This is a genomic window from Kitasatospora sp. NPDC127121, from assembly GCF_042677305.1.
Taxonomy (GTDB): Bacteria; Actinomycetota; Actinomycetes; order Streptomycetales; family Streptomycetaceae; genus Kitasatospora.
The window spans coordinates 1-42,615 of the sequence record NZ_JBHXTQ010000051.1; the positions used below are offsets into that span (position 1 = coordinate 1).

The 42,615-nt window shown below is 74.0% G+C and carries 35 protein-coding genes and 1 pseudogene; 24 read left to right on the top strand and 12 right to left on the bottom strand.

All coding sequences use genetic code 11. The features are described 5' to 3' along the window. Together ACFVHI_RS23815 and ACFVHI_RS23820 are read left to right on the top strand one after the other, a co-directional pair. Nucleotides 1-965: pseudogene (locus ACFVHI_RS23815) on the top strand (hypothetical protein); the annotation flags it as partial. Nucleotides 966-996: 31 nt separating this feature from the next. Beyond that, the gene (locus ACFVHI_RS23820) at nt 997-1,230 is read left to right on the top strand and encodes a hypothetical protein (RefSeq protein ID WP_363370948.1); all 234 of its coding nucleotides are present in this window, start codon (nt 997-999) and stop codon (nt 1,228-1,230) included. An 8-nt stretch (nt 1,231-1,238) separates the two neighbouring features. Here ACFVHI_RS23820 and ACFVHI_RS23825 read toward each other — a convergent pair whose 3' ends face one another. After that, nucleotides 1,239-2,033 carry an FHA domain-containing protein gene (locus ACFVHI_RS23825; protein WP_380342449.1) on the bottom strand — a complete coding sequence of 265 codons (795 nt, stop codon included), beginning with the start codon at nt 2,031-2,033 and terminating at the stop codon, nt 1,239-1,241. A gap of 141 nt (nt 2,034-2,174) precedes the next feature. Here ACFVHI_RS23825 and ACFVHI_RS23830 point away from each other — a divergent pair, with 141 nt between their 5' ends. From ACFVHI_RS23830 to ACFVHI_RS23860, 7 genes are all read left to right on the top strand, one after another. After that, nucleotides 2,175-3,905 (top strand): protein kinase, encoded by a 1,731-nt coding sequence (locus ACFVHI_RS23830; protein WP_380342452.1) that lies wholly within the window; start codon nt 2,175-2,177, stop codon nt 3,903-3,905. A gap of 204 nt (nt 3,906-4,109) precedes the next feature. Next, complete coding sequence (locus tag ACFVHI_RS23835; protein ID WP_063350276.1) at nt 4,110-4,298, top strand: DUF1508 domain-containing protein; 189 nt, start codon at nt 4,110-4,112, stop codon at nt 4,296-4,298. A gap of 108 nt (nt 4,299-4,406) precedes the next feature. Next, a complete protein-coding gene (locus ACFVHI_RS23840; RefSeq protein ID WP_380342456.1) occupies nt 4,407-5,624 on the top strand; it encodes a glycosyltransferase family 4 protein in 1,218 nt (405 codons plus the stop codon). Beyond that, entirely contained in the window at nt 5,621-6,847 is a 1,227-nt protein-coding gene (locus ACFVHI_RS23845; protein ID WP_063350275.1) for a glycosyltransferase, read from the top strand. The genes ACFVHI_RS23840 and ACFVHI_RS23845 overlap by 4 nt, the downstream gene beginning before the upstream one ends. Continuing rightward, a complete protein-coding gene (locus ACFVHI_RS23850; protein ID WP_380342460.1) occupies nt 6,822-7,703 on the top strand; it encodes an SGNH/GDSL hydrolase family protein in 882 nt (293 codons plus the stop codon). Before ACFVHI_RS23845 ends, ACFVHI_RS23850 begins: the two co-directional genes overlap by 26 nt. A gap of 303 nt (nt 7,704-8,006) precedes the next feature. Further along, complete coding sequence (locus ACFVHI_RS23855) at nt 8,007-9,122, top strand: NUDIX domain-containing protein (protein ID WP_380342463.1); 1,116 nt, start codon at nt 8,007-8,009, stop codon at nt 9,120-9,122. Between the two features lie 144 nt (nt 9,123-9,266). Further along, nucleotides 9,267-9,683 (top strand): DUF6188 family protein, encoded by a 417-nt coding sequence (locus ACFVHI_RS23860; protein ID WP_063350273.1) that lies wholly within the window; start codon nt 9,267-9,269, stop codon nt 9,681-9,683. An 80-nt stretch (nt 9,684-9,763) separates the two neighbouring features. Here the strand turns inward: ACFVHI_RS23860 and ACFVHI_RS23865 are convergent, their stop codons facing one another. The 5 genes from ACFVHI_RS23865 to ACFVHI_RS23885 all read right to left on the bottom strand — a co-directional run bounded on the left by ACFVHI_RS23865 (nt 9,764) and on the right by ACFVHI_RS23885 (nt 13,363). Further along, entirely contained in the window at nt 9,764-10,138 is a 375-nt protein-coding gene (locus ACFVHI_RS23865) for a hypothetical protein (protein ID WP_063350272.1), read from the bottom strand. Between the two features lie 76 nt (nt 10,139-10,214). After that, complete coding sequence (locus ACFVHI_RS23870; protein WP_350879110.1) at nt 10,215-10,610, bottom strand: roadblock/LC7 domain-containing protein; 396 nt, start codon at nt 10,608-10,610, stop codon at nt 10,215-10,217. An 82-nt stretch (nt 10,611-10,692) separates the two neighbouring features. Continuing rightward, nucleotides 10,693-11,727 carry a hypothetical protein gene (locus ACFVHI_RS23875; RefSeq protein WP_380342467.1) on the bottom strand — a complete coding sequence of 345 codons (1,035 nt, stop codon included), beginning with the start codon at nt 11,725-11,727 and terminating at the stop codon, nt 10,693-10,695. Between the two features lie 88 nt (nt 11,728-11,815). Then, entirely contained in the window at nt 11,816-12,199 is a 384-nt protein-coding gene (locus ACFVHI_RS23880) for a hypothetical protein (protein WP_063350270.1), read from the bottom strand. Nucleotides 12,200-12,754: 555 nt separating this feature from the next. Then, nucleotides 12,755-13,363, bottom strand: a complete 609-nt coding sequence (locus tag ACFVHI_RS23885) for a TetR/AcrR family transcriptional regulator C-terminal domain-containing protein (protein WP_380342470.1) — start codon at nt 13,361-13,363, stop codon at nt 12,755-12,757. A gap of 211 nt (nt 13,364-13,574) precedes the next feature. Here ACFVHI_RS23885 and ACFVHI_RS23890 point away from each other — a divergent pair, with 211 nt between their 5' ends. Continuing rightward, complete coding sequence (locus ACFVHI_RS23890) at nt 13,575-15,185, top strand: amidohydrolase (protein WP_380342472.1); 1,611 nt, start codon at nt 13,575-13,577, stop codon at nt 15,183-15,185. Nucleotides 15,186-15,320: 135 nt separating this feature from the next. Next, nucleotides 15,321-16,883, top strand: coding sequence for an APC family permease (locus tag ACFVHI_RS23895; RefSeq protein WP_363370979.1), 1,563 nt, complete (start codon nt 15,321-15,323; stop codon nt 16,881-16,883). 103 nt (nt 16,884-16,986) lie between these two features. Here ACFVHI_RS23895 and ACFVHI_RS23900 read toward each other — a convergent pair whose 3' ends face one another. Both ACFVHI_RS23900 and ACFVHI_RS23905 read right to left on the bottom strand, forming a co-directional pair. Next, nucleotides 16,987-17,994, bottom strand: coding sequence for an MsnO8 family LLM class oxidoreductase (locus ACFVHI_RS23900; RefSeq protein ID WP_380342476.1), 1,008 nt, complete (start codon nt 17,992-17,994; stop codon nt 16,987-16,989). 71 nt (nt 17,995-18,065) lie between these two features. Next, complete coding sequence (locus ACFVHI_RS23905; RefSeq protein ID WP_380342479.1) at nt 18,066-19,265, bottom strand: peptidoglycan-binding protein; 1,200 nt, start codon at nt 19,263-19,265, stop codon at nt 18,066-18,068. Nucleotides 19,266-19,639: 374 nt separating this feature from the next. On the opposite strand from ACFVHI_RS23905, the gene ACFVHI_RS23910 reads away from it, so the two are divergent. The 12 genes from ACFVHI_RS23910 (at nt 19,640) to ACFVHI_RS23965 (ending at nt 34,963) form a co-directional block, all read left to right on the top strand. After that, nucleotides 19,640-20,965: a DUF6271 family protein gene (locus ACFVHI_RS23910; RefSeq protein WP_380342482.1), complete on the top strand. Its 1,326-nt coding sequence runs from the start codon at nt 19,640-19,642 to the stop codon at nt 20,963-20,965. Continuing rightward, nucleotides 20,962-21,465, top strand: a complete 504-nt coding sequence (locus tag ACFVHI_RS23915; RefSeq protein ID WP_363370988.1) for a GNAT family N-acetyltransferase — start codon at nt 20,962-20,964, stop codon at nt 21,463-21,465. The genes ACFVHI_RS23910 and ACFVHI_RS23915 overlap by 4 nt, the downstream gene beginning before the upstream one ends. Before the next feature lie 133 nt (nt 21,466-21,598). Continuing rightward, nucleotides 21,599-22,612, top strand: coding sequence for an alcohol dehydrogenase AdhP (gene adhP, locus ACFVHI_RS23920; RefSeq protein WP_380342485.1), 1,014 nt, complete (start codon nt 21,599-21,601; stop codon nt 22,610-22,612). Between the two features lie 257 nt (nt 22,613-22,869). Continuing rightward, on the top strand, nt 22,870-23,859 hold the full coding sequence (locus tag ACFVHI_RS23925; RefSeq protein WP_380342488.1) for a hypothetical protein: 990 nt from the start codon (nt 22,870-22,872) through the stop codon (nt 23,857-23,859). A 218-nt stretch (nt 23,860-24,077) separates the two neighbouring features. Continuing rightward, a complete protein-coding gene (locus ACFVHI_RS23930; protein WP_380342491.1) occupies nt 24,078-26,105 on the top strand; it encodes an AMP-binding protein in 2,028 nt (675 codons plus the stop codon). Beyond that, a complete protein-coding gene (locus ACFVHI_RS23935; protein WP_380342494.1) occupies nt 26,102-28,501 on the top strand; it encodes an FAD-dependent monooxygenase in 2,400 nt (799 codons plus the stop codon). Before ACFVHI_RS23930 ends, ACFVHI_RS23935 begins: the two co-directional genes overlap by 4 nt. A 17-nt stretch (nt 28,502-28,518) precedes the next feature. Next, nucleotides 28,519-29,490, top strand: a complete 972-nt coding sequence (locus tag ACFVHI_RS23940; protein WP_380342497.1) for a carbon-nitrogen hydrolase family protein — start codon at nt 28,519-28,521, stop codon at nt 29,488-29,490. Then, the gene (locus tag ACFVHI_RS23945; protein WP_380342499.1) at nt 29,487-30,668 is read left to right on the top strand and encodes a cupin domain-containing protein; all 1,182 of its coding nucleotides are present in this window, start codon (nt 29,487-29,489) and stop codon (nt 30,666-30,668) included. The genes ACFVHI_RS23940 and ACFVHI_RS23945 overlap by 4 nt, the downstream gene beginning before the upstream one ends. Before the next feature lie 55 nt (nt 30,669-30,723). After that, entirely contained in the window at nt 30,724-31,626 is a 903-nt protein-coding gene (locus ACFVHI_RS23950; RefSeq protein ID WP_380342502.1) for a fumarylacetoacetate hydrolase family protein, read from the top strand. 48 nt (nt 31,627-31,674) lie between these two features. Then, nucleotides 31,675-32,433: an Asp/Glu racemase gene (locus ACFVHI_RS23955; protein WP_363371001.1), complete on the top strand. Its 759-nt coding sequence runs from the start codon at nt 31,675-31,677 to the stop codon at nt 32,431-32,433. Nucleotides 32,434-32,486: 53 nt separating this feature from the next. After that, nucleotides 32,487-33,341: a PaaX family transcriptional regulator C-terminal domain-containing protein gene (locus ACFVHI_RS23960; RefSeq protein WP_063350258.1), complete on the top strand. Its 855-nt coding sequence runs from the start codon at nt 32,487-32,489 to the stop codon at nt 33,339-33,341. Then, nucleotides 33,338-34,963: an amidohydrolase gene (locus ACFVHI_RS23965; RefSeq protein ID WP_380342506.1), complete on the top strand. Its 1,626-nt coding sequence runs from the start codon at nt 33,338-33,340 to the stop codon at nt 34,961-34,963. The genes ACFVHI_RS23960 and ACFVHI_RS23965 overlap by 4 nt, the downstream gene beginning before the upstream one ends. Before the next feature lie 144 nt (nt 34,964-35,107). Here ACFVHI_RS23965 and ACFVHI_RS23970 read toward each other — a convergent pair whose 3' ends face one another. From ACFVHI_RS23970 to ACFVHI_RS23985, 4 genes are all read right to left on the bottom strand, one after another. Then, a complete protein-coding gene (locus tag ACFVHI_RS23970; protein WP_363371080.1) occupies nt 35,108-37,501 on the bottom strand; it encodes an excinuclease ABC subunit UvrA in 2,394 nt (797 codons plus the stop codon). Between the two features lie 261 nt (nt 37,502-37,762). Then, nucleotides 37,763-38,692 (bottom strand): carbohydrate ABC transporter permease, encoded by a 930-nt coding sequence (locus tag ACFVHI_RS23975; protein ID WP_380342539.1) that lies wholly within the window; start codon nt 38,690-38,692, stop codon nt 37,763-37,765. A gap of 5 nt (nt 38,693-38,697) precedes the next feature. Next, a complete protein-coding gene (locus ACFVHI_RS23980; protein ID WP_380342509.1) occupies nt 38,698-39,678 on the bottom strand; it encodes a carbohydrate ABC transporter permease in 981 nt (326 codons plus the stop codon). Between the two features lie 94 nt (nt 39,679-39,772). Further along, a complete protein-coding gene (locus tag ACFVHI_RS23985; RefSeq protein WP_063350255.1) occupies nt 39,773-41,083 on the bottom strand; it encodes an extracellular solute-binding protein in 1,311 nt (436 codons plus the stop codon). A gap of 426 nt (nt 41,084-41,509) precedes the next feature. Here ACFVHI_RS23985 and ACFVHI_RS23990 point away from each other — a divergent pair, with 426 nt between their 5' ends. Then, the gene (locus ACFVHI_RS23990) at nt 41,510-42,403 is read left to right on the top strand and encodes an IclR family transcriptional regulator (protein WP_079136066.1); all 894 of its coding nucleotides are present in this window, start codon (nt 41,510-41,512) and stop codon (nt 42,401-42,403) included. Nucleotides 42,404-42,615 lie beyond the last annotated feature (212 nt).

Below are 42,615 nucleotides of genomic sequence, written 5' to 3' on the forward strand. Positions count from 1 at the left end.
GTCCGCCGACGGTCACCCACCCCGTCGTCCAACCGGTCATCCAGCCACCGGCCGTCACCCACCCCGTCGTCCAACCACCGGCCGTCACCCACCCGGTCGTCCAGCCGCCGGCCGTCACCCACCCCGTCCCCGCCTCCGGCGCTCCGGCGCCCGTGCACCCGCCGGGTACACCGCACGTGATCGACCTGTCCCAGTCCGCCCAACAGCCCCCGCCCGGGGGCCATGTGGCCGGCGCACACTCCCACTCGCAGGCGGCGCCGCACCGAATCGACCTCTCGGGGGCGCACCACCCGCACACCGCGAGCGCCACCACCACGTCCAGCACGGGCCACGCGGTCACCACCGCCGGCGCAGCGGCCGCCAAGGGCGGAGCAGCCCTCGCCGTCGCCTGCGTGGTCGGCGCCTCAGCCGTACTCGGCGTGGGCGCCATGGTCTACACCCAGAACCAGTCGAACCTGGCCAAGCCGGCCCAGCCCACCTACCCACCGATCCCGACCCGGCCGGTCTACACCCCCAAGCCGCCGATCCCTGCCCCCGTCGTCACACCGGACCCCGTCGATCCCGTGTGCGCAACGGTGGCACCGGAATTGGGAAAAGAGATCCAGCAGCACAACGCCGACCTGACCGCCGTTCACAGCGCCCTCGACTCGTACAACAACGCCGTAGCCGCGTACAACTCACGACGGACCTCCACCGTTCCCGACGACAGCACGGTGAAATCCCGTATCGACATCATCCTCAAAGACCTGCGCACCAGCGAGTCCACGTTGCGGGGAGCCCTATCGCAAGCGCGGGACGGATCCGTGGTATCCGACCTCAAGGGCCTTCTGACCGCTAGCCAGCAGGAGGAGAACCAGTTCCGCTCGTTTCGGAACCATCCGTCCGGTGCCACGATCGACACGAATAGCCAGGCGTCGGCATATAACTCGGCCTGGCGCAGCCTGGTAACCCACTGCGGAGGCTGACCTCCACAGGACCAACCGAGAAAGGCCAACCATGCCTACGGAATCCACCCCCGGCACCATCCACGCCGGAGACGTCTCCGGCACCTTCATCGTGGGCGACAACAACCACGTGACGAACACGAAGCATCACCCCGAACAACCGCAGCCCCAACCGCGCCAGCAGAACTCGGCCGAGGACCAGGCAGCCGTCTTCGCCGTGGAACACGGCACCATGCACGTCACCTACAACCACAACGCCGAAGCCGCGCCCGAGACGGAGGCCTGAGAAACGCGTCAGCCCCGATCGGCCAGCAATTCCAAGTCCTGGGCGTTCAGCGTCGCCGTCTTCAGCAGTTCCCTGATCAGGTTGACGCTGAGCGTCGAGCCGACCGGCTCGCCGACCTCGTCGCGCGTCAGTCCGCGCACGCCCCGTCGGCGCAGCCGTTCGCGCACGTCCTCGACCGTGTTGGCGACCGACTTGTGGGTCCAGAACTTGGTCACGTGGGGCGAGGCGTTGACCAGCCGGGCGGTCTCCTCCCAGGCCGACGGGAGCGGGAAGGCGTCCTGGCCCTCCAGGTAGCGCCGGGCGAGCGCGGTGAGCACCAGCCGCTCCTGGAGGGAGAGCAGGTAGACCGTCTCGGGGGCCGCGGTATCGGCGCCGCTCGTGGAACGGGGGTGCAGGTCGTCCCCGTCCACGACGCGGACCTCCACCAGGTGGGACCGCCGCTTGGACGAGTTGATCACCAGCGGGGTGTACCCGGGCCCGATGATCCGCTTGTGGCTGGTGAGCATCAGCACGCCGTCGGGCAGTTCGATCGGCAGATTGCCGGTGTTGACCAGCCACCAGTCGCCGTCGGTGCCGGCGCAGGTGAAGACGCCGTGCCGACGGCTGACGGTCGGGTCGTCGACACCGACCGGTACGTGCACGTCCTCGCGGTCGCGCCCGAACAGCAAGGTGTACCGGCGCGGCGGCACGGCGTACCCACCCTCCGGGCCGAGCACGAAGATCGTCCCGGGTGGCGCCGAGGGCACTCTGCCGGAAGGACTGCCCGGCGGCAGCATCTGGGGTGGGAAGTTTTCGTACGCCATCTCACATACCTCCGCCTCGGGTCGCGCCAGTGTATGAGCGCACCGGGAGGACCAGTCCTCCTGCGAGCATGCGGCGTGCCGAGCTTGCGGAACTACCAACTCCGCTTGTCCGGAGTGGACTTGCCCGATAGCCTGCCCGCCGTGAGCGAGATCAGCCGGCGAGCTGCTGCGATCGACAGCATGGTCGCCGAACCACTCGGTCCGGGCGATCCGCAGGAGATCGGCAGCTTCAGCATCATCGGCCTGCTCGGCACCGGCGGCATGGGCGAGGTCTACCTCGGGGTCTCGGACAGGGGCTACGCCGCTGTCAAGCTCGTCCGGCCGCGGCTGGTCCCCGGCGAGCGCTTCGAACGAGAGGTCGGCATCCTCTACCGTGTGCCGCTCGGAGTCGGACCGCGGGTGCTGGCGAGCGACGCCACTCCGGAACGCCCGTGGTTCGCCACCGAGTACGTCCCCGGGCTCACGGTGGACGAGGCGGTCCGGCTGCACGGCCCGCTGCCCGCCGAGGCGCTGTGGCTACTGCTGGCCGAGACGGCCGCTCAACTGCGGGCCGTACACGCGTCCCGGATCGCGCACCGCGACATCAAGCCCGCCAACGTCATGCTGGTGCACGACGGCGTGAAGCTGATCGACTTCGGCATCGCGCGCGCCGCGGACCAGGCGAGGCTCACCAGGAGCGGTGGCAGCTACGGAACGCAGGGCTTCTCGGCACCGGAACAGCAGGCCGGGGAGGAGGACGTGGCAGCGCCCGCGGACGTCTACTCGCTCGCGGCGCTCCTGCTCTACGCCGCCTCGGGTCGCACGCCCGGCGCCGTCCCCGACGTGGAGCCGCTGCGCGCCGTGGACGCCGACCTCGCCGCCCTCCTCGGGCCCTGTCTCGCCACCGACCCCGGCGCACGCCCCACCGCCGACGAGATCGTCCTGGCGACGCGCACGCACCGGCCCGCCCCTCCCCCGTCCTGGCCGCCCGAGGTCATGTCACGCATCGGCGCTCGACGTGCGTTCGCCGAAACGCCCGTCGGCAAGCTGGAGACCGTCCCGCCACCGGATACGAGCACGGACCCGAAGCCCGACGTCGGGCCCGCACCCCTCGCATCACCTCGCCGCCCGCGCAAGCACCTGTTCCTGTTGCCGATCGCCGCGGCGACCGCCCTCGGCGCGGTCGCGGTGTTCGTCCTCAGCCCGTCCACCTCCCCGCAGCACCACGACGCGCAGGAGTCCGGCGGCGTGCAGGTCGCCGTCGAGCCCTTGGCCGGGACGACGCAAGGACCCTCCGCGAGCCCGAGCGCCTCGATCTCCGCCACTGCCACCGCCACCGCCACCGCCACCGCCGAACCCTCTCCCCCGCCTTCAACCGCCCCGGCCGCCACCACGCGGGCGCCCTCCCCGAGCCTGCGGCCCTCGACCTTCGCTGCCGCCAAACCCGCTACCCAGCCCCCGACCACCCCACCTGGCACGGCCACCCCACCGAGCACGGCCACCGCCGCACCCTCAACGGCCGCCCCCAGCCCCACCTCGTCATCGATCAGCGGCATCAACGGCAGCGACGACCCGGCACAGGTCAAGGGCTCCGAGGCGGACACCGACTGGCTCGGCCCCGCCGCCGCCTGTTCCGCCTGGTTGGACGACAACGGCTCCGGCTCGCTCGCGGGCGTGCTCAACACCTCCCTGGGCCAAACCTGCGTCGCCGAGCTCGCCCGCAGCGACGGCATCACGTACACCTTCCGCGCCTCCGTGGGCGCCGCGAAGACGAGCTTCGTCCCGGACATCGGCTACACGATGTGGATCTGCGTCTGGAACGCGAACAACCGATCCGGCGAGCAGTGCTCCGCCCGCTTCGGCATGAACGGCACCACCCCGGTCCGCCGGTGAAACGAGGCTTCCGCAAGGAGCACTCCCGGGCCACCACGCCCAGCCGCCCGCAGGCCCACAGCTCCCCCGCGAGCACCACCTGACCCGAACGGGCCAGGTGGGCAGGGCCGGATGACTCGGATGCCCCAGCCGGCGGGCGGAGCAACCGGGTTGGCCCTACGGTGCGGTGCGAGGGGGTCACCTGAACGGAAGGCTGTTACAGGCATGGCTGGAAAGTTCGAGCTGTACAAGGACGAGAGCGGGATGCACCGCTTCCGGCTCAAGGCGAGCAACGGGACGGTCATCGTCACCGGGGACCCGCACGAGAGCAAGGACGAGTGCCTCAGGAGCATCGAGTCGCTCCGCAAGCTCGCGCCGTACGCGGAGCTCAAGGAGGCGGCCGGGTCGCACTGAGGCGGCGCGGTGCGGGCGCGGGTCGGCGGTGCAAATCGCCGACCCGCGTTCGCTTGTACGACAGATCCCTTTGGCCGGGTGCACGCCGGGCGCGGACAGAACTCTGGCATGCGCGTCGTCATCGTCACCGAATCCTTTCCGCCCGAGGTCAACGGAGTCGCCCACAGCGTGCTGCGGACGGCCGAGCATCTGGTCCGCCGGGGCCACCAGCCACTCGTCGTCACCCCCGCACCCGCGCGGGGCGCCACGTGCCCGCCGCACACCTTCGGCGGCTCCGAAACGGTGGAGCTGCCGGTGGTGCGCATTCCGTCGGTGCCGCTGCCCGGGTACCCGCAGGTGCGGATCGCGCTGCCGAGCCGGCAGTTGGCGGCCGCCGTCGCCGGGCACCGGCCGGACATCGTGCACCTGGCCAGCCCGTTCGTGCTCGGCGCGCGCGGGATGCAGGTCGCGGCCCGCCTCGGCGTCCCCGCCGTGGCCGTCTACCAGACCGACCTCGCCGGGTACGCGCACGCCTACCGGGCCGGGCGGGGCCTCGGGGAGGCGGCCGCCTGGCGGCGGATCCGGGCCGTGCACCGGGCCGCGGCCCGGACGCTGGCGCCGTCCACGCCCGCCGCCCAGGACCTCACCGCGCACGGGGTGCCCCGGGTGCAGCTGTGGCCGCGCGGGGTGGACTCGGTGCGGTTCCACCCCCGGCACCGGGACGAGGCGCTGCACCGGGCGCTCGCCCCGGGCGGCGAGGTGCTGGTCGGGTACGTCGGACGGCTGGCGCCCGAGAAGCGGGTCGACCTGCTGGCCGCCGCGTCGGCCCTGCCCGGGGTGCGGGTGGTGGTGATCGGGGACGGGCCGTCCGGGCCCGGGCTGCGGGCCTCGATGCCCGGCGCGGTCTTCCTCGGCCGCCGGACCGGCGAGGAACTGGCCCGCTGTTTCGCGACCCTGGACGTGTTCGTGCACACCGGCCCGCTGGAGACCTTCTGCCAGACCATCCAGGAGGCGATGGCGAGCGGCGTGCCGGTGATCGGCCCGGCCGCCGGCGGCCCGCTGGACCTGGTCGCGCACCACCGGACGGGCCTGCTGGTGCCGCCCCGGGACGGCGCCGCGGTGGCCCGGGCGGTGGCGGAACTGGCCGCCGACCCCGGGCGGCGGGCCGCGTACGGGCGCGCCGGACGGGCCAAGGTGACCGCGCGGACCTGGGAGGCGGTCGGCGACCTGCTGCTGCGGCACTACGCGGAGGTCCTCGCCGAGCGCCGGGGCACACCGGTGGCTCCCCCTGCCGCTCCCCCGGCGGTCGTCGAGCCGGTCGCCGTCGTGGAGGAGCTGCCGGCATGACGGACACCGCCGACCGCGAGCCACTGACCATCGTGCGGCTCGCGAACTTCGTCACCCCGGTCTCCGGGGGCCTGCGCACCGCGCTGCGCCACCTCGGCGCCGGCTACCTGGCCGCCGGGCACCGGCCGGTGCTGATCGTGCCCGGGGAGCGGCGCAGCGAGGAGGAGTGCGAGCAGGGCCTGGTGGTCACCCTGCCCGGGCCGGTGCTGCCGGCCAGCGGCGGCTACCGGGTGCTCACCGACCGGCGGGCGGTGGCCGCCGAACTCACCCGGCTGAAACCCGACCGGCTGGAGGTGTCCGACCGCACCACGCTGCGCTGGACCGGCAGTTGGGCCCGGCGGCACGGCGTCCGCTCGGTGATGGTGTCGCACGAGAGCGCCGTCGGGCTGCTGCGCGCCTGGGGGCTGCCCCGCCCGCTCGCCGACGCGGCCGCCGACCGGCTCAACGCGGCGACGGCCCGTACGTACGACGCGGTGCTCTGCACCACCGACTGGGCGGCGGCGGAGTTCCGGCGGATCGGCGTGCCCAACCTGGTCCGGGCCCCGCTCGGCGTGGACCTGGACGCGATGCGCCCGCTGCCGCCGGCCGCGCGGGCCCGGGAGCGGGCACGGTACTGCGGGCCGGACGACGTGCTGCTGGTGCTCTGCTCCCGGCTCTCGGCCGAGAAGCGGCCCGAACGGGCCGTCGAGGCGCTGGCCGCACTGCGGGCCCGGGGGCTGCCGGCCGTCCTGGTGGTGGCCGGGGCCGGACCACTGCGGGACCGGCTGGCGGCCCGGGCGGAGCGGCTGCGACTGCCGGTGCGCCTCCTCGGGCACCTGGGCCGGCGGGAGGAACTGGCCCGGCTGCTGGGCTGCGCGGACGTGGTGCTCGCGCCCGGGCCGGTGGAGACCTTCGGGCTCGCCGCGCTGGAGGCGCTGGCCTGCGGGACTCCGGTGGCGGTCAGCCGCTCCTCCGCGCTGCCCGGTCTGATCGGCCTGGCCGGGATGGCCGCCGCCGACACCGGGGCCGGATTCGCCTCGGCGGTACGGGAGTTGCTGGCACGCCCGGAGCAGGCGCGGCGGGCCGGCGCCCGGGCCCAGGCCGAGCGGTACGGCTGGCCGGCCGCGGTGGCCGCGTTCCTCGCGGCCCACAGCGTTCGGAACCCCGGCATGCGGAACCCCGGCGTGCGCAACCCCGGTGCGGTGGAGGAGGGTTGGGATGAGCGTGCTCGGCACCGGGCGTGACCGGTCCGCGGACGGCCGCCCGGCCACCAGCGGGCCGGTGCGGTTCGTCGCGCTCGGGGACTCGCTGACCGAAGGGGTCGGGGACCCGGTCGGCGAGGGGTGGCGCGGCTGGGCCGCCGTCCTGGCCCGGTCGCTGGCACCCGAGGGCGGCGTCGAGTTCACCAACCTGGCGTGCAGCGGCGCCCTGACCGCCGATCTGACGAATCGTCAACTCCCCGCCGCACTGGCACTGCGGCCGCGGTTCGCGGCCGTGGTGGTCGGCGGCAACGACACCCTACGGGCGGGCTTCGACATCCGGCGCACCACCCTGGAGCTGGACGCCACCCTGGGCGAACTCTCCAGCCACGGCGCCGTCCTGCTGACCGCCTGCCTGCCCGATCCGGGCACCCTGCTCCGCCTGCCCGCGCCGCTGGCCCGACCGCTGGCGCGGCGGATGCAGGCCGTCAACACCGTCGTGCACGCCCTCGCCGCCCGGCACCGGGCGGTGCACCTGCACATCGCCGAGCTGCCCTGGTGCGCGCAGCGCCGGCTGCTCAGCGTCGACCGGCTGCACCCCAGCGCCGAGGGCCACCACCTGATCGCCCGCCGGTTCCACGAACTGCTCGCCGCCGCCGGCCACCCCCTCGGCCCGCCGCCCGTCGACACCCCCGCCGAGGCTCCACCCGGCCGGGCCGCCGACCTGTGGTGGATGGCCACCCAGGGCACCCGCTGGGTCGCCGCCCGCAGCACCGACCTGCTGCCCGGGCTGCTCGCCCTGGCGGCGGCCGAAGGCCTCGCCCGGCTGCGCGGGTCCAGCGGGCGGCACGACGAGCAGATGGCCCGCGCGGCGGCCCAGGCCCTCGCGTCACTGGGGTGAGGCGGCGCGGGCTCGGCTAGGGCGTGTCTGACAATTCCCGCCGGGCGCGCGACGCTCCCCCAGCCTGGCGGCCGGGAGGTGCCCCCAGGCATCCCGCCTGGACGCACCGGCGAAACGTCCAAGTACGGCCCAGTACGAGGACGCTTCGCCGGCACGCCCAGCCGGGCGCCCACCGCCGCGCGCTGATCCGACGCGAATTGTCAGACACGCCCTAGGACGGCTCGTGGGGGGAACCATGAAAGGGGTCCGCCGAGTCGTCGGGGGAACACGGCCTTCGAACCGGGCCTGACGGAGGGAGCAGCGGTGGACGCGTCATCCGGGAGCGGGCGGGAGTTGCTGGCGGCGGCGGGGGTGCTGTTCCCGGACGAGCGGGGGCGGGTGCTGGTGGTGCGGTTGCCGTACGACCGGAAGCATCCGGTGGCGATCCCGGGCGGCGGGTGGGAGCCGCAGGACCGCTCGCCCCGGGAGACCGCGCTGCGCGAGGTGGTGGAGGAACTCGGGTTCACGCCCCGGCTGGGGCCGCTGGCCTGCGTCGACTGGACGCTCGACCACTTCCGGCCGCCGATCGCCGCGTACCTGTACTGGGCGCAGCCGCTCACCGCCGAACAGGCCGCGGCGATCCGGCCGGACGCGGCGGAGGTCGGCGGCTGGGCCTGGCTGACCCCAGAACAGGCGGGCCACGCGCTGCCGCCCCTGCTGTCCCGCCGGGTCACGGCCTGCCTGCGGGCGCCGCGGTCGGCCGGTCCGCTGGAGCTGGAGGACAGCAGGCCCGTGGGGCACACCCTCGACCACCTGCCGGCGGACGAACCGCCGCCCGCGTACACCGGGCTGGCCGACGCGCCCGCCCTGGGCTCCGCCCCCGGCGGGCCCGGGTACGAGCCGCCGATGGACCGGGCCACCTACATCGCCACCCGCCCGCGGATCCGGGCCAAGGCGCGGGCCCTGTTCACCGACGACGCCGGGCGGGTCCTGCTGGTCCGGCTGCGGCCGTGGGACGGGCCGCGCGGCCGGGTGCCGTACTGGACGCTGCCGGGCGGCGGGATCGAGGCGGACCGGGAACTGCCCAGGGCGGCCGTCCGACGCGAGATCCGCGAGGAACTCGGCTGGGAGGTCGAACCGGGGCGGCTGCTGGCGCTGGACTGGCAGCCCGGGGCGGCCGCCGACCCGGAGGCCGACCCGGCGACCGGGCGGGACACCGCCGTGCTGGTGTCCGTGTTCGACGGGGGCACGGTGACGGAACGGATGCTCGGTTCGATCGCGCTGCCGGAGGAGGAGCTGGTGGAGTGGCGGCTCTGCGGCCCCGCCGAGGCACGGGCGCTGCTGACCGGCCCGTCCTGGGCCCGGACGGCCGCCGCGCTGGCCGCGCGGGAGCGGGCGGGCGGGCCGGCCGAGCTGGTGCGCGGACGCGCCGCCGGGTAGCGGCGGGCGGGCGGGTCGAGCGGGTTCAGGAGGGTTCAGGAGGGTTCAGGAGGGTTCAGGAGGGCGCGGCAGGGGGACCGGCCGGTCGGGCGGGGCTGTTGGGCAGGGCGGACAAGGCCGGGTCGGGTGGGTCACACTGGGGCCATGCAGAACGGGATCACGCAGCACGGGATCACGGAGGCACTGGCCGGCCGCCGGGTGGCGTCGGTCAGCGGCGGCGACCGACTGGACCTCACCCTCGACGGACCGGTGACCGTCCGGGTGGCGCACGAGTTCCGCCTCGCCGCGCCCTCCTTCACCGCCCCGGCGGAGGTCGAGCACTACTTTCCGGCGCTGACCGTCCGTCCGACCGGCACCCTGCTCGCGCTCGTCGGCCGGACCGTCGACACCGCCGAGATCACCCTCGCCGGCGGCCTGGAGCTGGCCTTCGCGGAGGGCGGCGCGCTGTCCGTCCCGCCGCACGCGCAGCTCGCGCCGTGGAGTGTGGAGACCGCCGAGGGGGCGGTGTGTGCGGGGCTGCCGGGCGGCGAGGTCCGGTGGACGGCGCCCGGCGCGGCCTGAGCCGGCGCCGGGCCGACGCGTCGTCCGGTCGGACTCTCCGGCCTGTCCGAGCTTTTCGAGCTGTCCGCCTGTCCGACCTGTCAGACCTCCAGGTCGGCCTCGATCCTGGTGAGCTGGTGGCGGGCCATCGCCAGGTTGGCCCGCGCCTTGTCCAGCGCCAGGTAGAGGAAGAGGCCCTTGCCGGTGCGGCCGGCGAGCGGCCGGATCAGGTGGTACTGGCTGCTGAGGGTGATCAGGATGTCCTCGATCCCGTCCTGTAGGCCGAGCATGTCCATGGTGCGCATCTTGGCGCGGACCACGTCGGTGTTCCCCGCCGCGGCCACGTTGAGGTCCAGCCCGCCGGGGCCGTCGAGGGTGGCGAGCGCCATTCCGCTGTTGTAGTCCACGAGTGCCGCGCCGATGGCGCCCTCGATGCTGGTCATGGCCTGCTTGAGCGCGCCGGCTGCGTCGGTCATCTGGGTAACTCCCTTTCGGTGGTGGGGTGCTGAGGTGATAGGTGCGATCGGCCGGGGGCCTGGCTGGTCAGGCCGGTCAGGCCGGGTCGCGGGGGTCCTTCGGCAGGAGGCTGTCGCTGAGCAGCCCGGCAATCCGCTGGGCCGAGCGGCGGGCCTCCAGGTGCAGCCGGCCGACGTTGACGTCCGGGTGCGCCAGCAGGGCCAGCACGCAGCTGCCCCCGGCCGCGTAGGTGGCGACGTAGCCGTGCTCGCCGCGCACCAGCGACTCGCGGAACTCGCCCTGGCCGGTGGTGTCGGCGAGCCGTTGGGCCAGCGACAGCGAGGCCGCCGTCATCGCGGCCAGGCCGGAGGGTTCCGCCCCGTGGGTGTCGTGCGCGACCAACAGGCCGTCCACGCTGGCCACCAGGCCACCCGCGAGGTGCGGGACGCGCTGCTTGACGGCGCGGAGCTCGGCGAGCAGTTCGGTCTCCAAGGCGATCAGTTGTCTCCTTCCGACACGCTGCTTGAGCACCCGCCTCATGGCCGGGACGGCGGGGTCGCGGGTGGAGAGTGGTTCAAAGTCGGGCCTCCAGAAGGGTTCGGACCCGGGTCAGCAGCGCGATGTCCGGGTCGGGGACGGCCAGCGGCGGGTGGGCCGCTGCCGTGGTGGGCGGGCGATCGGAGCGGGCGGGGGCCACGGGACCGGACGGCGTGGCGCCGGTGAGGGTGGCGCCGGGGACCCGGCGGTGCAGGCCTCCTCCCGGCGGGCGAGCGGGGGCCGGCGCCTCGGCTTCCGCGACGGGCGCCGCGGGCCCCGGCGCCCCAGGTGCCACGGGCGTCACCGGTGCCACAGGTGTCGCGGGTGTCGCGGCGCTCGGTGCCACCGCCGACGCGGCCGCCGGTGCGGCGTGCCGCGGGGCGTCGAGCAGCCCGGCGGCGGCCAGGCGGCGGACGTCCGCCGTGACGCCGAAGCCGGACCGGCCGAGCAGGCGCGCCAGGTCCGCCGGGGTTCTTCGGCCGTCGGCGTGGTCCAGCAGTTCGCGCCGGCGGCGGCCGGGCGGGCGGTGCGACGGCCGTGGGACCGGCACCACCGGGCGGACCGGCGCGGTGTCGAGCTGCGGCCAGGGCCAGATGCGTTCCAGCAGCCGGCCCCGGCGCTCGACCTCGCGGCGCAGCCGGCCGGGGTCGACCGTGGCCACCGGGCCCAGCCAGTGCCGGGCGTCGGACTCGAACCGCCAGACGCCGCCGGTCCGGTCGGCGAGGACGAAGAACGCGGCGTCGAAGAGCGTGCCCAGGTGGCCGAGTTCGAGCTCGCCCCGGGTGAGCAGCCGCCGTTCGACCAGTGCCTCACCGACCCGGGCGCGCGGGCCGTCGAGCCGGAGCAGCTCCGCCCACTGCCCGGGGGTGATCCGGCCGCAGCCGGTGAGGAGTTCGGCCAGGCCGGGCGCGCGCGGGGAGTCGGCGTGCGCCACCTGGCCGTCGACGAGGTGCAGGCTGCCGAGCGGGCCGCACAGGGCGCCGGTGGCGCGGCGGGCGGCGAGCAGGCCGAGGGCCTCGCCGGGGGTCTGCGGCGTGGCGGGCGGGCGGACGGCGGCGGGCGCGGCGTTCATCGGGGCCACCGCCCGGTGGAGCGCGGGCGGCGGGGGCGGCCCGTCCGGCGTGCTGGCCGAAACCCGATGGCCGCGATGGGCGTCCCGCTCACCCCAGCACCAGTTCCTCGGCGAGCGCCTGGAGGCGGTAGCGGGCGGCGGCGAGGTTGCCCTGGGCACGGTCGAGCCAGAGGTGGAGGACGAGGCGGCTGTCGAAGACGGTGTCGATGAAGCAGATGAGGTGGTAGCTGCGGCCGGCGGTGACGATGACGTCCTGTAACGGCGACCGCCGGTCCTCCGCCCCGGTGAAGGTCTGGCTCTCAACGGCCGCCCGTACCAAGTCGGTTGTCTCGGCGGCCGCGGTCTCGTGGTCACCGGTCGGGCACTCGCCGAGGCTGCCGAGTGCGAGTCCACTGCTCCAGTCGACCAGGCTCGCGGAGCGTGCCCCGGAGATCGACATCGCTCCGGCGAGGCATTCGTCGATACCCGGCACACCGGCTCCTTCGAGGGGGTCTGGGCAGCCGGGCGCAGCACGGCACGGCCGGGCCGCCACCAGCAGTGGCGGGCTCGACACGGAAGGCTACTGCCGGATTCCATATGACGAACATTCCAATGGCATATTCACATCAGTAGCGTCCACTTCCGGCCAAGGTGTGACAAGGCGTCAGCCACCGCTGCCGGGCGAACCCGCTGGCCCGGGGACGGTCGCGGACCGCAGCCCACCGCCACCCGCCGACCACCTGGCAGGGGAGCTTGGCCGAGAACCGGCCGCACGCCGACTGCCGCCGGAGCCCCGGGCATGACGAAGGGGCCCGTTCCGCTGGACGGAACGAGCCCCTTCGGGTGGAGCGCCAGGCCCGGGTCGCACGGACTCTTCCTACTGAAAGTAGGACGTGCTCTGGTAGCACCGCTGACGCCTGCTCGGGAGTTTGTTTCCCTCCCGACGAGAAGAACATTAGCAGGTCATCACGCCTGCTCAGAAACCGGATGGAGGAACGGGACCGGACCCGGCGGAACTGCGGCGACCCACCCCCGGCGCGAAGGGCGGTCAGGGCAGCAGCGCCCGGTAACCCGCGATCAGGGCGGTGAGGCCCAGCTCGAAGGCCCGGTCGGCGCGTTCGCGGCCGGCGGGGACGGCATCGAGGGCGTCGGCCAGGCGCGGGGTGGCGTCACGGTCGACGGCGTCGACCATGACGTCCGGGGCGACCAGGTCGAGGGCGGAGCCGAGGATGAAGCTCTCCAGGGCGGTGATCACGCCCATCACGTCCCGGGCGGCGAAGCCCGCACCCTCCAGGGTGGCGACGGCACGCTCGTACAGCTCGTGCATGAACGGTTCGGCGAGCGGGGCGGTGGCGAGCAGGCGGACGATGCCGGGGTGTTCGGCGAAGGCGTCCCGGTAGGCCTGCGCCCAGGTGCGCAGCGCCGCGTCCCAGCGCTGGTCCCACATCGACTGCTCGCCGATGGTGCGGACGAGTTCGGCGCGCATCAGGGCGACGATCTCGGCCCGGCCGGCGACGTGGTGGTAGAGCGCGGAGGGGCTGACCTTGAGGGCGCCGGCGAGGCCGGGGATGGTGAGGTCGCCCGACTCGTCGACCAGCCGCAGCGCGGTGTCGACGATGCGCTGCCGGTCCAGCAGGGGTGTGCGCGGCCTGGCCATGCCGGTTCCTCGTCTTTCGGGGAGTTTTTCGGGGAGCCCTTCAGGGAGCCTTCCGGAGAACCCTCAAGATCATCGTTACCCAAGCGTTACTGAATGGCTTTCAATAAAACTCTTCCGCACCCGCCGGTGCCGCGCCTACGGTAACCGAACCCCATTCGGTTTAGGCAGGTCGCCCTCGTCGCCTGCCGCGACCCGGAGAGGACGCTCCCCCATGCGTGCCGACACGATCTTCACCGGCGGCCGGATCCACACCGGAGACCCCGCCCACCCCGCCACCCACGCCCTCGCCGTCACCGCCGGGCGGATCACCGCCCTCGGCGACGCGGCGCTCGCCCTGCGCGACGACCGCACCGAGACCGTCGACCTGGCGGGCGGCGCCCTGCTGCCCTCCTTCGGGGACGGCCACCTCCACCCGCTGATCGGCGCCATCGGGCTGCGCGGCGTGCCGGTGCGCGACTGCACCAGCCTGGAGGAGGTCGTCGAGGCCGTCCGCACCTGGGCCGCCCGGCACCCCGAGGCCGAGTGGATCACCGGGGACGCCGTCGACCCGTGGCTCGCCGAGGGCGGCCTGTTCGACGCCCGGCTGCTCGACGCCGCCGTCCCCGACCGGCCCGTCCTGCTGCGCACCATGGACCACCACACCGGCTGGGCCAACAGCGAGGCGCTGCGCCGCGCCGGGTACGGGCCGGACACGCCCGACCCCGTGGGCGGCGAGATCGTCCGCCGCCCGGACGGCGCCCCGCTCGGCACCCTGCGCGAGTTCGGCGCCCTCAATCCCGTCCTCGCGCTCGTCCCGCCGCTCCCGCTCGCCGAGCAGGTCGCCGCCCTGCGCGAGACCACCGCCGCGCTCGCCGCCGCCGGGCTCACCTGGCTCCAGGACGCCTGGATCGAGCCCGCGCAGGTCGACACCTGGCTCGCCGCCGTCGCCGAGCACGACCTGCCCGTCCGGGCCGGGCTCGCGCTGCTGCTCGAACCGGACGGCTGGCGCGCACGGCTCCCCGCCCTGGCCGCCGACCGGGAGCGGGTCGAGGCCGGCGGGCGCGGCCGGCTCACCGCCCGGGCGGTCAAGTTCTTCGCCGACGGCGTCGTCGAGTCCGGGACGGCCGCCCTGCTGGCGCCCTACAGCGACTGCCCGCACTCCCACGGCGTCGCCAACTGGACCGGCGCCGAACTGGCCGACGCCGTCACCGCCGTCGACGCGCTCGGCTTCCAGCCGCACATCCACGCCATCGGCGACCACGGAGTCCGGATCGCCCTGGACGCCGTCGAGGCCGCCACCCGCCGCAACGGCCTGCGCGCCCGCCGCCCGGTGATCGCCCACGTCCAGCTCGTCGACCCGGCCGACCTGCCCCGCTTCGCCGAACTCGGCGTGATCGCCAACTTCGAACCGCTGTGGGCCCAGACCGACCCGCTGATGACCGAACTCACCCTCCCCCGGCTCGGCCCCGAGCGCGGCGCCCGGCAGTACCAGATCGCCGCCCTGCTGCGCGGTGGCGCCCGGGTCTCCTTCGGCAGCGACTGGCCGGTCACCCGTTACGAGCCGCTGGCCGGTCTCGCCACCGCCGTCACCCGGCAGACCCCGGACGGCCTGCCGGCCGGCGGCTGGCTGCCCCAGGAGCGGATCGGCCTCACCGAGGCACTCGCGGCGTACTCGGCGGGCGTCGCGCACCAGGCCTTCGAGGAGACGGAGTGGGGCGTGCTGCGCCCCGGGATGCGGGCCGACCTGGTGCACCTGGCGGCCGATCCCTACGCAGTGCCGGCCGCCGAGCTGGCCGCCGTCCCGGTGGCCGGGACCTGGCTCGGCGGCCGACGCACGCACTGACCCCCCGGGATCCCCCCCCCCGTACCCGCCCGCCGGAACGCCCCCCACGGCGTCCGCTCCCCCCGTCGACCGCCCGCACCCGATCGGCGGCCGACCGCTCTACCCTCGTCCGTACGACCCCAGGAGAGCTCCCCCATGACTCTGCCCTCCGACGCGGCCTCCCCGACCGCACCCGGCTCCCCCCGCACCGGCCCCGACACCGGCCGCGCCGGACCCAGCGCCGGGCCCGGCACCACCGGGCCCGGCACCGCAGCCGCCGGCTCCACCGGCCCCGCCCGCCTGGAAGGCGGCGTGCTCGGCACCGGCGACATCGTCTTCTTCGTCGTGGCCGCCGCCGCACCGCTGACCGTGATGGCCGGCGTGGCGCCGTTCGCGATCGCCTTCGGCGGCATCGGCACGCCCGTCGCCTACCTGGCCACCGGCGTCATCCTGGCGCTCTTCGCGGTCGGCTTCACCACCATGACCGCGCACATCCGCAACGCCGGCGCGTTCTACGCCTACGTCACCCGCGGCCTCGGCCGCCCCGCCGGGCTCGGCGCCGCGCTGCTCGCGGTGCTCTCGTACAACGCCATCCAGATCGGCATGTACGGCGCCTTCGGCTTCTTCGCCCACACCACCGCCGCCGACCTGCTCGGCCTGGACCTGCCCTGGCCGGTCTGGGCGCTGCTCGGCGTCGCGGTGGTCTGGCTCCTCGGCTACCGCTCGATAGACCTCGGCGCCAAGGTGCTCGGCGCGCTGCTGATCGCCGAGACCGGCATCCTGCTCGTACTCGCCGTGGCGGTGCTGGTGCGCGGCGGCGCGCACGGGCTCGACCTGTCCTCGTTCGCCCCGCACAACGTGTTCTCCGGGGGCATGGGCGGGGTGCTCGGGCTCTCCTTCGCCGCGTTCATCGGCTTCGAGGCCACCGCCATCTACCGCGAGGAGGCCCGCGAACCACGGCGGACGGTACCGCGCGCCACCTACGCGGCGATCGCCTTCCTCGGCCTCTTCTACACCTTCATCACCTGGATGATCGTGCAGGCCTTCGGCGCCACCGAGGCCGTCGCGACCGCCACCGCCGACCCGGCCGGGATGTTCTTCACCGCGATGACCGACTACGTCGGCGCGTGGGCCACCGACCTCCAGCGGGTGCTGATCGTGACCAGCCTGCTCGCCGCGCTGCTCGCCTTCCACAACACCATCACCCGCTACGGCTACGCCCTCGCCACCGAGCAGGCCGCCCCGGCCGCACTCGGCCGGGTCCACCCGCGCCACGGCTCCCCGTGGATCGGCGGCATCGCGCAGTCGGTGCTGGCGGCGGTGGCCGTCGTGGTGGCGGCGCTGATCGGGGCCGACCCGTACAACCAGTTCTTCCTCTGGGTGAACTCCCCCGGCGTGGTCGGCATCCTGGTGCTGCAGGCGCTCGCCGGGCTGTCCGTGTACGCCTTCTTCCGCCGCAATCGCGAGGCGGCCGCGAGCGCCGGGGTGTTCCGGACGGTCGTGGCGCCGGTCGCCGCCACCGTGCTGCTGTGCGGGGCGACGGCGCTGGTGGTGTGGCGGCTCGACCTGTTCACCAATGCCGGGCCGGAGGTCAACTGGCCGCTGGTGGCGATCGTGCCGGTCGTGTTCCTGACGGGCGTCGCCATCGCGCTGCGGCTGCGGGCGCGGCGGCCCGAGGTGTACGCCCGGCTCGGGACGTCGGAGGTCGACGCGGGCTGAGCGGGCGGCGCCGCCGCAGGGCCGGCCCACCTCCTCAGGCCTGGCCCGACCGCCGCACACCCGGTCGGCGCACACCCGACCGCCGCACACCCGGCCGGCGGCCTCAGGCCTGGCCGACCGCCTCGGCGAGCAGCCGGTAGGAGTCGAGGAGGGCGGCGCGGTCGTAGGTGCTGGTGGTGACCAGGAACTCGTCCGCGCCGCTGCGCGCCACCAGGGCGGCGAGTTCGGCGGCGGCCCGCTCCGGGGTGCCCGCGATGTGGCCCTTCAGCGACTGCTCGTAGGCGGCCTGCTCGCGCGGACTCATCGGCCGGGCCAGGATCTCGGCGGCGGGCGCCAGCGGCGGGAACTCGCCGTGGGTGCGGGAGTACGCGCCGGACCACGCCTCCGGGACGAGCAGCTCCCGGGCCCGGTCGGCGCTCTCGGCGACCGCGACCGTGCCCGAGACCACCACGTACGGCTCGGCGGCCTGCGCCGAGGGGCGGAACAGGCTGCGGTAGCGGTCGATCGCCGCGAGCATCCGCTCCTCTCCCCGGGCGGCGGCGATGACCAGCGGCAGCCCGGCGTCGGCGGCCAGGTCGGCGCCCGCGCCGGTGGCCAGGACGAAGGCGGGCACCCGCAGGCCCTCGGCCGGGCGGGCGTGGACGCCGGGGTGGGCCCGCTGCGAGCCGTCGAAGTAGCCGAGCAGTTCGACCAGCTGGGCGCCGAAGTCGTCCGCGGAGTCCTTCTCCCGGCCCAGCGCCCGCCGCACGCCGTCGGTGAACCCGACCGAGCGGCCGAGCCCCATGTCGATCCGGCCGGGGAAGAGCGAGGCGAGCACCCCGAACTGCTCGGCCACCACCATGGGCTGGTGGTTGGGCAGCATCACCCCGCCCGTGCCGACCCGGATCCGGGTGGTGGCCGCCGCCACCGCCGCGGCGAGCACCGTCGGCGCCGATCCCGCGACCCCGGGCACGCCGTGGTGCTCGGAGACCCAGAAGCGGTGGTACCCGAGCCGCTCGGCCTCGCGGGCGAAGGCCACCGTGTCCCGCAGCGCCTGCGCCGGCTCCTCGCCCCGTCTGGTCCGGGAGCGGTCGAGGACGGAGAGCCTGGTGATGGGCGCAGCGCTGGTCACGCGGTGGACAACGCCCGCCGCCGAGCCGAGCATTCCCCCACCACCACGCCCCGGATACGGAGGGGCCCCGGTCAGTCCGTGACGGCGAAGCCCTGTGCCGCGCCCAGCCGGTGCAGCGAGTCCTGCCCGGGGATCCCGTCGGCGGCGGCGTCGGTGTACCCGCACCGGCGCTGCCACCCGGCGTAGGCGGTGACCGTCAGGCTGCCGAACGAGCCGTCCACCCAGCGCTGTTCGAGCAGCCCCTCGTCCGCGAGGGCCTGCTCGACGATCGCCACCTCGGCGCCGTACGTCCGGTGCCCCTGTTCGGCGCCGGGGTCGGTGCGGGCGGCCGCCACGATGTGCGCGAGCGACACCGTCCGGGGACCGGGCAGGTAGCCGAGCAGCCGCCGCAGCGAGCTCTCCCCCGGCACGCCGTCCGCCGCCTGGCCGGAGTAGCCCAGGCTCTGCTGGTAGTCCGCGTAGTTCTCGGTGTCCGCGTCGCTCCAGTTCGGCCCGGGGCCGGAGCGGTAGTGGGCGCCGAAGCCCTGGGCGACGAGCCCCCGGCCGACCACGGTGACCTGGTAGCCCTGGGCGCCGTAGCCGTACGGGAGGCCGTTGATGGTGGTCTGGTACCGGGCCGGGGTCGGGTCCGCCGGGGGCACCGGGGGGTGCTGCGAGGGCGAGGGGATCGGGGTGCCGGGGCCGGCCGTGAAGTCGGGCCAGGAGCCGGGGTCGGTGTGGTCGTTGAACGGGACGTGGGCGTGTGCGTACCAGCCGCCGCTGGCCTCCCACACCTGCTCGTCGCGGTGGCTGGTGAAGTCGGCCGGGCGGCCCATCGGCCAGACGTCGGGCACGCCCCAGGAGGCGATCCAGGCGTGGATCCGGTCCCAGCCCGCGCACGGGGTGTCGACCAGCCGCGCGTACACGGTGCCCTGGTAGTTGCAGTAGGGGAAGAACACCGCCTCGATCTGGATCACCACGCGCCCGGCCCGGTTGGTGCGGGTCGGGCTCGTCGTCGGGCTGAGCAGGCTCTTCGAGCGGGAGTCGGCCGGGAACAGCTGGGCGATCCGGCCGCTGAACGGGTCCCAGATGAGGTGTGGCGCGTCGCCGGCGCCGCTGCCGGTGAAGTAGCTCACCAGGTCCTCGTAGGTGCACCAGTCCTGCGGCGCGGCGGCGGTCGCGTTGCGGTCCCAGGTGATGTGGGCGATGGCCCTCGGGGGGTACTGCTGGTCGGTCGGCGCGTGGTCGCCGAGGTCGTGGATCTCGGCACCGGGCAGCCACAGGTCGGACATGCGGTCTCCTCCAGGCGGCGAACGGACGTCGTTGCGGGTATCGGCAGGTTCGCCCTCCGGATTGACCCCAACGGCGCAATACACGGCAATGAACCACCCATGCTCGCGCGCCCGTTCGGATCTGTAACGGGAATTCGTCCTCGCGTACGGACCCGGAGGCCCGCACCGCGTGCCACCGGACCCGCGCTCCGCCCTGCCCGGAAGGAAGCCCGAGAGGCTCCGGAAAGCCGTCGGGCGGGGGCGCATTCCACCCCGCCGCAGCCGCTCTGTCAATCGTTGACTTCGGAACTGGTCTAGTCCACGGTGGTGCGCGAAAAGCACTCATACCGTCATCACCGCCACGATTCTGACGAACCGACGGAGATTCCACCGTTATGCAACGAGTCTGCCTCGCCCTGCCCACCATGCGATCCTGCCCCGACACCATCGTGGAACTCGCCGAGGAAGCGGCCTACGCCGTCGCGAACTTCGACGTCGAGGTGCACCTCCTCATCCTCGACACCACCGACGCCGTCCAGTTCGCGAAGAACGCGGGCGCCGTGGCCGCCCTGGAGCCCACCCCCGGCGTGGTCGTCCACCACCTCGGCAACGCGCAGCAGCGGGAGTTCCTGCGCCGGGTCGCCGAGCGCTCCGGCGCCGCCGACCCCGGACTGCTGCTCGACATGATGCTCCCGCCGGCCGTCGCGTACGGCTCCTGCGTCAACCGGCTCTTCCTGGGCGCGGCCGCCCTGGGCTGCACCTCGGCGCACCTGCGCAACGACGACGCCGACTTCCAGGTCGTCGACGGTCGGAAGATCTTCCCGATCCACCACGAGCTGCTCTCGATCGGCCGACCGGCCGGCGAGGCGGCGGCCAGCGTGACCCGCTCCGAGCTCGACCCGGCCGACGCCGATAAGCCGGTGATGCTGGTCAGCGGCTCCTTCATCGGCGAACTCAACGTGGACATCAGCGAGATCCACGAGTTGGACCCGGACATCTACCGCGACGTGGTGCGCCTGTGGACCCCGCCGGTGTGGCCGGAGGAGGACCGGGACGCGATGGTGGACGTCTCCTTCAAGGGCGCCGGCTCCGAGCCGTTCACCACCGACGAATCCGTCCTCGGCGTGCCCGACATCTGGGACGTCTACATGTGCAACATCGCCCTGGACCACCGGGCCTACGAGGTGCTGCCGCTGCTGCCCTCGGTCAAGACCATCGGCAGCGACTACGCCCTGCTGCACGCCATGGTCCACTCCCGGCTGCCCGGCGTCGTCCACAACCGCCACATCGTCAACTACTACACGCCCGAACGCCGCATCGGCGCCGGCTTCATCTCCTACCAGATGCGGTTCGTCAAGTTCCTGCTCTCGATGCTGTACCTGTACCCGGTCTACGGCGGGATGATCGACCTCGGCCGCGAGCTACTGGACGAGCGGCACGGGCTGAAGATCGAGCCGATCCTCGACCTGGTGCGGGGCAGCGTCGACTGGGACCGGGCCGGGAACGAGCACTGCCTGGACGTCCTGGACCGCTCCTACCGCAAGCTGGGCGGCAAGTACACCGAGCTCGCCGACGCGGTGGCCGAGCAGCGCCAGCAGCTCCTGGACGAGGCGCAGGAGGACGCCGAGCGCTGGGCGGTGCTGATGGGAGCCTGGGCGGCGCTGGTGGCCGCCTCCCGCGCGGAAGGGCTCGGCACCGCCTCGGAGGTCGCGGCCGGGTGAGCGAGGACCTCCGGATCCGGCTCCTGGCCGACGGCGACTGGGACGCCGTGGTCGCACTGGAGCACGACGCCTACGCGGCCGACGGCCTGTCGGAGGGCCGGGAGGCGCTGCAGTCCCGCGCCCTCGCCTCGCCGCGGACCTGCTTCGTGCTGGAGCAGGACGGCACCGTCCGCGGCTACCTGCTGAGCCTGCCGTACCCGCCGCTGCGCTGCCCGAGCCTCGACCGGCCGGAGGAGGCGGTGTTCGCGTCGGACAACCTGCACGTGCACGACCTGGTGATCGCCGAGGACCTGCGCGGCCGGGAGGTCGCGCTGGGGTTCATCCGGCACTTCCGGGAGCAGGCGTCCGAGCAGGGCTTCGAGCGGATCTCCATGGTCGCGGTCCGCGGCACCGACATCCTGCTGCGGCTGCTCGGCTACCGCGCCCACCGCGAGGTGACGGTGCCGGCCTGCTACGGCAAGCGCGCCGTCTACATGTCGATGCCGGTGGCGGCCGGCTGACCTTCACTCGTCCACTCGTCCGCTCGTCCACTCGTCCGGAGTAGTCCGGGCTGCGGCACTCACCCCGTCGAGTGATGCTGCTGACGGCTGCGCCCAGCCGCCAGCAGCATCACCACCGACCGAGGGAGAGCGCATGAAGGCCGCCGTCGTCCACGACTTCACCGCGCCGCTGGTCATCGAGGACCGCCCAGTCCCCGAGCCTGCGGCGCACCAGGTCCGGGTCAGGATCGAGGCGTCCGGCCTCTGCCACACCGACATCCACGCCGCCCACGGCGACTGGCCGGTCAAGCCGAACCCGCCGTTCGTGCCCGGCCACGAGGGCGTGGGGATCGTCGAGGCGGTCGGCGAGGAGGTGCGCAACGTCCGGGTCGGCGAACGGGTCGCCATCCCCTGGCTGGCCGACGCCTGCGGGCGCTGCGACCAGTGCGTCTCCGGCTGGGAGACGCTCTGCCTCCAGCAGCACAACAGCGGCTACTCGGTGGACGGCGCCTACGCCGAGTACGCGCTGGCGCACGGCGACTACGTGGTGCCCGTCCCCGACGGCCTCGACCCGCTCGACGCCGCGCCGCTGTCCTGCGCGGGCGTCACCACCTACAAGGCGCTCAAGGTCTCCGGCGCCCGCCCGGGCACCCGGGTCCTGGTCTCCGGCATCGGCGGGCTCGGCCACCTGGCGCTCCAGTACGCGCGGATCTTCGGCGCCGAGACCATCGCGGTCGACGTCACCGACGACAAGCTCGCCCTGGCCCGCGAACTCGGCGCCGACCACGTCCTCGACGCCCGCACCCAGGACGTCGCGGCCGAGGTCCAGGCGCTCGGCGGCGCCCACGCGGCCATCGCCCTCGCCGTCAGCAACGCCTCCTTCCAGGCCGCTTACGGGGCCCTGCGGCGCGGCGGCACGCTCGTGCTGGTGGCACTCCCGGCCGGCGGGAAGCTCGAACTGCCGGTGTTCGAGACCGTGTTGAACGGCACCAGGGTGATCGGCTCGATCGTCGGCACCCGCCAGGACCTCGCCGAGGTCTTCCGCCTGCACGCCCTCGGCCGCACCCGCGTCATTCTTGAGCCCCGCCGCCTGGAGGAGGTGAACGCCTGCTTCGACGAGGTGCTGGGCGGCAAGGTCTCCGCCCGTCTGGTCTTCGACCTGCGCTGAGCGGCCTGCGCTGAGCACGGCCCCGGCCGAGCAGGTGCGCCTGGCATCCGTCCGCCCCCCCCCTTGTCAGGACACAACTCGCGGCCGATCCGCCCCCTCGGCCGGCCCGTTCGGGTACCAGTGGCCCCCGGGTCACGCCCGCCCCGCGTCCGTCCGGGCCCGGTTGCAGTTCCGTCTCCGTTCCGTCCGGTGGGGGGCACGGCGCCGTCCGGTCCGGGATCGTGGGGGCAACGACTCGTGGGGCGGGGGGAGTTGCCATGGGGGACGGCCAGGACTTGGTGCCCGTGGTGGTGGGCGTGCTGATACGGGCGGCCGAGGGGGTGGCAGGCGGCCCGGGGCGGGCGGTCGCGGATCTGGTGCGGGCGCGGCTGCGGGCCACGCCGGAGGGCGCCCGGGCCGTGGACGCGGTCGACGCGAGCCCGGGGGATGCCCGGGCGCGGGCCGGGCTGACCGCCGCCGTCGGCGAACTGCTCACCTCGGACCCGGCGTTCGCCCGGTACCTGGCCACCACCGAACTCGGCCGGCCCGCCGACCCGCCGACCGTCCACCTCCGGGTCGATCCGGCCGTCGCCGGGGCCCAGGCCCGGGCCGCCCGGATCGGCGCCGCCCCCGTCCTCGTCACGCTGGCGCTGATCGTGGTCGCCGCCCTGGTCGCCGTCGGGATCAACCTGGGCTCGCGCCCGCTGCTGCGGCCGGGCGGGCCCGACCTGGCCCACGCCGGGCGGACGCTGCGCGACCCCGCCCAGGTGCAGGGTGTACTGCCCGATCTGCGGGCCATGCCGGGCGGCTGGCAGGTGGAGAGCGGCCCGCAGTCGGGAGCGGGCCCGGGCGAGGACGTGCCCTGTCTGCTCCCGGACGCCTGCGACCAGCAACTCGCGTACGCCACCGTGACGTTCCGTGCCGTGACCACGCACAGCGCACAGTTCACCGTGGTCACCTTCGCCTCCGCCGACGCCGCCGGCCGGGCCTTCGAGGCGATGCTCGCCCACGTCGGCGGCGCCGACGCGGCCGCCGCCGTCCCCCTCCCCTCGATCGGCGACCAGCGGGCCGCCCGGACGCACGGCGCGGAAGGGGCGGAGGCCCTGGTGCGGGTCGGCACCACGCTGCTGTACGTCCGCGATTCGGGCCCGGGCGCCGACGCCGCCATGCCGGTACTGGTTCTGTTCGCCCGCCTGCTGGCCGAACGCGCCCAGCAGGCCGAGGACGGCCGCGAGCCCGACGCCGCCGCCCAGGGGGCCACCGCCTGACCCGGCCGCACCCCCGCCTGCCGCAGCCCCTACCCAACCCGCCGCACCCCGACCGCACCGGTCGCCGGGTGCGGCTGCCGTTGCGCCGGGACACCGGTGGGGCCACCGGTGAGGCCGCGCGACGCCCGCTCCCCCGAATGCATGTATCGCTCTCTTGACTGGCGTCACCAACACGCCATACTGGCCTCACTCCCGCTCGCACGATGAGGTGCCCGCCCATGGAGCTATCCCCCTCCGCGCACGTGGACACGTTCTGCCGCGACCATCTCCCGCCCTTCGACCAGTGGCCCGAACTCCTCTTCGACATACCGGAGTTGGCCTATCCGGACCGACTGAACTGCGCCCAGGCGCTGCTCGACGCAACGATCACCCGGTACGGCCCCGACCGCCGCTGCCTGCTCACCCCGACCGGCCAGTGGACCTACGGCGAACTGCGCGACCACGCCGACCGGGTGGCCCGGCTGCTGACCGAGGACCTCGGCCTGGCCACCGGCAACCGGGTGCTGCTCCGCGGCCCCAACACCCCCTGGCTGGTGGCCTGCTGGCTCGGCGTCCTGAAGGCCGGCGGCGTGGCCGTCAGCACCATGCCGCTGCTGCGGGCCGCCGAACTGACCGGACTGCACCGGATCGCCCGGCCCGCCATCGCCCTGTGCGACCACCGCTACCTGGACGACCTCGCCCGCGCCGAGACACCCGGCCTGCGGGTGCTCCCCTTCGGCGGGCCCGGCCCCCAGGACCTGACCGCCCGCTGCGCCGCCAAGAGCGGCGGCTTCACCGCCGTCCCGACCGCCGCCGACGACGTCGCGCTGATCGCCTTCACCTCCGGAACCACCGGACGGCCCAAGGCCACCCTGCACTTCCACCGCGACGTGCTCGCCAACGCCGACACCTTCTCCCGCCACCTCCTGCGCCCCACCCCCGACGACCTGTTCGCCGGCACCCCGCCGCTCGCCTTCACCTTCGGGCTCGGCGGCCTGGTGGTCTTCCCGCTGCGCGCCGGCGCCGCCAGCCTGCTGCTGGAGCAGGCCACCCCCGAGCAGCTCGCCGAGCAGGTCCACCGGCACCGGGTCGGCGTGCTGTTCACCGCTCCGACCGCCTACCGGGCGATCCTGGCCGCCGGGCTCGCCGACCGCCTGTCCGGCGTACGGCGCTGCGTCTCGGCCGGCGAGCACCTGCCCGCCGCCCTCTGGGAGTCCTTCCACGCGGCCACCGGGCAGCGGCTGATCGACGGCCTCGGCGCCACCGAGCTGCTGCACGTGTTCATCTCCGCCGCCGACGGCGACATCCGCCCCGGCGCGACCGGCCGCCCCGTCCCCGGCTACCGGGCCACCGTCCTCGACGAGCAGGGCCGGCCGGTGCCGGACGGCGTGCCCGGCCTGCTCGCCGTCAAGGGCCCGACCGGCTGCCGCTACCTGGACGACGAGCGCCAGCGCGACTACGTCCGCAACGGCTGGAACCTCACCGGCGACACCTACCTCCGCGACCGGGACGGCTACTTCTGGTACCAGGCGCGCAACGACGACATGATCGTCTCGGCCGGCTACAACATCGCCGGCCCCGAGGTCGAGCAGGCCCTCGCCGCCCACCCCGACGTCGCCGACTGCGCGGTGGTCGGGGCGCCGGACGAACGGCGCGGCACGGTGGTGAAGGCCTACGTGGTGCTGCGCGAGGGCGCGCCCGCCGGGCCGGAGCAGGTGCGGAGCCTCCAGGAGCACGTCAAACGGACCATCGCCCCGTACAAGTACCCGCGCACGGTCGAGTTCGTCACCCGGCTGCCGCGCACCGCCACCGGCAAGCTGCACCGCGCCGAACTGCGCCGGCGGGCCGCGACCGCCCCGGCCAGCGTGGCGATCGAGCGCCGGGTCGAGTGGTCCGACACCGACGCCGCCGGGCACTACCACTTCTCGGCCGTCCAGCGCTGGGCCGAGGCCGCGGAGGCGGCGCTGCTGCGCCGGCTGGGCCTGGCCGAGCTGTTCGGGCGGATCCCCCGGGTGCACTTCGAGGCCGACTACCGCGAGCGGCTCTGGTTCGGCGACCTGGTCCGCACCGAGCTGCGGGTGGTCCGGGTCGGCGGCTCCTCGCTGCACTACGCCTTCGAGGTGCACGGCCCGCAGGGCCTGGCCGCGTCCGGGCGGATGTCGGTGGTGCACGCCGCGCCGAACGCCAAGGGCGCCGAGCCCTGGCCCGCGCCGGTGCGCCGCGCGCTGGCCGAGGCCGGACCGCAACAGCCGGAGGTGGTGCGGTGACCACCGCGGCCCGCACCACCACACCCGCCGCCGCCCGCACCAGCGCGGCCCGCCGCATCGCGGTGATCGGCGCCGGTCCGGGCGGGCTCTACTTCGCCGCACTCGCCAAGCGGTTGGCACCGCACCGGGAGATCACCGTCTTCGAACGCGACGGCCGACAGGACGAGTTCGGCTTCGGCGTGGTGTTCTCCGACGAGACGCTGGACGGCATCGCCCAGGCCGACCCGGAGGTCTTCGCCGCGATCGGCGCCGAGTTCGCCCGCTGGAGCGACATCGACGTGCGCTACGCGGGCGAGGTCCGCACCTGCGGCGGGCACGGCTTCGCGGCACTCGACCGCAACCGGCTGCGCGCGATCCTGCAACGGCGCTGCGAGCAGCTCGCGGTGGACGTGCGCTACCGCGCCCCCGCCCCTCCGGTCGACCGGCTCGCCACCGAGTACGACCTGGTGGTCGCCGCCGACGGCATCCACTCGGGCACCCGCGCGGCCTACGCCGACACCTTCCGGCCCGACCTGGACGAGCGGCACTGCCGCTACATCTGGCTCGCCACCGACAAGGTCTTCGAGGCCTTCACCTTCATCGTCGAGCGGTTCGACTTCGGCACCCTCCAGGTGCACGCCTACCCGTACAGCGCGACCCGCTCCACCTTCATCGTGGAGATCGCCGAAGACGCCTGGCGCCGGGCCGGGTTCGACGCCCTCGCCGCCCGGGAGCCGGCCCGCGGCGAGAGCGACGAGGCCAGCGTGCGGCGCTGCGCGGACCTGCTCGCCGGACACCTGGACGGCCACCGGCTGATCCCGAACGCCTCCCGCTGGATCAGCTTCACCACCGTGCGCAACGCCCGCTGGCGCCACCGCAACGTGGTGCTGCTCGGCGACGCGGCGCACTCCGCGCACTTCTCGATCGGCTCGGGCACCAAGCTCGCCCTGGAGGACGCCCTCGCGCTCGCCGCGAGCCTGCACGAACAACCGGCGCTGGAGCAGGCGTTGGCCGCCTACGAGGCGGAGCGGCGCCCGGTGGTGGAGTCCACCCAGCGGGCCGCGCAGGCGAGCCTGGAGTGGTTCGAGACGGTGGAGCGGCGCACCGGGCAGGGCGCCGACCGGTTCGTGTTCAACCTGCTCACCCGCAGCCGCCGGGTCACCTACGGCAACCTGCGGGCCCGCGACCCCGGCTTCGTCGACGCGGTGGACGCCGCCGCCGGCGGCCCGCCCGGAGTGCCGCCGATGTTCCGGCCGCTGAAGCTCGGCGCCCTGGAGCTGCGCAACCGCGTCGTGGTGCCCCCGCTCGCCACCTTCACCTCCACCGACACCCTGCCCAGCGGCTTCGACCGGGCCCAGCTGACCGCGCACGCGCTCGGCGGCGCCGGGCTGGTCCTCACCGGGATGGCCGCCGTCAGCCCCGGGGGCCGGGCCACCGACCGCTGCCCGGGGCTGTGGAACGACCGCCAGGAGACGGCCTGGCGCGAACTCGTCGACGCCGTCCGCGCGGTGAGCGACACCCCGGTCGGCCTCCAGCTGACCCACGCCGGCCGCCGGGGCGCCACCGCCGCACCCGGCCCGGACGGGATCGGGCGCCCGCTCGCCGACGGCTGGCCGCTGCTCGCCGCCTCCCCGCTCCCCTGGGGCCCGGACAGCCCTGCCCCGAACGCGGCCACCGCCGCCCAACTGGCCACCGTGGTCGCGGACTTCGCCGAGGCGGCGGAACGCGCGGCGCGGGCCGGCTTCGACGCGCTGGAGCTGCAGTTCGGCCACGGCCACCTGGTCTCCGGCTTCCTCTCACCGCTGACCAACCACCGCACCGACCGCTACGGCGGCCGACTCGCGCACCGGCTGCGGCTGCCGCTGGAGGTGCTGGCGGCCGTCCGCGCGCTCTGGCCGGCCGGGCGGCCGCTGCTGGTGCGGATCTCGGCCTGCGACTGGGCGCCCGGCGGCACCACCGCACCGGAGGCCGTCACGATCGGCCGCGCGCTGGCCGACGGCGGGGCGGACGCGGTGGACGTGTCCACCGGCGAGGTGGTCGCCCACCAGCGGCCGCCGTACGGCCGCGGCTACCAGACGCCGTTCGCCGAGCTGATCCGCGCCGCCACCGGCCTGCCGACCATCGCGGTCGGCGCGATCTCCGGGCACGACGACGCCAACTCCGTGCTGCTGGCCGGGCGGGCCGACCTGGTCGCGATCGGGCGGGCCCAGCTGTACGACCCGCTCTGGACGCTGCACGCCGCCGCCGAGCAGGGCTACACCGGGCCGGGCGCGCACTGGCCCGGCCCCTGGTCGGCGGGCAGCCGCAGACCGCCGGGCCCGAACGCCGACCGGGTCGCACCGCGCCTGCACCTGCCGGCCGAGCCCGCCGCGCCGGTGCACCGCCGCTGGCCGCCGCCCACCCCCGAACCGCGCTGAGCAGCCGAGGAGGAACCATGCCCGACCTGCCCCGCTTCACCGCCGCGGCCGTCCAGGCCGCCCCCGTCTACCTGGACCCGGCCGCCACCGTCGACAAGGCCGTCGCCCTGATCCACGAGGCGGCCCGCCACGGCGCCGCCCTGGTGGTCTTCCCCGAGGTCTTCGTCCCCGGCTACCCGTACTGGAACTGGACGATGAACCCGGTGCAGGGCTCGCCCTGGTACGAGCGCCTCTACCGCGCCGCCGTCGACGTCCCCGGCCCGTACGTGGACACGCTGCGCGCCGCCGCCCGGCAGGCCGGCGTGGTGCTGGTGATCGGCGTCAACGAACGCGGCCGGCACAGCCTCGGGGTGCTCTACAACACCCTGCTGATCATCGGCGCGGACGGCGAACTCCTCGATGTGCACCGCAAGTTGGTGCCGACCTGGGCCGAGAAGCTGACCTGGACGCCCGGCGACGGCAGCTCCCTGCGGGTGCACCGCACGGCCGTCGGCCCGCTCGGCGCGCTGGCCTGCGGCGAGAACACCAACACCCTGGCCCGCTTCACCCTGCTGGCCCAGGGCGAACTCGTCCACGCCGCCAGCTACATCGCCCTGCCGGTGGCCCCCGAGGACTACGACATGGCGGAGGCGATCGCGCTGCGCGCCGCCGCGCACTGCTTCGAGGGCAAGCTGTTCACCGTGGTCTCCTGCTCCACCATCTCGCCCGAGATGGTGGACCTGATCGCCGGTGACGACCACCAGGTGCGCAAGCAACTCGCCCGCCCGCGCAGCGCGTTGTCCGGAATCTTCGGCCCCGACGGACGCCCGGTGGGCGAGCCGCTGGTGGACGAGGAGGGCATCGTCTACGCCGAGATCGACCTCGGCCGGTGCATCCAGCCCAAGCAGATGCACGACATCGTCGGCCACTACAACCGCTTCGACGTCTTCCGGCTGCACGTGGACAACCGCCCGCTGCGGCCGCTGGTGTTCCCGGAGGAGCAGGCATGACCAGCCACGACGGCACGACCGACCGCCACGGCACCACCGACCCCCACGACACCACCGACCAGGGGCGCACGGCCGACCACGACGACGACCAGCTCGGCCGCGCCAGAGTCACCGACAGCCCCGAACTCACCGCCTACTACGAGGAACTGGCCGAACACGAGGCCGGCGCCCTGTGGACGGTGGCGAACGAGATCGAGCCCTGGTACCCGCAGCCCAAGTCGGTGCCGGTGCTCTGGCGCTACGCCGACCTGCGCCCGCTGGTCCGCAAGGCGCTGCCGCTGGTCAAGGCCGACGACGCCGGCCGCCGGGTGGTGATGCTGGTCAACCCCGGGCGCCGCGAACTGAGCGCCGCCGTCGGCCTGCTGTACACCGGCCTCCAGATCATGGGCCCCGGCGAGGCGATGACCGCGCACCGCCACCAGGCCGCCGCCCTGCGCTTCGTCCACGAGGGCACCGGCGCCTGGACGGTCGTGGACGGCCAGAAGCTCAAGGTCGGCCCGCGCGACTTCGCCATCACGCCCAACAACTCCTGGCACGAGCACGGCAACGAGTCCGACGACGCCCCGGTGATCTGGCAGGACGGCCTGGACATCCCGCTGGTCAACATGCTCGACGCGAACTTCTACGAGGTCCACCCGGAGCTCTACCAGCGGCCCGGCCCGGTGGTGAACTCCTCGCTGCTGAGCTACGGCGGCAACCTCCTCCCGTACGGCGTCGAGACCTGGAGCAGGCCCTACTCCCCCCTGCTCGGCTGGCCCTGGGAGCCCAGCTACCACGCGCTGTGCCAACTCGCCCGCGCCACCGACGGATCGCCGTACGACGACGTCATCATGGAGTACACCAACCCGGTCACCGGCGGCCCGGTGATGCCGACCATGGCCGCCCACCTGCAACTGCTGCGCCCCGGCCAGGCCACCCGCGCCCACCGCCACACCGGCTCGGTGGTCTACACGGCGGCCAAGGGGCGGGGCGTCTCGGTGATCGCCGGGCGGCGCTTCGAGTGGCAGCAGGGCGACGTCTTCGTCGTCCCGTCCTGGGCCTGGCACGAGCATGCGAACCTCGACCCCGGCGAGGACGCCTGCCTGTTCTCCTTCAACGACTTCCCGGTGATGCACTCGCTCGGCCTCTACCGCGAGGAGGCCCACCCCGCGCACGACGGGCACCAGGGCCCGGCCTGACCCGCAGGACACACCCCGGCCCACCATCGCCCGGTACCCCCAAGGAGCCCCGACCATGCACCTGTTGACCTATTGCACGGACGGCGACGAGACCCCGCGCCTCGGCGCCCGGCTCGGCGACCAGGTCGCCGACCTGACCGCCCTCGCCACCGCCGCCGGTGCCCGGCTGCCCGACGGCCTGCTCGGCCTGGTCCGGGCCGGCGAGGCCGCGCTGACCACCGCCCGCACGCTGCTGGCCCACGTCGGGCCCGGCCACCCCGCCGTCCGCCCGCTCGCCGAGGTGTCGCTGCGCGCGCCCCTGCGGCCCGGCAAGATCGTCGGCGTCGGCCTCAACTACGTGGAGCACGTCGCCGAATCGCACCGCACCCTGGACACCGAACGCGAACTGCCCGACCGGCCGGTGCTGTTCAGCAAGCCCGCGACCGCCGTCACCGGCCCGGGCCAGCCCATCCGGCACAACGCCGACCTGACCAAGCAGCTCGACTGGGAGTGCGAACTCGCCGTGGTGATCGGCGAACCGGCCTTCCGGGTGGCCGAGCAGGACGCCTGGCGGCACGTCTTCGGCTACAGCATCGTCAACGACGTCAGCGCCCGCGACCAGCGCCGCTCCGGGCAGTGGTTCTTCTCCAAAGGGCAGGACAGCTACGCACCGTTCGGCCCGGTCGTGGTCACCGCCGACGAGATCCCCGACCCGCAGGACCTCGACCTCTCGCTCAGGGTCAACGGCGAGCTGCGGCAGGACTCCAACACCCGCCACATGCTGTTCGGCATCGCCCGGCTGATCGCCGACATCTCCTCCGGTGTCACCCTCGAACCGGGCGACGTGATCGCCACCGGCTCCCCGTCCGGCGTCGGCGCCGGCCTGGTGCCGCCGCAGTTCCTCCAGCCCGGCGACCTGGTCGAGGCCACCATCGAGCGGATCGGCACCCTCGCCAACCCGGTGGTCGACGCCCGCTGAGCGGAGCACCCCACCCCGGCCAGCTCCCGAGAGGAGCCCCAGCACCCCATGACCACCTACCGGATCGGCCAGATCGTCCCCAGCTCCAACGTCACCATGGAGACCGAGGTCCCCGCCCTGCTGCGGGCCCGCGAGGCGGTCGCGCCCGAGCGGTTCACCTTCCACTCCAGCCGGATGCGGATGACCAGGGTCACCCCCGAGCAACTGCGCGCCATGGACGCCGAGTCCGACCGCTGCGCGGCCGAACTCTCCGACGCCCGGGTCGACGTGCTCGGCTACGCCTGCCTGGTCGCCGTGATGGCCACCGGCCCCGGCTACCACCGCGAGGCCGAACAGCGCCTGCACCGGCGCACCGCCGAGAACGGCGCCCCCGCCCCCGTGGTCACCAGCGCGGGCGCCCTGGTGACCGGCCTGCACACGCTCGGCGCCAAGAAGGTCGCCCTCGTCACCCCGTACCTGCGGCCGCTGGCCCGGACCGTGGTCGACTACCTGGCCCACGAGGGCATCGAGGTGCTCGACTACGCGGCCCTGGAGATCCCCGACAACCTCGACGTGGCCGCCCACGACCCGGCGCGGCTCCCCGCCATCGCCCGGCGCCTCGCCCACGCCGAGGCCGATGCGGTGGTGCTCTCGGCCTGCGTGCAGCTGCCCTCGCTGTCCGCCGTCGAGGAGGCCGAGCAGCAGCTCGGCAAGCCGGTCGTCTCGGCGGCGATCTGCACCACCCACCAACTGCTGCGCGCCCTCGGCCTGCCGGCCGTCGCCCCCGGCGCCGGGCACCTGCTCTCCGGCGCCTACGCCCACGCCTGACGCGGAGCTCCCACCGCTATGATCACCACGAGCTGCCGGGGAGGAGGCGCACCATGTCGGAGAGCACGCCCCGGCCCAGCTCCCTCATCCACACCGTGTACGGCGAGTTCGTGCGCCGCCTCGGCGGCTGGATCTCGATCGCCGACCTGATCGCGCTGATGGCCGAACTCGACGTCGACGGCCCGGCGGTGCGCTCGGCCATCTCCCGGCTGAAGAAGGCCGGCACCCTGTTCCAGGAGCGCCGCGACGGCACCGGCTACCGGCTCGCCCCGGCGATGGGCCCGGTCTTCGAGGAGGGCGACCGCCGGATCTTCCACAGCCTGGAGCCCGCCGAACTCGCCGACGGCTGGGTGGTCGCGGTCTTCTCGGTGCCCGAGTCCGAGCGCGCCCACCGCCACCAGCTGCGCTCCCGGCTGAGCTGGCTCGGCTTCGGCAACGCCGCCCCCGGCGTCTGGCTGGCGCCCGCCCGGCTGCTGCCGGACGCCCGGCGGCTGCTGGAGCGCCTCGGGCTGAGCGCCTACGTGCACCTGTTCCTGTCCGCCGAGTACGCGGGCTTCGCCGAACTGCGCACCGCGGTGGCCGGCTGGTGGGACTTCCCCGCGATCGAGGCGCAGTACGCGGCCTTCGACGACGCCTGGCGCCCGGTCGCCGCCGAACTGCGCGGCCGGCCGCGGGTCGACCCGGTCGAGGCGTTCCGCGACTACGTCCCGATGCTCACCCAGTGGCGCCGGCTGCCCTACCTGGACCCGGGCCTGCCCGAACCGCTGCTGCCCGCCGACTGGAACGCCGTCGCCGCGCGGGCCGTCTTCACCGAGCTGCACGCGCTGCTCGCCGAGCCCAGCCTGCGGCACGTCGAGAAGGTCACCGGCCTGCCGGCCGGCGCCCCACCCCACCAGGAGCCGCGATGACCGACCCCGCCCCCGCCGACCTCCTCGTCCGCGCCGCCGCCGTCCACACCCTCGTCCCCGGCCGGCCGCCGCAGCGGGCGATCGCCGTCACCGGAGCGCGGATCACTGCCCTGTCCGCCGACCCGCACGGCCTGGACGACCTGATCGGACCGGACACCGAGGTCCTGGACGCCCCCGCCGCGACGGTACTGCCCGCCTTCGACGACACCCACACCCACCTGATCCTGGCCGGCCACAGCGTCCACGGCGTCCCCGTCCACCGGGCCCGCGACCTCGCCGCCTTCCTCGGCCTGATCCGCGAACGCGCCGCCCGGACCCCGCCCGGCCAGTGGATCCACACCACCGTCAACTGGCAGGAGGTGCTGCTCGCCGAGCAGCGGCTGCCCACCACCGCGGAACTGGACGAGGCCACCGCCGACCACCCCGTCCTGGTCCGCCGCGGCGCCTACAACATGGTGCTCAACTCGGCCGCGCTGCGCCTCGCCGGCATCACCGACGACACCCCCGACCCGCCCGGCGGCCTGCTCGAACGCGACGACCGGGGGCGGCTCACCGGGCGGCTGGTCAACAAGGCGGTCGAACTGGTCGAGCGGGTGCTGCCGCGCCCCGCGCTCGCCGAACGGGTGGCCGGCCTGCGCGCCGCCTCCGCCGACTACGCCGCCACCGGCATCGGCACCGTCCGCGACTGCCTCGTCCCGGTCGAGGACCTCGACGTGCTGCTCGCGGCCCGGGCGGCCGGCGCACTCGCCGTCCGGGTCCGGGCGCTGGTCTCCGGCTTCGCCGCCCGCACCCCCGAGCAGGTCGACGAGCTGCTGGACCGGATGGACGCCTGGCGCGCCGCCGGCGAGGACGACGACCTGCTGCGGCTGTGGGGGGTGAAGTTCGGCATCGACGGCGGCTTCGAGGCCGGCGCGCTGGAGGAGCCGTACCAAGGCCGGCCCTGCTACCACGGCCGGCTGCTCTGGGAGCCGAAGGAACTGGTCGCGGCCGTCGACCGGGTGGTCGGACGCGGCTGGCGGGTCGGCGTGCACGCCTGGGGCGACCGCGGCCTGCGCACCCTGCTGGACGTCTTCGAGGAGGTGCTCGACCAGCGCCCCGGCCTGCCTCCCGGCACGCTGGTGGTCGAGCACGGCGGACTGGCCCGGGCCGACCAGCGGGCCCGGGCGATCGCGCTCGGCATCCCCGTCACCGTGCAGCACCCGCTGCTGCACGACGGCGCGCTCGCCCAGCAGCGGGCCTGGGGCGAGGAGCGGACCGCCGGGATCTTCCCGCTGCGCGAATGGCTCGACGAGGGCGCGCTGCTGGCCGCCGGCTCGGACTTCCCGGTCGGCCCGTACGGCGCGATGGTGTCGGTGTGGGGCATGACGACCCGCCGCACCACCGCCGGAGTGGTCGGACCCGAGCACGCCGTCGACCGGGCCGAGGCGGTCGCGCTGCACACCGTCCACGCGGCCCGGCTGATGGGCGAGAGCGCCGAACGCGGCAGCCTGCGGCCGGGGGCGCTGGCCGATCTGACGGTGTGGCCGGTCGATCCGCTGAGCTGCCCGGTCGACGTGCTGCGCGAGCTGCGGCCCGAGCGCACGGTCGTCGGCGGGCGGACCGTCCACCCCGCTCCCGCGTAACGGTCCACCACCACCGCGCACCGGGTCCAGCAGCACGAGCCGGACCCGGTGGTGGAACGCCACGGCGGCAGGGCAGTGCCCGGGGCGTGGCACCACCCTGCCGCCGAAACGTTCGACCGCCGAAGGGCCCGACCGCCGGGGCCGTCAGCCCCCGACGTAGGCCGCGAGGTGCTCGCCGGTGAGGGTGGAGCGGGCGGCGATCAGGTCGGCGGGCGTGCCCTCGAAGACGATCCGGCCGCCGTCGTGGCCGGCGCCCGGGCCGAGGTCGATGATCCAGTCGGCATGCGCCATCACCGCCTGGTGGTGCTCGATGACGATGACCGACTTGCCGGAGTCCACCAGCCGGTCGAGCAGCCCGAGCAACTGCTCGACGTCGGCGAGGTGCAGGCCGGTGGTCGGCTCGTCGAGGACGTAGACGCCGCCCTTCTCGGCCATGTGGGTGGCCAGCTTGAGCCGCTGCCGCTCGCCGCCGGACAGCGTGGTGAGCGGCTGGCCGAGGCTGAGGTAGCCGAGCCCGACGTCGGCGAGGTTGGCGAGGATGCGGTGCGCGGCCGGGATGCGCGCCTCGCCGGTGCCGAAGAACTCCTCGGCCTCGGTCACCGGCATCGCGAGCACCTCGCTGATGTCACGGCCGCCGAGGTGGTACTCCAGCACCGAGGCGTCGTAGCGCTTGCCCTCGCACTCCTCGCAGGTGCTGGCCACGCCGGCCATCATCGCCAGGTCGGTGAAGACCACCCCGGCGCCGTTGCAGTTGGGGCAGGCGCCTTCGGAGTTGGCGCTGAACAGGGCCGGCTTGACGCCGTTGGCCTTCGCGAAGGCCTTGCGGATCGGCTCCAGCAGCCCGGTGTACGTCGCCGGGTTGCTGCGCCGCGAGCCGCGGATGGCGCCCTGGTCGACGGACACCACGCCCGCGCCCCCCGGAATGGAGCCGTGCACCAGCGAGCTCTTCCCGGAGCCGGCGACGCCGGTGATCACGGTCAGCACCCCGAGCGGGATGTCGACGTCGACGTCGCGCAGGTTGTTCGCCGTCGCGCCGCGGATCTCCAGGGTGCCGTTCGGCTCGCGCACCGCCTTGCGGACGGCGGCCCGGTCGTCGAAGTGGCGGCCGGTGACGGTGCCGCTGGACCGCAGCCCCTCGACGGTGCCCTCGAAGCAGACCGAGCCGCCCGCCGTCCCGGCGCCGGGGCCGAGGTCGACGACGTGGTCGGCGATCGCGATGGTCTCCGGCTTGTGCTCCACGACCAGCACCGTGTTGCCCTTGTCCCGCAGCCGCAGCAGGAGTTCGTTCATCCGCTGGATGTCGTGCGGGTGCAGGCCGGTGGTGGGCTCGTCGAAGACGTACGTGACGTCGGTGAGCGCCGAGCCGAGGTGCCGGATCATCTTGACCCGCTGCGCCTCGCCGCCGGACAGCGTGCCGGAGGGCCGGTCGAGCGAGAGGTAGCCCAGCCCGATCTCCACGAACGAGTCGAGGGTGTGCCGCAGGGTCCCGAGCAGCGGCGCCACGGCCGGCTCGTCGAGGTCGCGGACCCAGGCGGCCAGGTCGCTGATCTGCATCGCGCAGGCGTCGGCGATGCTGGTCCCGCCGATCAGCGACGACCGGGCCGCCTCGCTGAGCCGGGTGCCCCCGCAGTCGGGGCAGGCGGTGAAGGTGACCGCCCGGTCGACGAACGCCCGGATGTGCGGCTGCAGCGCGTCCCGGTCCTTGGTGAGCATCGACTTCTGGATCTTCGGGATCAGCCCCTCGTAGGTGAGGTTGACCCCGTTGACCTTGACCTTGGTCGGCTCGCGGTGGAGGAAGTCCTGCATCTCCTTCTTGGTGTACTTGCGGATCGGCTTGTCCGGGTCGAGGAAGCCCGAGTTCGCGTAGATCCCCACCGTCCACCAGCTGTCGGTCTTCCAGCCGGGGATGGTGATCGCGCCCTCGGAGATCGACTTGGTGTCGTCGAAGAGCTGGGTGAGGTCGATGTCGGACACGCTGCCGCGGCCCTCGCAACGCGGACACATGCCGCCGGTGATGCTGAAGCTGCGCCGCTCCTTGACGGTCTTCCCGCCGCGTTCGACGGTGACGGCGCCCGCCCCGCTGATCGAGGGGACGTTGAAGGAGAACGCCTTGGGCGAGCCGATGTGCGGCTGCCCGAGCCGGCTGAAGAGGATCCGCAGCATCGCGTTGGCGTCGGTGGCGGTGCCGACCGTGGAGCGGGGGTCGGCGCCCATCCGCTGCTGGTCGACGATGATCGCGGTGGTCAGCCCCTCCAGCACGTCGACCTCGGGCCGCGCCTGGGTCGGCATGAAGCCCTGGACGAAGGCGCTGTAGGTCTCGTTGATCAGCCGCTGCGACTCGGCGGCGATCGTGTCGAACACCAGGGAGCTCTTGCCGGAGCCGGAGACGCCGGTGAACACCGTCAGCCGCCGCTTCGGGAGCTCGACGCTGACGTCCTTGAGGTTGTTCTCGCGCGCGCCGTGCACGCGGATCAGGTCGTGACTGTCGGCACCGGGTGCCGCCGGCGGCTGCGCGGCCGTCCTCGTGGGCTTGCTCATCGTCTTCCCCATCTGTGCGGCGGAGCCGCCGTCGCGGTGGATGATCGCCGGCCGCCGCACCCGGGAGGGGAGCCCCGTCCACCGGTGCCGGCCAGGCATGGCGGAAGCCTAACCGCCGCCCCGGAGACGGCCCGGCCGGTGGGCCCGCGGATCGGCGTCCGGTACCGGCCGCACGGCGTGGCACGACCGCCGGGGCGGCCGGACGGGGGAAACCCGCCCGACCGCCCCGGCGGGCGTCAGTCCTTCACCGCCCCGGACGGCTCAGTCCTTCACCGCGCCCGCCAGCCCGGACACCAGCTTGCGCTGGACCGCGATGAAGAAGATCAGCACCGGTACCGTCATCAGCGTCGACGCCGCCATGATGCCGCCCCAGTCGTTCTCGTCCGGCTTGAAGAAGACCAGCAGCGCGGACGGCAGGGTCTGGTTCTGGGTGGCGCTGATGATGAAGGTCTTCGCGAAGACGAAGTCGTTCCACGCGGCGATGAAGGAGAACACGCTGGTCGCGGCGAGGCCCGGCGCCACCAGCGGCAGCAGGATCCGCCACAGGATGCGGGTGCGGCTGGCGCCGTCGATCTGCGCGGCCTCCTCGATCGACACCGGGACGGCCGCGACGAAGCCGCGCATCATCCAGATGCCGAACGGCAGCGAGAACGCCAACTGCACCAGGATCAGCGAGGCGAGGGTGTTCAGCCCGATGCCCGGCGCGAACCGGCCAGCGTCGCGGAACATGAAGAACAGCGGGATGGTGAGCGCCTCGACCGGGATCATCTGGGCGATCAGGAACATCACCATGATGGTGGTGCGGAACCTGAACCGGAACCTGGTCACGGCCACCGCCGCCAGGAACACCACGACGGCCGAGAGCACCACCACCGACACCGCGATCACCAGGCTGTTCACGAAGTACCGGCCGAAGCCGTCCACGCTGAGCACCTGGCGGAAGCTCTCCAGCGTGGGGTGCGCCGTCCACGGCTTCGGGTCCAGCGACCGCACCTCGCCCTTGGGCTTGAACGCGGACAGCACCATCCAGAAGATCGGGAAGGCGGTGACCACGGCCAGCACGATCGCGCCGGTGTTGGCGGCGAGCCGCCAACGGCCGCGGGTGTTGCGGGTGTTACGGCTTCGGGTATTGCGGCTCCGGGTGGTGCCGGTTCCGCCGGTGCCGGTCCGGGAGTCCCGGACGGGGTTCAGGGCGCTCACAGTTCGTTCCCCGTCCGTCGCAGGGTGCGGATGTAGAGGACCGTCGGGATCACCAGGATCAGCAGCATGATCACGCCGATCGCCGCGCCGAGCCCGTACTGCGAGGAGGCGAACGCCTTCTGGTACGCGTACACGTTGAGCACCAGGTTCTGGCCGGCGATGCCGCCGCCCTCGGTCATCACGTAGATCTGGGTGAAGACCTTGAAGTCCCAGATCACCGACTGGATCACCACGATGGTCAGGATCGGCCGCAGCATCGGCGCGGTGATCCGGCGGAAGGTCGTCCAGGTGTTGGCGCCGTCCAGGGCGGCGGCCTCCATGATCTCCTCCGGGATCGCCCGGATCCCCGCGTAGAGGGTGACCATCACGAAGGGGAAGGAGTGCCACACCACGACGGCGCCGACGATCAGGAACGCCGTCCACTTGTCGTAGAACCAGTTGAACTCGTGGAAGCCGGTGAGCCCGAGCTTCACCAGCGTGTGATTGACCAGGCCGAGGTTGGTGTCGAACAGGAAGCTCCACACCGTCGAACCGGTCATCGCCGGCGCCGCCCAGGCCGCCATCGCGGCGGTGGTCAGCACCAGCCTGGGCCACCGCCCGACCTTGGTCAGCAGGACGGCGAGGGTCGCGCCGACGGCCAGGGTGGCGACCACGCAGAACGCGGCGAAGCCGACCGTCTGCAGCAGCACCGACCAGAACTGGCCGTCGCTCAGGATCTTCGAGTAGTTGCCGAAGCCGACGAAGGAGGTCGAGGCGCCCCCGGAGGCCTGGGCCTGCCCGAAGTCCAGCACGGACAGCAGGCCCAGCTGGTAGATCGGGTAGGCGACCAGCGGGATCAGGATGACCGCGGCCGGCAGGAGCAGCAGCAGCGGGGGCCGGCGGCGCCGGCCGCCCGAGGGTGCGGCCGGCGCCGTGCCCCCACGGCGCCCGCGCGGGGAAGGCGGCGCCGTCGGGGCGGTCGTGGTGGATGCGGACACGTGCGGGACCTGCTCTCTTCCGCGGACCAGGAGGTCGGTGCGGGACCAGGAGGTGGTACGGGACCAGAGGTTGGGGGTGGGTGGGCAGCCGCCGTCAGTGCGCGGCGAAGGCCGAGGTGATCTGGTTCGCGGCGTCGCCCGAGGCCTTCGCCACGTCCGCCTTGCCGGTGACCACCTGCTGCAGCATGGTCGGGATCACCGCCTGGGCGTCGATCTGCGCCCACGCCTGGTCGAGCGGGACGAACCTGGTGCCGGCCGCGATGGTGTCGGTGAACGGCTTCAGGAAGGCGTCCTTGGCGGCGACCTTGCCGCTGACGGACTTGAGCGTCGGCAGGTTGCCCATCGCGTCGTACATCTGCTCCTGGTACGCCGGGCCCGCCAGCAGTTCGGCGAATTCGAGGGCGAGCGTGCGGTGCTTGGCCGCCTTCATCACGCCGAGGTTGTTGCCGCCCGCGAACGCCGGGGCGATCGAGCCGGCCTTCTCCCCGGGCAGCGGCACCACACCGTACTTGCCCTTCACCGGGCCCCCGTCGACCTTGCTGCGGCTGGAGTTGGGCAGGATCGCCATCGCCGACTTGCCAGCCGCGAACAGGTCGACGGTCTTGCCGCCGGTGAGGTCGGCGCACTGCTGGGCGGGGCAGCCGTCGGCGCCGAAGAGATCGGTGTAGCGCTTGATCCCGGCCTGCGAGGCGGGCGAGTTGATGGCCGCCTTGTACGCGGAGCCGTCCTTGGCGGCGATGTCGCCGCCCGCGTCCCAGACGAACGGCAGCGCCCCGAAGGTGTACTTGCCGCCGACGGCGATGCCGAAGGTGTCGGGGTGCGCGGCGTGGATCTTCTGGGTGGCGGTGACCAGTTCGGCGTACGAGGTCGGCGGGGTCAGCCCGGCCTCGGTGAACAGGTCGCTGCGGTAGTAGAGCGCGCGCACGGCGACCCACCAGGGCAGGCCGTACGTCTTGCCGTCCACCACGGCGGTCTTGACGATCGCCGGGTCGAGGTCGCCCTTGTCCTGCCACTTGTCGAGGTCGGCGCCGATCTCGGCGAGGCCGCCGGCCGCGACGTAGCCGGGGAGGTCGGTGTTGCCGAACTCGACCAGGTCCGGGGCGCTGCCCGGGTCGTTGAAGGCGCCCTTCATCTTGGCCGCGCGGGCGGAGGCGTCGGTGTCGATGTAGCTGACCTTGACGGTGACGCCCTGGTGAGAGGCCTGGAACTCGCTCACCGCCTTGCCGACCACGGCCTCCTTGGCCGCGTTGCCCGCCTCGTTGTACAGCCAGACCTGGAGGGTGCCGGTCCGGTCGTCGGCGGCCTTGTCGCCGGCCGGCGCGGCGGTGCCCGGCGCGCAGGCGGTCGCGGCGAGGCAGCTGGCGGCGAGCACGGCGGCCGCGGCAGTCCGTCTGATGAGTCGCATGGGTGGAGAACCTCCCCTCCCGACAGTTGCCGCCGAGACGTGCGCCGCTGGGGACGGGTACGTCGAAGCAGGCCCTGACCGGGGCCGATGGTGGGTGTGGGTGGAGGACGGCCCGGACGCGTTGGGGGGCGTCCCGGGCAGGCCGGTACGGGGGTGCGGCAGGGCGGACCGTTCGGGTGGGGCGGCGTCGCCTGCTCGATGGCAGGGACGTTAAGCGCGGGCGATCGGCGCCAACAAGAGGGGGTTCGGGAAGTTTTGCACTGCACAACGTTGTGTCGAAGAAGCGGCGTTGCGAACGCGAACGGGTACCTTCTGACAACCGCCGCCGTCGAGCGGGGGAACACCGGCAGCACACGGCATCAGCACACGGCAGCAGTACACGGCAGCAGCACTCGACAGCGGAACGAGACAGGGGACGGACCACCCATGACGGAGACGGGGCCCGACGCGGAGACCGAGCGGCCCGCGGGCACGGCGGCCGACAGACCCACCGGCGCTGCGGCCGAACGACCCTCGGGCGCGGCCGCCGGGCGCAAACCCGCGACCGAACGCAACCAGTCGTCCTCGCTGCGCCGCGCGCTCGCCGTCCTCGGCCACGTCCGCGACCACAGCGACGGGCGCGGCGTCCCGCTCGCCCAGCTCGCCGAAGCGCTCGGCCTCAACAAGAGCACCGTGCTGCGGCTCGCGGGCCCGCTGCTCGACGAGCACCTCCTCGACCGCGACCGCGAGACCGGCTGGTTCCGGCTCGGCCACGGCTCACTGCGCCTCGGCCAGGCCTACCTCTCCACCCTCGACCTGCGCAGCGTCGCCGCCGAACACCTGCGCCGGCTCCAGCGCGAAGCCGGCGAGACCGTCCACCTGACCGTCTGGCAGGCCCCCGGAATCGTCTACCTGGACAAGGTCGAGGACGAGACCAACGTCCGCATGGCCTCCCGCGTCGGCAGCCGGGCCCCCGCCTACTGCACCGCCACCGGAAAGGCCATCCTCGCCTGGCTGCCCGACGAGGCCGTCACCGAGGTCGTCGCCGCGGGCCTGCGCCCGGTCACCGCCTGGACCATCTCCGACGAGACCCGGCTGCGCGCCGACCTCGCCCGGATCCGCGCCCGCGGCTACTCCATCGACGACCGCGAGAACGAACCCGAAGTCCGCTGCGTCGCCGCACCGATCTTCGACCACGCCGGCGAGGTCACCGCCGCCCTGTCGGTCTCCGGCCTGACCTCCCGCATGACCGCCGCCCGCGTCCGCGCCCTCGGCCCCGTCGTCGCCCAGGCCGGACTGCGGATCTCCCGCGAACTCGGCTCCGACCGCCAGCCGTCCTGAATCCCCGGCGGAACTCGCCCGCCCCACCAAGTCCTGACCGCGCACCGAAACAGCCCGAAAAAGCGAATGAGGCCCGGCGCCTTTTGAAAGGCACCGGACCCCGTCCGACTATTGGAGCGCCAGGCCCGGGTCGCACGGACTCTTCCTACTGAAAGTAGGACGTGCTCTGGTAGCACCACTGACGCCTGACGAGGAATCATCTCCCTCGCGAC

What these genes read in the sequence shown, in the direction of transcription:
- adhP (WP_380342485.1), top strand. Translation starts at nt 21,599, where the DNA reads ATGAAGGCCGCCGTCGTCCACGACTTCACCGCGCCGCTGGTCATCGAG.
- ACFVHI_RS23820 (WP_363370948.1), top strand. Translation starts at nt 997, where the DNA reads ATGCCTACGGAATCCACCCCCGGCACCATCCACGCCGGAGACGTCTCC.
- ACFVHI_RS23890 (WP_380342472.1), top strand. Translation starts at nt 13,575, where the DNA reads ATGCGTGCCGACACGATCTTCACCGGCGGCCGGATCCACACCGGAGAC.
- ACFVHI_RS23945 (WP_380342499.1), top strand. Translation starts at nt 29,487, where the DNA reads ATGACCAGCCACGACGGCACGACCGACCGCCACGGCACCACCGACCCC.
- ACFVHI_RS23970 (WP_363371080.1), bottom strand. Translation starts at nt 37,501, where the DNA reads ATGAGCAAGCCCACGAGGACGGCCGCGCAGCCGCCGGCGGCACCCGGT.
- ACFVHI_RS23865 (WP_063350272.1), bottom strand. Translation starts at nt 10,138, where the DNA reads ATGACCGACGCAGCCGGCGCGCTCAAGCAGGCCATGACCAGCATCGAG.
- ACFVHI_RS23955 (WP_363371001.1), top strand. Translation starts at nt 31,675, where the DNA reads ATGACCACCTACCGGATCGGCCAGATCGTCCCCAGCTCCAACGTCACC.
- ACFVHI_RS23960 (WP_063350258.1), top strand. Translation starts at nt 32,487, where the DNA reads ATGTCGGAGAGCACGCCCCGGCCCAGCTCCCTCATCCACACCGTGTAC.
- ACFVHI_RS23940 (WP_380342497.1), top strand. Translation starts at nt 28,519, where the DNA reads ATGCCCGACCTGCCCCGCTTCACCGCCGCGGCCGTCCAGGCCGCCCCC.
- ACFVHI_RS23910 (WP_380342482.1), top strand. Translation starts at nt 19,640, where the DNA reads ATGCAACGAGTCTGCCTCGCCCTGCCCACCATGCGATCCTGCCCCGAC.
- ACFVHI_RS23925 (WP_380342488.1), top strand. Translation starts at nt 22,870, where the DNA reads ATGGGGGACGGCCAGGACTTGGTGCCCGTGGTGGTGGGCGTGCTGATA.
- ACFVHI_RS23825 (WP_380342449.1), bottom strand. Translation starts at nt 2,033, where the DNA reads ATGGCGTACGAAAACTTCCCACCCCAGATGCTGCCGCCGGGCAGTCCT.
- ACFVHI_RS23845 (WP_063350275.1), top strand. Translation starts at nt 5,621, where the DNA reads ATGACGGACACCGCCGACCGCGAGCCACTGACCATCGTGCGGCTCGCG.
- ACFVHI_RS23985 (WP_063350255.1), bottom strand. Translation starts at nt 41,083, where the DNA reads ATGCGACTCATCAGACGGACTGCCGCGGCCGCCGTGCTCGCCGCCAGC.
- ACFVHI_RS23895 (WP_363370979.1), top strand. Translation starts at nt 15,321, where the DNA reads ATGACTCTGCCCTCCGACGCGGCCTCCCCGACCGCACCCGGCTCCCCC.
- ACFVHI_RS23950 (WP_380342502.1), top strand. Translation starts at nt 30,724, where the DNA reads ATGCACCTGTTGACCTATTGCACGGACGGCGACGAGACCCCGCGCCTC.
- ACFVHI_RS23860 (WP_063350273.1), top strand. Translation starts at nt 9,267, where the DNA reads ATGCAGAACGGGATCACGCAGCACGGGATCACGGAGGCACTGGCCGGC.
- ACFVHI_RS23850 (WP_380342460.1), top strand. Translation starts at nt 6,822, where the DNA reads ATGAGCGTGCTCGGCACCGGGCGTGACCGGTCCGCGGACGGCCGCCCG.
- ACFVHI_RS23875 (WP_380342467.1), bottom strand. Translation starts at nt 11,727, where the DNA reads ATGAACGCCGCGCCCGCCGCCGTCCGCCCGCCCGCCACGCCGCAGACC.
- ACFVHI_RS23990 (WP_079136066.1), top strand. Translation starts at nt 41,510, where the DNA reads ATGACGGAGACGGGGCCCGACGCGGAGACCGAGCGGCCCGCGGGCACG.
- ACFVHI_RS23930 (WP_380342491.1), top strand. Translation starts at nt 24,078, where the DNA reads ATGGAGCTATCCCCCTCCGCGCACGTGGACACGTTCTGCCGCGACCAT.
- ACFVHI_RS23835 (WP_063350276.1), top strand. Translation starts at nt 4,110, where the DNA reads ATGGCTGGAAAGTTCGAGCTGTACAAGGACGAGAGCGGGATGCACCGC.
- ACFVHI_RS23965 (WP_380342506.1), top strand. Translation starts at nt 33,338, where the DNA reads ATGACCGACCCCGCCCCCGCCGACCTCCTCGTCCGCGCCGCCGCCGTC.
- ACFVHI_RS23905 (WP_380342479.1), bottom strand. Translation starts at nt 19,265, where the DNA reads ATGTCCGACCTGTGGCTGCCCGGTGCCGAGATCCACGACCTCGGCGAC.
- ACFVHI_RS23840 (WP_380342456.1), top strand. Translation starts at nt 4,407, where the DNA reads ATGCGCGTCGTCATCGTCACCGAATCCTTTCCGCCCGAGGTCAACGGA.
- ACFVHI_RS23885 (WP_380342470.1), bottom strand. Translation starts at nt 13,363, where the DNA reads ATGGCCAGGCCGCGCACACCCCTGCTGGACCGGCAGCGCATCGTCGAC.